Raw genomic sequence first — 56,729 nt, 5'->3', positions numbered from 1 at the left:
AACTGGTCGACGCTGGCCGCCGCCTTCAGGGTCAGCACCGGTTCGCGCAGCGGCAGCACCACGGCGGCCGTGCCCAGCAAGATATTCTCCGTAATACCTGCCAGGTAACCCAGGTAGGTAAATACCTCGAATACCTGCGCCGCGTCGCCGAACGACGGGTCATACAACGGCACGTCGCGCAGCCACAGCGCGCGAAAGCCCAGCCGGTCAGCCAGTCTGGCCAACTGCGCATGGTGCTGCAGATCAGGTTCGCCCGGCATGCGGCTGGACGTCGCATTGGCCTGGCGGCCCAGCGACGACCAGTCATTATCGAGCGGCAGTTCCAGGCCGATGCTGAAACCGCCCTGCCCCAATCTGCTCATGGCGCCCGGTTCGATTTCAGCGACAGGGGTGGTATGCGTAGTGACAGTCATGCGATGGTGCCCTCGACAGGTTGCGATGCTCACACTATGCACTCATCCTTTATTGAGAAAAATACCGCGCACCTCAATACATATTTGACTTGAATGCAATGAACGGAGCTGCCGCAGAAAAAACTGGACGAAATCGCTGCCGGCTCTTGCATTCATGTTTTGGTCTGCTATAATTCGCCACCTTGGCCTGGTAGCTCAGTCGGTAGAGCAGAGGATTGAAAATCCTTGTGTCGGTGGTTCGATTCCGCCCCGGGCCACCAAGAATTGGTTTTACTTTCAAAAACGCCACCTTCGGGTGGCGTTTTTGCGTTTACCGTTCCACTTGCTTCGCAGGTGGGCGCCGCAGCAGCAATGCTTTCTCCGGCTCCTGATTGAATGAGTCCAGCAGCTCGACCACGGCTTGCTCGATGGCCTGCCACTCGGGCAGATGGCTGCGGAAGTAGCCAATTTCGATATGCGAATCCCGCAAGCCATGCAAAAAAATGTCGTGTGAACATAGAGGATTGATAACAAATTTGCCACGCTTTTGCAGAGCGCTTGCCCGCTCCGTACCCGGGTCGGGGAAAAAATCCGCATCGCAGACGATCTGCGTTTCAATTCTTTCACGCGATGGATACAGATACAGATCCTGTTCGTAAAAAGCAGTGATCACATCTTCTTTTTCCCGCTGTGCCAAGTTGTTGTGCTCGTAACGCTTCAAGCCGTAGCGCTTCGCCATCTGCCTGCGATTTGGCATCCATATCGACGCGAAGTGTTGGGAAAGCTGATATTTTTGCTCCAGCGTGTTATTGCCAAAACGCTGGATCAGGATCGAGACCTTATTCTGGTATCGGATCCAGACAGCGGTATTGTCTTCAGGCGCTGCAAATGGATACAACTTTCCCGCCTTCCACTCCGCATCCAGATTCAAGCCGTCGTTGACAATCCCATCCTGCCTGTACCAGCCTCGTTCATACTTCGGAATATAGGCAACTGGAACGACAAGCTTGTTGCCGTGAAGTATCATGCGCAGTTCAGTTGGTGGCTTTTGTCGCGGCATTGCACACCAAGCCAGCGCCACCATGCAGAACATCGCCAGCACAATCTTTCCTGTGGATTTTTTTAACGTCTCGCGCATGTCAATCGCCCTGCCGCTGCCGTAGCGACAATGCCTTCTGCGGCTCCTGATTGAACGAATCGAGCAACTCGACTACGGCTTGCTCGATTGCCTGCCATTCGGGCAGGTGGCTGCGGAAGTAGCCGATCTTGATATGGGAATCTCTTAATCCGTGCAGATAAATCTCATGTGAACAGCGTGGGTTAATGACAAATTTTCCGCGCTTTTGCAGCACGTTTGCCTTCGCTGTCCCAGGATCGGGAAAGAAATCGGCATCGCACACGATTTGCGTTTCAATCCGTTCGCGCGATGGATACAAGTACAAATCCTTCTCATAAAACGCGCTGATCACATCTTCTTTCTCGCGTTGCGCAAGGTTCTTATGCTCATAACGCAGCAAGCCATAGCGCTGTGCCATCTGCCTGCGATTGGACATCCATATCGACGTGAAGTACTGGGCAAGAAGGTATTTTTGCTGCAGTGTGTTGTTGCCAAATCGCTCGACCAAGATAGTAATCTTGTCCTGATGACTGATCCAGATAGCGGTATTGTCTTGTGGTTCGATGAAGGGCTGCAGCTTGCCGCCTTTCCACTCTGCGCTAAGACCCATGCCATCGTTGACAACCCCGTCCTGGCGATACCAGCCTCGTGCATACTCCGGAATATAAGCAACTGGAACAAGAAGTTTGTTGCCGTGGAGCGTGATACTCAATTCAGTCAATGGCGCTTTGCGTGGCGTTGCACACCACGCCAGGACAGCGAAACAGACAGCGACCAGCAATATCCTTCGCGTGCAAGATTGCTTGTGCGGGGGTTGCTCCTCCATCTTATATCCCAGGTATCAGGTGCGTCAGATCGAGCGGATGCTTGGCGAGGGGACGCTGGCGTTCCAGGCGAAACAGGCGATCGAGGTCCAATTGCTTGCGCAGGTACTCCGGCGCAGTGGCCACTCCCATGCTGCCCTCCATGGCTGCCGGATACTCGAAATGCATGCGCGACCAGACACCATTTTCATAGCGCCAGTCGCCGATCTTGTCAGCATCTGCGTAAGACTGAAATGGGTCGGAAGCATAGACTGATGTCAACACACCTATTTTCCCTAGCCATGTGGCATGCGACGCAGAATCTATCCCACGCAGCAGCGCGACGACTTCCGTTTGCGATACGCCCAGTGCGCTGACATAAAATCGCTCGTCTAGCATGATCTGCCACACACGTTCCGCGCCTGCGTAATCACCTGCCCCCAGAAAAGAAGACAAAGGTAAATGAGCAGTCCATGCTGCCGCATCCAGACCGAACATTTCGAACACATCGGTATGATAATTGGCAATTTCTTTCACTGGTAACGGTACAATTTTTCCCAGTGCCACGGATTTCGACAAATTCGCTTCACGAGCATTCAAATCTGCCTGCATCAATTCAACGCCAAACCGGTCCCAGTCTCTTTCGGACATGACGACCTTTAACTCACCGGCCCGTATCTTTGCATACCCATTGGCAATCGCACCGCTGAGCGTGTCATTGCGCACCACGCCCAGCGCCAGCCGCGCGTAGGGGTCGCCATTTGCCGCCAGGTAGTTCCAGTAGGCTTCACGATTGCCCTGGGCCGCGTAGTAGCGCAGGATTTCCATATCGCGCGCGACCTTGCCGGTGGCGGCTGGAATGCCCTTGGTGCTGGCGGCACGCGGCTGAACCGCTGGCACTGCTGGCGCCGCGTCAAAGCCGGCCGTTCTCGCCTGCAAGGAAGGATGCCTGGCCAGCGCCAGCTCATTGCGCGCCAGCCAGGTTGCGAACGTGGGGCCGAGCCGTGGGTTGCGCATGGCCGCATTCAATAGGGCCTGCCTTCGCATATTGCCGTGGCGCATGCCCGCACTCAGCGTGCGCAGCATGGCGGTGACAGCCAGCAGATGGCCGTGGGCAAAATCGGCGGCCACCATGCCGGGATGCGGCGCCGGGGCGTGCAGATCGGACAGGGAAAAACGGGAGTCCGACGGATCAGCTCCCCATAGCCTGAGAAATGCCCGCCGATACACGGTGCCGGCATCGTACAGGCCGGCCACCATGGACTTGCCGGTAGTGCCCGCATCGAACACCTCGGCCAGCATAGTGTCCAGCATCGCCTTGCTGCCCAGCGTGGCCATGCCCAGGCACAGCGCGATATCATGGCAAAGCTCGCCCAGGTGGGGCCAGGCGGTGGCGATGTCGATCTGGAAAAACTGCTGGCGCAGCCGCCGCAGTGCAAGGCTGTCTGCCTGCTCCAGCGACTGCAGCAGGCGCCTGGCGCGCTCACCGGGACGTATCACGATCGCGCTACCGTAGCCATCGTCGCTGGCGTGCAGCAGGTGGCGCCGCAACTCGCGGTCGGCTTGCTGGTCTTGCGTCTCCAGCAGGGTACGAAGGCGCAGGCTGGCTGGAGAAACAGTCATCATGGCATGCCCGAGAGGAAGAATCCTCCAGCATGCCGTGCCGCGCCGAGCCTGGCGTTGACCTCGCTCAGCGCAGCGCGTTAATACGCTGTTACCACATCAAATCATCAGGAATCTGGAACGCCGCGTACGGATCGTCTTCCTCCACTTGCGTGCTGGCCTGCTTGACGCGCACCACGATGGCCGGGTCGCGCTCGGCGATCTTGTCGGCGATCACGCGCGGCACCAGTTCCACCGCGCCAGCCAGGCAGACGATCACCAGGCGGCCCGCCACCAGATGCGCCTGCACGGCGGGCGTCACATAGATGCGCTCGATCTTGTTGTTGAAGGTGAAGTTATACGGCACTTCGGCGTGGTTGCCCTTGCTCTGGCGGTTCTTCTGCACCATCTGCGCGATCTGCGCCACGATGGCTTTCTGGTTGGCGGCCGCGTCGCGCTGGGCGTTCAGCTCCCGCGCGCGCTCGGCGTTCTTGCGCTGGGTTTCCAGCGCGGCGAGGCGCACTTCATCGACGCTTTGCGTGCCGCTCTTGCGCTCGTCCTTTTTCTGCTTGCTCTTGTCCTGGTTGGCCAGCTTGACCTTTTTCTTGTCGACCAGGCCGGCCTTTAAAAATTGCTCTTGCAACGAGACCATGATGTCCTACTCCGTATTGACGATGCGCCGGCGACGGCCGGCGCAAAGACGCTAGCATAGCGCAGGACGAAGGAGCGGCTAGAAAAAAGACACATGCCGACACACGCGGTAACGATTTGCATGGCCTGACTATTGATAAATGTCATATAGTTAGTTGCGCATCGCATAACGCTGCGGACGCCCGCTGCGCTCCCCTAACCGCCTTCCTGCAAGGATCTGCCATGAAACAACTTATCGCTTTGTGTATCGCCGCCTCGTTTGCCAGCGCCGGGTTTGCCGCCGCACAGGACGCGGCGCCGGCCGCCAAGACGGCGCAACAGAACAAAATGACCACCTGCAATGCCGATGCCGCCGGCAAGAAAGGCGACGAGCGCAAGGCCTTCATGAAAGAGTGCCTGAGCGCCAAACCGGCGCCGGCCACAGGGACGGCCCAGCAAAACAAGATGAAAACCTGCAATGCGGATGCCAAGGACATGAAAGGCGATGCGCGCAAGGCGTTCATGAAGGAATGCCTGAGCGCTCCAAAGAAATAAGCGCCAGTGTTCCGGCCGCCATGAAGCCAGCCTTGTGCTGGCTTTTTTCATGATCGGGATGACATGGTGGGTATTAGCGCGTAGTATCTATCAGACAACAGCCCCCTCAAGCAAAGGACGGCAGCGTGGCGGCATCGAACGATCTCGCGCACTGGCGCGGCCAGATTTTTTTCCGCCTGCTGCAGGTGGTGCTGCTGCTTGGCACCGTGACCGCAATTCCCAGCGCACTGCTGGCGGCGCGAGAAGGTATCTGGCTGATAGTCGCGCTCGATATTATCTCGATCGCCTGGATCGCCATTCTCTGGAAGTATCACGGCGTGCCCTACGGCTGGCGCGTCTGGCAATTCCTTGCAGTTATTTACCTGGTTGGCATCGGCCTGCTGCTGAAGATCGGCCCTGTCAGCCAGATCTACATGCTGGCGATCCCGGTGCTGGCCGCACTGCTGCTGGGCTTGCAGCCAGCGCTGTGGATGCTGGCGCTGGCCACCGCCTCCTTGTTCCTGCTGGGCCTCCATCCCGATAGCAGCCTGCAACTGGCAGGCATGCCCGATTCTCCGCTGCTGCGCTCTTCGATCGTGGCGCTGAACTTCCTGTTTATTGCCGCCGTGCTGACCTTGTCGTCAGCCTTTTTGCTGCGCCACCTGGAGCACTCGCTCGACCGCCTGCATGCCAGCACGCTGTCGCTGGAACGCGAAATCGGCGAACGCAAGAAATCGGCACAGGACATCCACCAACTGGCGTTTTATGACGTGCTGACCGCGTTGCCGAACCGGCGCTTGCTGATGGACCGCATCGGCCAGCTGCTGGCAGCGGCGCAGCGCGAGCATGCCGTCAGCGCGCTGATGTTCATCGATCTCGATCACTTCAAGCATATCAACGACGCACGCGGCCATGCCACCGGTGACATGCTGCTGCGCATGGCCGGCGAACGCCTGGTGCGGCTGATGCGCCAGGCCGATACGGTGGCGCGCATCGGCGGCGACGAATTCGTGGTGCTGCTGGCGCATCTGGCGCAGGACATGGACAGCGCCGCCGACGCGGCCGGCACGGTGGCGGAAAAAATCCGCCACGCCATCGCACGCGATTTCGAGATCGGCGACCAGGCCTACCATTGCTCGGCCAGCATCGGCGTCACGCTGCTGCCCAAGCCCGGCAGGCAGGCGCACGACCTGCTGCGCGAAGCGGACATCGCCATGTACCGCGCCAAGGCGGAAGGACGCAACGGCATCGCCTTCTTTGAAGCGGCGATGCAGACTGGCGTCGAGCGCCGCCTGACCCTGGAACGCGCGCTGGCACGCGCGCTCGATGCCGGAGAACTGCGCATGCACCTGCAGCCGCAGCTGGACCGCCATGGCCAGGCGACCGGCGCCGAACTGCTGATGCGCTGGCCGCAGGCGGACGGCACCATGATCGCCCCTTCCCTGTTCATCCCGATTGCCGAAGAGACGGGGCTGATCCTCAAGCTGGGCAACTGGGCAATGAAACAGGCCTGCCAGACGGCCGTGCAGCTGGCCCGGGCGGGCCATCATTTTGCGCTGTCGGTCAATGTCAGTCCGGCCCAGTTCAACCAGCCCGATTTCGTGGCCGGCGTGCGCGCGGCGCTCAGCGAACACGGCGCGCCCGCCAGCGCGCTGGTGCTGGAACTGACGGAAGGGCTGTTGATCGACAAGCGCGACGCCGTGCTGGCGCGCATGCGCGAACTGGCGGCGCTGGGCGTGCGTTTTTCCATCGACGACTTCGGCACCGGCTATTCCAGCCTGGCCTACCTGACCTCGATGCCGCTGTATGAACTGAAGATCGACAAAAGCTTTATCGACGACACGCCGCATGACGCCAGCGGCACGGCCATCGTGCAAGCCATCCTCGGCATGGCCGGCCACCTGGGCCTGCGCGTGGTGGCCGAGGGAGTGGAAACACCGCAGCAGGCCGACTTCCTGATCGCGCACGGCTGCGACGGCCTGCAAGGCTATCTGTATGCGCGGCCCATGCCGCTCGATGATTTCATGCGCTGGCTGGGACGGCGCATCACTTAGCTTTCCGCCATTTCCCCGGCGAAACTACTCCGCTAGAATACCGGCCTTCCGGCCCCGGGCCCTGCCCGCTGCGCTCCTTTTACTTCCTGTCAAAGCGATCTCCGATGCGTCTGGTATTTCCCCTGCTCCTGTCCACCCTTGCCGCCTCCCTTGGCGCCGCCGCTACCGCTGCCGTTCCCACGCCGATTTCGCTGGACCAGGCCATGGCCGATCCCGACTGGATCGGCACGCCCGTCGAAACGGCATGGTGGGGCGCGAATGGCCAGGTCTATTACAAGCAAAAGCGCATCGGCTCGCCGCTGCGCGACATCTATCAGCTCTCCGGTGCCGGTGCCGCGCTCAACAGCGGCAAGCAGGTGGCGGACGCGCAGCTGGGCAATCTCGACGGCGAGCAGATGGTCTACAACCGCGCCGGCACGCGCGCCATCGTGCTGCGCAACGGCGACCTGTTCGAGCGCGACGTCAAAAGCGGCGCGCTGGTGCAGATCACGCGCGGCGTATCGGCCATCAGCGACCCGCAATATTCGAGCGACGGCGGGTCGGTGCAGTTCCGCAGCGGCGACGACTGGTACAGCTGGAGCCGGCTTGACCGCCTGAGCGCGCCGGTGGCCCTGCTGCGCGCCGCCAAGGACCCGGACGCCAAACCGGAGGCGGACAGCCAGCGCGAACTGCAGCTGCGCCTGATCGTCAACCTGGCGCGCCAGAAGGACAACCGCGAAGCGAGCCTGGCGCGCCGCAAGGAAGAACGCCGCCTCGATCCAACCCGTGCGCCCGAACCGATTTACCTGGGCGAGAAGGTCAGCATCTCCGGCAGCATGCTGTCGCCGGACGGCCGCTGGCTGCTGTTCGTCACGCAGGACAAGGGCGCGGAAAAAGGCAAGCTGGGCAAGCTGGCCCGCTATGTCACCGAAACGGGCTACCCGGAAGCGGACGATGAGCGCACGCGCGTGGGCCGCAACATGCCGGTCGCGCAAACCTTGAGGCTGGCCGACCTGCGTGCCGGCACCGTGCGCGAGATCGCCTTCGACACCCTGCCCGGCATCGCTGCCGATCCGCTGGCCGCCTTGCGCGCCGAACAGAAGCTGCCGCCATTGAAAGGCAACCGCCCGGTACGCGTGGACGCCCAGCGCGACGGCATCGCCTGGAGCGCTGACGGCAGCCGCGCCGCCGTGCGCGTGCGCGCCATCGACAACAAGGACCGCTGGATCGCCAGCGTCGATCTGGCCAATGCGGCGCTGGTGCCGGAGCACCGCATCAGCGACATGGCCTGGGTCAACCGCCGCGCCGACGAATTCGGCTGGCTGCCGGACAACGCCACCCTGTGGTACCTGTCCGAAGAAACCGGCTACGCCCATCTGTACACCAAGACCGGCGGCGCCCCCGCGCGCGCCCTCACCCAAGGCAACTGGGAAGTGAGCGGCGTGGAGTGGACCCGCGACGGCGCGCGCGCCTACTTCCTGTGCAACCCGCAGCGCCCGGGTACCTATGAAGTGTGCGCCTCCACCGCGAAAGACGGCGGCGCGCGCGAAGTGACGAATCTGAAAGGCGTGGAAAGCTTCGCCCTGTCGCCCGATGCGGGCAAGCTGCTGGTGCGCTATTCGGCCAGCTATTTGCCGGCGCAACTGGCGAGCGTGCCGGTGGCGGGCGGCAAGGCCAATGTGCTGACCGATACCCGCAGCGACGCCTTCAAGGCGCGCAACTGGGTCATGCCGCAACTGGTGCAAGTGCCGTCCACGCATGGCGCGGCGCCGATCTGGGCCAAGCTGTATCGCCCGGCGCAGCTGGAAGCGGGCAAGCAGTATCCGATCGTGATGTTCGCGCACGGTGCCGGCTACCTGCAGAATGTGACCGAACGCTATCCGGTGTACTTCCGCGAACAGATGTTCCACAACCTGCTGGTCGAGCAGGGCTATATCGTGCTCGACGTCGACTACCGCGCCTCGATGGGCTACGGCAGCGCCTGGCGCACCGCCATCTACCGCCAGATGGGCCACCCGGAACTGGAAGACTTCATCGACGGCGCCCACTGGCTGGCCGCGCAGCACCAGGGCAACCTGAAAAACGTCGGCATCTACGGCGGCAGCTATGGCGGCTTCATGAGCCTGATCGCGCTGATGCGCGCGCCGGACGTGTTCAAGTCCGGCGCCGCCCTGCGCCCCGTCACCGACTGGACCACCTACAACCACGAATACACGGCCAATATCCTGAACACGCCGGAACTCGATCCGCAGGCATATAAAATCTCGTCGCCGATCGAATACGCCGGGCAGCTGAAAGGCAACCTCCTGATCGCGCACGGCATGATCGACGACAACGTGTTCTACCAGGACTCGGTGCGCCTGTCGCAGCGCCTGATCGAGCTGAAAAAGGATAACTGGGAAATGGCCAGCTACCCGATGGAGCGCCACGGCTTCGTGCAGCCGGAGGCGTGGTATGACGAGTATCGCCGGATTTACCAGCTGTTCCAGCGGACGTTGAAATAAACATCGACGGCGGTATCACGTAGCTCGGATTAGCGCGGACGAAGGTCGCGCGTAATCCGACAACACCACCGGTACCAATCGAATCGCGCTTGCCATGCGATCGACTCTGGCACATCATGCAACGATGAAAACCCATCCTCTCTCCGCCCTGCTGCGCGCCGCCTGCGCCAGCCTTGTCCTGCTGGCCGCCTCTGCCTGCACCGCCACCCCGCCCGTCACGCCGGCACCGGCGCCGGGCGGCGCCAACCTGGCCGAACAGATCAAGGCGGAGGTGGGCGATGCCGCCTGCGACGCACCGCAGCAATGCCAGACCCTCGCCATCGGCGCCAAGGCCTGCGGCGGCCCGGAGCGCTACCTGGCGTGGTCGAACAAAAGCAGCGACGGCAAGACCCTGAAGGCGCTGGCCCAGGCGCAAGCCGACGCCAGCCGCAAGCTGCAGCAGTCGGACGGCATGATGTCGACCTGCGCCATCGTTACCGACCCCGGTGCGACCTGCCAGGCGGGCCGCTGCGTGCTCAACAAGGGCGATTCCACCGCCATGTAAAGCACGTCAGGATTGCAGCTGCAAGGTCTTGACGAGTTTGGTTTCCACCTTCTCGCCGGCGCCCGAGATCGCGTGTTTGCTTTCCTTGCGCAGCAACAGCAGATGGTCGCCGCTGACGCCGTACTGGCGCGTCTCGTCCGTCTTCTGCGCAAAGCTCACCACCACGAAAGCGCGTCCGCTGACATCGACGCGAAAGCTGCTCGCCAGCGGCGTGCCATCGGCAGCGATCCACACGTCGACGCCGCCGTCGAACTTCTTCACATACTTGCGGTCCTTTTCGGGCACCTTGTCGAGCGACAAGGTAAAGCTCAGCTTGCGTGCCGGCTTGCCCTTGTAGCTGTCCATTTTCTCTCCGCTGAACACCGCCTCGTCGAGTTCGCGCGACAAGGCGCCCGCCGCCGACACCATGGTGCGCAATTCCGTGCCCTTCAGTTCGCCCAGCGCAAAATCGGTCGAGGTCTTCGCCTTCGGATCTTTCACTTTGGCGCGCTGCTCGGCCTCCACCTTCGCCAGCAACTCCTTGCTGTACAGCACCTGCAAGCCTGCCGCGCCGCTGTCGACCACCACGCTGGCCTGGCCGCTGTCCTCCTCGGCGTCCTTGCCTTCGCCCTCCCTGCGCCAGGTTTTTGATTCCACCTGCGCCTTCACGGGCGTCTGCCCCTGCAATTTCGCCAGCGCCGCCTTCAGGTCATCGAACCCATCGGCCCGCGCCGTTCCGCAAACCAAGCTCATCAACCCGGCCGCAGCCAGGCATTGCACACCACAACGTACCCTCATCGTCGCATCCCTTCAGGTCATACAAGGATGCCAAAACACCATGTTTTGGCCATCTGTTGCATTTGAACACAGGATGCACTGGTCAGGTTGAAACTCTTTCTGCTATAATTCGCCGCCTTGGCCTGGTAGCTCAGTCGGTAGAGCAGAGGATTGAAAATCCTTGTGTCGGTGGTTCGATTCCGCCCCGGGCCACCAAGAATTGAGCAGCACAGCACAACGCCACCTTCGGGTGGCGTTGTTGTTTCTGCGATAGCTATTCCGGATTCAGCTGGCATGGGGCGGCGCGGTATCTGTCCCATGCGCGGTATCCATGCCCATCGCCATGCCGCCGCCTCCACCGCCGCCGTTGCCGCCCCCGCCGCTGCCTTTACTCCCCGACTTGTCCCCATCGGCCTTGCCCCGTCCCGCGCTGCCTTGCGTGCGCGTCGGCCCCTGCAGTGGAATCAGCACATCGTCCGGCATCGGCCCGAGATCGAGCGCGCTGCGGATAAAGCTGCGCAGGCTGATCACCAGCTCGGCCGTATGGATCGGGCGGCCCGCCGCCAGGTCGGACGCCGCCTGGCCGGCCAGCCGGCAGTGTTCCTCGGTACCGAGCAGCAATATGTCGGCCAGCGCGGCTTCGACGGCGTCGCGAATGCGGCGGGCGCGCTCGGAACTGGTGGTCGCGGGATCCGGCTGCCCTTCCCCGCTTTGAGCGCGCTCGCGCAGGTCGCGCATATGGGTCGGGTCGACCGTCAGTTGCCCGGTAAACGAGCCGCCCAGGGTGCGGTAGGCCGCCATCAGGGTTTTGACGCGCTCGTTAATCTGCCGGTTCATGCGTTCGCGGCGCTGCTGGATGGTCTGCATCATCAGCATGCGGATGCCCACGCCCAGCAAGGTAAATACCGCCAGTCCAAGCAGGGTCGTCAGGGCCGCTTCCCAGGAACTGAAATCCATATTGCGCATTGCGACCTCGACAGGTGTTTTCGATACCAGGCAGTGTAACGAATCGGCTGGGGCCGTATGTATGGGGGCGAACACAAGAGGCGTTTATGTCTGGTAACTAACAGTCACCCAAAGCAATTTGATTTATCCTGCACAAAATTGATGCTGAGAAATTGTCGACAAGACCCTCCAGATCGCGGGGCTTCGTCGTTAGTCATCCGGCGAAAGTGTTGGGCTCCGCGCTACCTGATTTCAGCCTGACCACTTCAAAAGGATATTGATTCATGCTTTCCACTTCACAACCGTCCCCTGCGGCGACGCCGCCCGACACCAAGGAAAGCCGCTTTGTGTTCAAGGTGGCCATCGCCGCCACCATGGGCGCGCTGGCCTTCGGTTACGACACCGGCGTCATCTCGGGCGCCCTGCCGTTCATGAGCACGCCGTTAGAAAACGGTGGCCTGGGCCTGACCCCGGTCACCGAAGGCATCGTCACCTCGGCGCTGGTGTTCGGCGCCGCCATCGGTTCGCTGATGGCCGGCACCTTGTCGGACAAATACGGCCGCCGCACCACGCTGCTGGGCCTGGCCCTTGTCTTCCTGATCGGCGTGCTGGGCACCACCCTGGCGCCATCGGTGGCGATCATGGTCGTCATGCGCTTCGTGCTCGGTATTGCCGTCGGCGGCGCCTCGTCCACCGTGCCGGTATTTATTGCCGAGATGGCGGGACCCAGCCGGCGCGCCAGGCTGGTCAGCCAAAATGAACTGATGATCGTCGGTGGCCAGTTGATCGCCTATATCCTCAACGCGGCACTCGCGCATTTTTCCGGCTCGCCCCATGTGTGGCGCTATATGCTGGCGATTGCCGCCGTGCCGGCGATTCTGCTGGGACTGGGCATGCTGCTGGTGCCGGCCTCGCCGCGCTGGCTGGCCAGCAAGAACCGCATGAAAGAAGCGCGCGCCGTGCTGGAGCAGATCCGTTCGAGCGACAAGCAGATCGAACTGGAGCTGGCCGAGATGGTCAAGCTCAACAAGATCGAGCATGAGCAGACCGGCTGGTCGGCCGTGCTCGGCACGCCGTGGATCAGGAAATTGCTGTGGATCGGCATCGGCCTCGGTTTCGTCGCTCAATTTACGGGCGTCAATGCCTTCATGTATTTCACGCCGATCATTCTCAAATCCACAGGTCTCGGCACCAATGCGGCGCTGACTGCCACCATCGGCAATGGCGTGGTGGCGCTGATCGCCACCTTTATCGGCATCTGGCTGATCGGCAAGCACGGTCGCCGCAGCATGCTGATCACCGGCCTCGGCTTCGTGATCGCCACCCAGGCCGCGCTGGGCGCCGTGCTGCTGTTCATGCCGGACGGGCTGATGAAAAGCTACGCCGCGCTGGCCTGCATTCTGTGCTTCCTGCTGTTCATGCAGATGCTCATTTCGCCCGTTTACTGGCTGTTGATGTCGGAACTGTTCCCGATGCATTTGCGCGGCGTGCTGACCGGCACCGCCGTCGCCTGCCAGTGGGTGTTCAATGGCCTGGTGGCACTGCTGTTTCCGATAGCCATGGCGCAATTCGGCAGCGCCACGTTCTTTGTGTTTGCCGGCATCAATGTGCTGTCGCTGATCTTTGTGGTGACGTGTCTGCCGGAAACCAAAGGCAAGTCGCTGGAAGCGCTGGAGAAATTTCTGGCCAAGGAACTGAGCAAACCTGCCTGAGTCCGGCAAGCAAGAAAGCCTCCCGGCTTCCGTTTTATCGACCGCAAATGCGGTACAATTTCCGGAAGCCATAACCAAGGAGTGCTTTCATGTCGCTTGCACGCATCGTCGACGTACCGCAGGACGTGGATGCCCACCTGGCCGAGCTGGGCCTGGACCAGGCGATCCTGGCCGAGGCGCTGCGCCAGGCCAACCTGCACTGGGCCAGGAAGACCGAGCACCATCCGCGCCTGTACCGCTACCAGATCATGTGGGGCGAAACGATTGCCGCCCTGCGCGACCTGCTGGCGCCCCGTGGCTGGCGCAAGTGCGACGAAGGCAATTACGAGCTGACCGTCAACGCGGCGCGCGACCTGGCCATCGTGGTCGCTTCCGGCGACGACGGCACGGCCAATCCGCACCGCACGCCATCGAACCGCAGCCCGAAGGGACGCCACACCATCGACGCCGTGGCGGCCAACCGCCAGGCCGACATGTTCGCCGAGCTGCTGCCGGTGTCGCCCGCTGCTGAAAAAAATCTTGCTACCTGGGTCCTGCTGCATCACCGCGGCGACAAGAAGATCCAGGCCGAGTTGTCGCGGCCGAACGAAATGGATGACGACGGCATGATCATTTCCTGGTCCGAACGGCTGCTGCTGCGCGATATTCCACTCGATGGCGAACGCATTTCCATTACTCCACCACACTTACCCGATATCGATTTCGAAATCAGCCGCAAAGCTTCATGACCTCCCTATTCAACGCAGCCTGCTTTTCCCTCGCCCGTCGCCGGCGCGGCATGAAGAAAAAAGAACTTGCCGAACACATCGGCGTCAGCGAACGCTCGGTGTCCTCGTATGAAAAAGGCGAGCAGCAGCCCGAGCCGTCCACGCTCAAGCGCATCGCGGAAGCGCTCAATTTTCCCGAGGCATTTTTTTATGCCGGCGACCCGGAAGAGCTGACGCCCGATATTGCCAGCTTTCGCGCCATGTCGAAGATGAGCGCGCGCCAGCGCGACATCGCGCTCGGCGCCGGCTCGATTGCGCTGATGCTCAATGAGTGGATCGAAACCAGATTCAACCTGCCGCCGCCGCAGTTGCCCGACCTGGGCCGCGAACCGAGTGCGCTGACCACGCTGGCTGCCCGCGCCGACTATGAAGACGACGTGCCGTTTCCCACTCAACAGTCGGCGCAGGGACCGGAGGCCGCCGCCGAAGCCTTGCGCTCGTACTGGGGCCTGGGCGAATTGCCGGTGAAAAACATGGTGACCTTGCTTGAATCGAAAGGCATCCGCATCTATTCGCTGGCCATCGACGCCAGGGAAGTCGATGCTTTTTCCATGTGGTATGGCGGCCAGCCCTTCATTTTCCTGAACACCTACAAGTCGGCCGAGCACTGCCGCTTTGACGCGGCCCATGAGCTGGGCCACCTGGTGTTGCACCGGCACGGCCAGTCGCACGGGCCGGAGCTGGAGCGCGAAGCGAACGCGTTTGCCTCGGCCTTTTTGATGCCGCGCAGAAGCGTGCTGTGCAATGGCCCCCGGTCGGCCACCCTGCCCGGCCTGGTGGAGCACAAGAAATACTGGTCGGTCTCCGTGGCGGCCCTGAATTACCGGCTGCATGCGCTGGGCATGACCTCCGACTGGACCTACCGCACGCTGTGCGTGCAACTGGCGGAAGCGGGATACCGGACGCACGAGCCGAATGGCTGCGTGCATGAAAAGTCGCTGGTGCTGGAAAAGGTGTTTTCGGCCTTGCGCGAGGACGGCATCACGAAAGCCGCCGTGGCCGATGCGCTGCTGATCCCGCGCGACGAGATCAATGCCCTGACCTTCGGCCTGATGCTCAATGTGCTGCCTGGCGGGATGCAGGTGGGCAACGCTGGCGGCAAAAAAAAACCAGTTCTTATGGAACTGGTTTCTTCCTCGCAGCAGTGAGGCCAGGCGGAGGCCAGGCTAACGCCAACCCCCGCGGGTTGGCGTTTCAGGATCAACCGCCCTTCGCCACTTTTTTCGGCAGCACTTTCACCACCGCCATGTCCTGCGCCAGCCTGAACTCGCTGGCAAACGCGCGCATGCTGTCCACGCTCAAGGCGCCGGCCAGCTGTTTGCTGTCGGCCAGGTAGCGCGCGTCGCCGAACTGCGTGTAGCTCAGCTGCAGGCGATTGAACCGGGTGGTGGCGTCGCTTATCCGCTTCGATTCATCGCTGCGCATCTTGGCGATTTCTTCTTCCAGCATGGCCGTATCGAGCTGCCCGGGCAGGCGTTCGAGCACGCGTTTGGCCGACGCCCACAGCGCATCGAGGCGTTCGGGTGCGGCCGTAAACGACAGTTCGCTGTTGGCGTGGCCGTGCGGGTCCAGGCTCAGCTTGTAATTGAGGCGATAGATGCCGGCCTCTTTTTCGCGCAGTTCCTGGCGCAGGCTGCGGTAGATCATGCGCGACAAAATTGCCGTGCGCATGGCGCGCTCCGGGGTCCAGCGCAATTCCTGGCTGCCCAGCGCGCGCACGCTGCCCTGCGGCTCCAGGCTGATCGCCAGCCGGGCTTCGTGGTAGCCCTTGCGCTGCGCCAGCGCTGCCGGCTGTTGCAGCGACGCCTGGCGGGGAATGCCGGCCAGGTAACGCTCGGCCAGCTCGCGCACCAGGGATTCATCGAGCGGACCACTGATGAAATACGTGACCGGCTGCCGGCGCAACTGCGTCCACTGCTGGCGCACCGTCTGCAGACCCTGCTCCGTCGTCAATTGTTTCAAGGCAGCGGCGTCCGGATAACCGTCGCGCGGCAGCTGGCCATAGCGCAGCACGCTCATTTCCCGCCCGGCCCGTTCGCCGGCGCTGTCGGGACGGCGCGCCGCCTGGCGGGCCAGTTGCTGGCCAACTTCCGTCAAGGCGCCCAGCTGGATATCGCTGTGCAGCTGGCGCGCCGCAACCAGGCGCAGCAGGTCGCCCAGTTGCTGCGCCGGCACCTGCGCCGTATAGCCAAGCTGGGTTTCGCTTTGCTGCTGCGACAGGTTCAGCTTGCGCTCGGCGGCCCAGCGGGCCAGCTCGCCACTGGCTTGGCCCGGCAGGTCGGCGTCGCGGCCCAGTTGCGCCGCCAGCTGCCATTGCCACGATGGCGCGCCGGGCAGGCGGTAGCCGGCCGGCGCCTGGGCGGCAAAGCGCATCACGCTGTCCTCGGGCGCGGCATGCCAGACCAGCGCGTCGCCGTTTTCCAGCGTCCAGCGCTGCACGCCATTGCCCAGTTCGTCCTGGCGCACGATCTGGCCATTCGACGACAGTTCCGGCATGCTGGCCATGGCAGTCACTTTTTCGATCTTGCGCAAGACCGGCAGCGGTTCCGCCGCCAGCTTGCGCTGCACTGCCATCACCTCGTTTGCCGTCGGCAAGGTCAACGGACTCAATCCTGGCGCCAGCATGAACAGCGCGCGGTCCGGTGCGTTGATCCATTGCAGCACGCGCGCATCGATGTCGGCGGGGTTCAGGCTGTCGAGGATGCGGCCGATCTGCGCCTGCTTCTGCAGCGGGTCCTGGATGGCGCGTTCGGCCTGCACGGCTTCGCCCAGCAGTTGCAGCCAGCCACTGAAGTCGCGCGCGGCCTGCTGCGCCGGCCCCTTGTCGTTCAGGCGGCGCACATCGGCGATTTCGCGTTCGATATCCTCAAGTTTCAAGCCATTGCGCCGCACGCGCTCCTGCAGCAGCAGGATCTGCTGCATGCCGGCCTGGTGCGCGTCGACCGCCACGCTGGAGGCAAAGCCCAGCGATGCGGTCGACTCGCCCAGCTCTCCCTTGCTGACGGTCAGGGACGTGACGCCGGCCGGCAGGCTGTCGGCCGACTCGCGCACCAGCGCACGCAGGCTGCGCTCGGCGATGCGGTCGATAATGCGCTCGCGCAGGCCGGCTTCATCCTGGCGCTTGTCGACCGTAAAGCGCGTCACCCAGCCGACCTGGCTGGTGCCGCTTTCCGCATCCTGCAAGCGCGTGATGCGCAGCTGGTCGCGCAGCACGGGATCGGGCGAATTACGTTGCGGCAAAGCGGCTGGCACCAGGCTGCCGAAATGGCGTTCGATAACGGGTTTCAGCGCGGCGGCATCGACCTTGCCGACGATCAGCAAAGCCATGTTGCCGGGGCGATACCAGTCACGGTAGAACTTGCGCAGGTTCTCCACCGGCTGCTGGCGGATGCTCGTTTCCGTGCCGATGGTCGACCGCTGCGGATACAGCGAACCCTCGCGCAGCATGGCGCGGCGCTGGCGGTCCATGCGTTCGCGCACGCCGAGCTTGGTGCGCCATTCTTCGAGGATGATCTGGCGCTCGCGCTCCAGGCCATCGGCGGGAATCTGCGCGCCGCCGGCGATCTCGGCCAGCACGCCCAGGCCCGCGTCGACGCGCCCAGGCGGCGCCGTCAGGAAATACAAGGTGCGCTCGAAATTGGTCTGCGCGTTGTAGTGCGAACCGATGCGCCAGCCCAGGCTTTCCATATAGGTTTTCAGGCCTTCCGGATGCGCTTTGGTCGAGTGAAACACCATGTGTTCGACCATGTGCGCCACGCCCGACTGGTCATCTTGTTCATCGAGCGAGCCGACGCGCACCAGCAGTTGCAGCGCTACCTGCTTGCCGGCCTGCTGGTCTGCCACGCCGTCGCCGTCGACGATGTAATACGCCAGCCCGTTGGCCAGCTGGCCGCGCTGCACCTTGCTGTCCCAGCGGAATGCTTCGGCGGTGGCGGCCATGGCTGGCGCCAGCACGGCGACGCACAGCGTGAAGAACGCGATACCTTTAAATTTCATCATCTTAGAAGCCATAGCCGATCTCCAGCGCAAAGGTGCGGCCCCGTTCGTAGGTGGCATAGGTGTCGCTGACGGTCATTTTGTTTTTCTCGTTGGTGATGTTTTCGATGATCAGTTTCACATCGAGGCGCTGGTTGCGGACCACGCGCGGAGTCCAGTTCACCACGGTATCGATGGCGTTTGCCTGGGGCAGTCTGGTCTTCTCGTAGTTTTCCAAAGTCGCGCCTTCATGCACGAAGGTGCCGTTGCGCAAAATCTGTTCGTAGCCGCCACGCATGCGCAAGATATTGCTGATGGTCAGGCTGTGCGCGGGCCAGGTGCTCATGGCGCCGATGCGCAAGGTCCACGGACGGTTGTAGTTTTGCGCCGGCTGTTCCGAATATCGGATCACCTTGCCGTCGTAGCGGATCAGGTCGTCGCGCAGCATGGCGCTGCTGTAGTTCTCGGCATAGGTCGCATAGTTCGATTCGACATCGCTCTTGTTGACGGCGAGCCACAGGCGGTTGGCCACGCCGCCGATCTTGAAGGCGCGCGCATTGGACCAGCTGAGCGTGATGTCCCTGGTGACGCTGCCGCCATCGTTGCTGAAGATATAGCAGCTGTTGCTGTTGCAATCGGTCTGGCCCGAGCGCACCAGGCGCACCACCTGGTCCTTGCCGTTGCGGTGCGTAAAGCGCAGGCTCAGGGGCCCGGCCAGCAGGTCCGAGTCGTAGGTGGCGCCGGCGGTCAGCTCGTCGTCATACGGCGACTTCATGTCTTCCAGGCGATTCAACGGCTTGCTGGTGGCGGCCGCGCCCCACACCAGATTGGTGCTGCGCGTTTGCGTGGTCAACAGGGTATTGGCTTTTTCCTGCAGCGCATAGGCAAACAGATTGCGGCCGTAATAGCGGTTGGCGCCGACGTCGAGGTACAAGGGATCGGTCGCCTGCCAGCCCAGTTTCAGGCGCGGCGCGAAGTTGGTGCCGCCGGCCAGGCTGTCCTTGTCGCCGCGTACGCCGACGCGCACGGTCAGGTTGCGCCAGGTGGCTTCGTCTTCCGCGTACGCAGCCCAGGAATTACTTTCGACATCGAATTTTCCTGCGTGATAGGTCATCAGCCGGCCGAAGTACTGGCCCGCGTTATAGCGCAGTGTTTTGGTAGCCGAGCACGCTTCCGTATCGACCGTACCGTCAGGCAAGGTGCAGCGCGATGCGACACCGGTGGTCGGCAGATTGGCCGGCGTCAGGTAGTAAAAATGGTCTTTCAGGCGCTCGTAATCGGCTTGCTGGTGGCGCAGTTCGGCACCCACCGTGGCGCGATGCCGGGTCTGGCCCAGATTGAACGGCTCGAACGCGGCGCGCAACTTGTACTGCATGGTCTGGATTTCCTGGTCGATATCGCCGCGCGCACCCTCGCCACTGGTGGGGTTGGTGCCGCTCGCAGGGTCGCCCCAGTTCTTGTCGGTCGACCAGCGCCAGGCACGGTAATAATCGGCATCGCTGCGGCGCGACTGCTCGTTCTTCGAATACGACAGCTGGTGCGTGACCCTGGCCAGGTCGTAGCGCGATTCCCATTTGCCGCTCAGGTTCAGGCCGCCGCTGTCGATGGTGTAATTGCTGTCGCGGTAGTTTTCCATGAAATAGGTATTCGACGACGGCGCATACACCATCGTCACTTCGCCTTTATGGCGGCTGTCGGCCGGCGAGTAGTCGGCCTTGAGCAGCAAGGTATCCTGCTGCCGCGTCTGCGTGACTTCGCGGCTGGCGGTGGTATTTGCATTGTCGGTATTGAAGCGCTTGAGCGGAATCTCGGACTTGCGGCGCACCACGTTCATCAGCACGCCCCAGCTGTCGCCCGGGCGCGCCTCCACCGTGGTTTTATAGGTCCATTTCCTGAAGTGCGGCTGCAAGTCGGCATTGGCCGAGTCTTCGAATTCTTCCTGGCGGGCCGGATCGATGAACAGCTTGCTCCAGCTCGACGAGCTGTAGCCGACCGACACATTGCCGCCGAATTTCTTGCGCGCCGAACAGACCGTGGCGCTGACCACGCCTCCCGTAAAACGGCCGTATTCGGCCGATACATTGGAATCCTTGACATCGATCTCGCACAGGATGCTGCTGTCGATGGCCAGCGCCTGCGAGCCGCCCGGGATCTGGTCGACGCTGGTGGTAGTGACCTTGTTACCGGGATCGATATCGTTGGAAATCGAGATGCCGTCGACCAGGATTTCATTCTGGTACGGCTTGGCGCCGTGGATACTGATTTCGGCCGGCGCGATTTCACCGCCGGTGGCCGACGCCAGCGACGCTTCGGCGTACTGGATGTTCGGGTTGAGTTTCAGCTGGCTGGTCATGTCGCCGTTAATGGCCGGCATGTTGCGGATCATTTCGCGGTCGAGGCGCTCGACCGTCGGCAAGGTTTTCGCTTCGACGGTAATTTCCGACAGCGTCTGCGCCGGCCGCTTTTCCACGGCAGGCAACTCGTCGCGCACCGGTGCCGGGCGCGCACGCAACATATAGCCGCCCGACGCGCCCATCACCACTTCAAATTTCGATTCGGCCAGCAGGGTGCGAAAGCCCGACGGCACATCGTAGTTGCCGCGCAAGCCCTTCGACTGCACCCCCTGCAGCAAGGAAGCGTCAAACACCAGGATCACGCCGGACTCGGCAGCAAAGCGGTTCAGCACATCGGCCAGCGGCGCCGATGGCAGTGCATAGGTCCTGGCCGGCGCCGGACGCGGCAACGCATCGGCGCCACAAGCTGGCAGGATGATGCCGGCGCTTAACAGGGCGGCCAGCAGGGGACGCAGTTTGCGCACAGGAAAAGAAACGGGGACAGCGCTAGCGGCAACAGGGGTCATTTTTCGTCTACAAATAATGGGCTTGTCTGTAGGCCGAAGCAGAATCGAAAAAGGACAGTCGAAATGAAAAAATCAACGAGGCCGCAGGCGCCACCCGGCCGCACTGCGTTCGGCACGGATCGCCAGCACCTCGGCCAGCGTCTGCAGCGAGCGTTCCGCCGCGTCGATCTGGTAGGTGCCGGACACGCGGCGGCTGGCCAGCACCGGCGCCACCTCGACCGCCTGCCCCGAATACAGCGCGAACTGGGCGGCAAATTCGGGCAAGGGCGTATCGAGCGCCATCAGCAGGCCACGGGTCCAGGCATCGTCGGCGACCGGCGAGCGCTGCACCCGGCCACAGCCGGTGCTGGCAAAGCGCACGCGCTGGCCGGCCTGCACCGTGACCACCGGTCCGCTGGACGCCTGCACCTGGGCCGCATGCTGCTGCACCGTCAGCACGGTGTGCGCGGCAAACTGGCTGACGGTCAGGCGCGTACCCAGGGGCCGCACCACGCCGTCGCGCGAGACGATGCGCAAGGGGCGTTGCCGCGCATCGCTGCCGGTGGCCAGCTGCAGCACGCCCTGCGCCAGGTAGATATCGCGGCGATGCGCATCGTAGGCCAGCCCCACGCGCGTGTTCGAGCCGAGCCAGGCGCGCCCGCCATCGGGCAGCGTCACCAGGCGGCGCTCGCCGCGCGCGCTGGCCAGCCAGCGGATCGGTGCGCGTTCGGGTGCGGCCGGCAGCAGCGCCCAGCCCATGCCGGTGGTAAACGCCACGCCGATACACGCCAGCAACTGGCGCCGCGATGTGCGTTCGGGTTTGCCTTTGCGCGAATCGCGCACGGGCGTGCGCAGAATATGGGCCGCCTGCAAGGGCGCGCCGGCCAGCAGGCTTTGCAGGCGCTCGACCTTTTCCCATGCCTGCCGGTGCGCCGGCGCCGCATCGTGCCACAGCTGCCAGCGGCGCAGCGCGTCGGCGCCGCCATCGTCTGCCAGGGACACAAACCAGTCCGCCGCCGCTTCCAGATGCAGCTCGTCCACCTCGGCCGGGCTGGCCCCCATTACAGGCATTTCAGGCATTGCAGCACGGCCTTGCGCATATATTGTTTGACGCTGCTGACGGACACATCGAGTTCCTGCGCGATGGTCGCATAGTCGAGTCCATCGATCTGCGCAAGCAGGAAGGCCTGCCGTACTTTCGGCCCCAGCCCGGCCAGCATCCGGTCTATCGTCAGCAGCGTTTCCAGCAGAATCGCGCGCTCTTCGGGCGACGGTTGCAGCGCTTGCGGCATCTGCGCCAGTTCGGCCAGGTAAGCCTGCTCCAGGTCGCTGCGGCGGAAATGATCGACCATCAGGCCGCGCGCGATGGTGGCCAGGTAGGATTTCGGTTGCGCGATGTCCGCCGCGTGGGTGCCGGACTGCAGGATGCGTACGAAAGTGTCCTGCACGAAGTCTGCAGCGCGGTGCGAGCAATGGCCCAGCCGCGCGCGCAGCCAGCCATTGAGCCAGCCGTTGTGCTCACGATACAGACTCTCATAGCTCACCTCCACCACACGCCCCCGAAAATTAAATGAGAACTATTATCATTTAAAAGCGAGATTGTAACAAGCATTCCTTTCTGATCTGTAACTCCTGGGCCACGAAAAGCAATCTTTCATTCCTTGACTCAAGGCAAGGAGCTTCAGCTGCAAGCGCGCTAGAATCGCCGGCTTTGCCTATCCTGCCATGCGCCACGCTCCCGAATTACTCCTTCCTGCCGGCTCGCTGGCCAAGATGCACGCCGCCTTCGACTATGGCGCCGACGCCGTGTATGCCGGGCAGCCGCGCTACAGCCTGCGTGTGCGCAACAACGATTTTTCCAGCTTGCAAGCGCTGCAGGAAGGCATCGATGGCGCCCATGCGCGCGGCAAGCAGTTCTTTGTCGCCAGCAATATCTTCGCGCATAACGCCAAGCTGAAAACCTATCTGCGCGACATGGAACCGGTGATCGCCATGCGCCCCGACGCGCTGATCATGGCCGACCCGGGCCTGATCATGATGGTGCGCGACAAGTGGCCCGAGATCCCGGTGCACCTGTCGGTGCAGGCCAACGCCGTCAACTGGGCCGACGTGAAGTTCTGGCACCGCATGGGCTTGACGCGCGTGATCCTGTCGCGCGAACTGTCGCTCGACGAGATCGAGGAAATCCGCCAGCGCTGTCCGGAAATGGAGCTGGAAGTGTTCGTCCACGGCGCGCTGTGCATCGCCTATTCGGGCCGCTGCCTGCTGTCCGGCTATTTCAATCACCGCGACCCGAACCAGGGCACCTGCACCAACTCCTGCCGCTGGGATTACAAGGTCAAGAACGCCAGCGAGGACGCCAGCGGCGACCTCGGCGCGATGCAAGTGATCCCGCTGCAGTTCGAGCAGGCGCTGGAACAGGCCAACTCGTTTTCGGCCCTGCACCAGCAGCCGCGCCACCCGCTGGCCGACCAGCCGTATCTGATCGAGGAAGCGCAGCGCCCTGGCCAGCTGCTGCCGATTCTCGAAGACGAGCACGGCACCTACATCATGAATTCGAAGGACTTGCGCGCCGTCGAGCATATCGAGCGCCTGGTCAAAATCGGCGTCGATTCGCTGAAGGTCGAGGGCCGCACCAAGTCGCTGTACTACGCGGCCCGCACGGCGCAGGTGTACCGCCAGGCGATCGACGATGCGGTCGCCGGACGCCCGTTCGATATCAGCCTGCTGGGCCAGTTGCAGGGCCTGGCCAACCGCGGCTATACCGACGGCTTCTACCAGCGCCACCATACGCAAACCCACCAGAACTACATGCGCGGCGCATCGGAAGCCGACCGCAGCCAGTACGTGGGCGATGTGCTGAGCGTGGAAAACGGCTGGGCCAGAGTCGACGTGAAAAACCGCTTTGCCGTCGGCGATCGCATCGAAGTGATGCACCCGTCCGGCAACCGCGATATCGCCATCACGCGCATATTGAATGACGCCGGCGAGGACATCGGCGTGGCGCCGGGCAGCGGACACTTTGTGCGCATCGCGCTTGATGGGGCGCTGGACCGGGCGTTGCTGGCGCGGTATCTTTAAGACAAATTCAAGCCGGGGCAGCAGATAACGTCAACTGTTCGCGCCCGGCTCTTCGGCTCCAATTGCTGTACTGCTCCTGCATGGAAGATGAAACATGCTGATGCCCTGTAGAAATATTCCAAGTCTTGTCACCCGCTTTACACGCTCAAAATCATAACTGACCATGGCAAAGCGCAAGCGGTCATGGAATCGACAACGCTACTTTTGATTTATCGTAACGTTCTTGACATTCAAACCGGCAAAATCTTAGAACATACTGAGCTCTTTTCTAGGAGGGATACATGCTGGAATTGCAGCCTAAAGATTCACGTGGTTATTTTAACCTCCCACAAAGACCTGAGGGTGCAGCCTATTACACCTATGGCACACCACCAAGTGGAGGTGGCCAGTATGCTCATCCACAGTTGCTTTCTCTGCTCTTCATGATTGAACGTCAATGGCAAAGTATCGATAGTCGGAAGATTGGCTTTGGAAATATCAGTTTGGCCGGCGGTGCAACATATAGCGGCCATAACAGCCACAGAAATGGGCGTGACATTGACGTACGCTTACTTCGCAAAGACGGAAAAGAACTCGGCGTAACGAGGTTTGACCCACAATATGATCGCGATGCCACGGCCCAATTGATCAGAATTTTTTTTGGGTTCAGCTATATCCAAGTTATTTATTTTAACGACCCTACCATCCCACGGATCAGGTCACTAATACGACATGATGATCATTTTCACGTCACGATTAAAGAGCCGAGATGGTGACATGAAACGCATCCTCGTTGCTATCCCTCTCCTCGTTCTAAGCGTCGTCACAGCTCAATCGGCGCAAAAATGGATATTTTCTTACCAAGCTGTCAAAGGACGTTATGCGATCTATGGCGGCGGGCTGGGCGACCCTCTGCCGCCAACAAAAAAGGACAAGCGAATTGCATTCTGGATCGACGGCAAAGCGGCCAGGCAGATGTTCGAAGCAATGGGTCCGGACTTGCGCAACACCTGTGGAGCGGACGGCGGTTATCGCTTGCGGCAACGGGCTGAGGTAAGCTGTACTTACTATCCCGATGACGGCCATCGTTGCGCTTTTGGTTTTGATCTGCTGACAGGGCACAGCATCGGCGGCTCCATATGCTGAAACGCGCCACATTGTTGCTTGTCCCTTTTGTGTCTCTGTTGCTGGTGCACCATGCGAAAGCCGTGCGGGACTATGTACACCAGGATTTTTTCGCTCACTACGCAATCTACGGTGGTTATCCGGAAGATACCGTCGCACCTGTTGCCGGCGATACCAAGGTCGCCTTTCGTTTGAAGGGCGCCGCCGCAAAAGACATGTTCGAGGCCATCGGTCCCGATCTGGACCATGGCTGTCCCGATCCACAAATACGCCTGCGCAACCGCGATATGCTGCTGTGCCGCCATCACCCCCAGGATGGCTATCGCTGTGAGTTCGGTTTCGATCTGTCGACGGGACTCAGCATCGGCGGCTCGGTAAGTGGCGCGATGTGCGCACATTAGCGTGCCGAACCTGTGATCGTCCAGCGGACCTATGCCTGTCAGCGACAACAAGGTTGCGCACCATGCGAAGCGAACCGCAACCAGGCATGCAAATCAGTTCGTCGCGCACTTGCCGTCCCGGCATGAGTAGAAAGCGCCTTCCAGTTTGCACTCTGTTTCAGCGAGAAATAGCGCTGAAAAACCTTGCTCATCTGTAAGGCCTTTATGGTCATATCCGCAGCCTTTGACGTAATAGTTTATGCCCGCGGAGCCCAAGCCGTCCGTCGCTCGCACCAGTCGCGGTGAACGGCCATATGGCCCGGTACCGAACATTCTTACAAACCGTACATCTTCAGGATGGATGGGAAACGGCGCCCGAATGAATCCGGATCGGCCATGCGCATCTGTCACGCCTTTCAGGGTAGCCAAAGGCAGCCTCTCCGCATCCTTGGTTTTCGCAGGGGCATAAATATCGAGCGAATATGGTGTATTGCCAAGAATGCCTTTCGTTTCTGCATCAAGCAACTGAAAATGGCATCCATAAGCACCGTCCCCTGTCGTAGGTAAACCATCGACCGGTGTTTGCCTGCATTCATATGAAGAGGATGACGCTACCACATCGCCCGCAATCTGAACCAGGGCCGTCTTTGTCGCACATCCAGAAATAAACTGCGCACACAGGGCGAGCAGGATGCCAGCCGCACTTCTCTTACCAAGATATTGCATCATGATGATCTCTCTTCAGGGCCAGGAAACGATGAGTCATTTTTGCCTGCCTTCTGAAAAAGATAATTGGGATCAATTAATCTTTCGAAAAAAAAACACAAAAAACCATGATATGAAAAGGCCGCCATCGACAGACGACGCGCGCTCCCTGATCGCCAATGGCGTGCAGTGCGTAGCCGAAGGCGCCAATATCGCCGGCTTTGCGAAGTGGCCGACGCGATGCTGACGCAGGGGGTTATTTAAGCCGGCGCCAACAATGTTGTCGGATTACGCGCAAGCGCCAATCCGACCTGCGGCTAGGCGAACAGGCAATTTTCGCAGGTCGGATTAGCGGCAACGCCGCGTAAGCCGACACCACCACCAACCTCCACAACCGCATTACCGCATCTCGGGCTTCATCAGGCTCTTGCGGCTGATCGTGCGGCCCGACACCATGAACTCGCCATCGCCACGGTAATGCAGGGTTTCGGGCAGCTTGGGCGAGGTTGCCACATGGGCCTTGACGCATTCGAAGATGAAGAAGCCCCCCTTCGGGTTGCCCGCTACCTGCGCCAGCTTGCACTCGAAGTTGGCATAGCATTCGGCGATCAGCGGCGCGCCCACTTGTTCGGCGGGCTGCGCCGTCAGGTTGAAGGCGGCAAACTTGTCGGTGTCTTCGCCGCTGCAGTTGCCGATGGCGACGACCTGGTCGACCATATCGGCCGTCGGCAGGTTGATCACGCATTCCATGCTGCGCTTGATCATTTCATAGCTGTGGTTGGCGTCGGAGATAAAGCAGCCCAGCAGGGACGGCGTAAATTCCATCAGCATATGCCAGCCCATGGTCATGATGTCGCTCTCGCCTTTCCAGGTCGAGCTGACCAGCACCACCGGTCCCGGTTCGAGAAACCGCCGGATATTGTCGACGGGGTAATCTTCCTTGTGATAGTTTTTCATGCTGCCTCCTGGACTCATCAAGCTCCAGCATAGCCCATCAGCACCCTGCGAGGCGCGCAGCTGGGGCCGCGTTTTTTGCAGTTCATCGCAAATTTTACTTTTTGCTGATATTGCAACTTAAAATACATGGGTCAACCACACAAGGAAATCGCCATGCGCCACCTGCTCCTGTTTGCCGCCCTCGCCCTCAGCCCGCTCGCGCATGCCGACGAGCAAAAGCGTACGGTAGGCGCCTTTAACGCCATCGATATCCGTGGTCCGATCAGCATCGAAGTGGAATCGGGCAAGGAGCACAGCCTGGTTGCCCGCGGTGACCAGAAATTCCTCAACGGCCTGGTGACGGAAGTGGTCAATGGCGAACTGAAAATCTCGATGAAGGACAAGAACATCAAGAAGACCGAGGGCGATCCGCGCGTGATCGTCACCATGCCGCAGCTGCGCAAGCTGATCGCCGATGGCGCCGGTGAGAAGATCCTGACCAAGCTCAATGGCCCGCGCGTCGATATCAGCTACCAGGGCGCCGGGCGCCTGCTGGCCGATGGCAAGATCGACTGGCTGCGCCTGAAAGCGCAGGGCGTGGGCGAAGTCGATACCAGCGCGCTGCTGGCGCACAACGTCGATGTCAACTTCGACGGCATCGGCTCCGTGAAGGTGTATTCCTCGGGCGAACTGAACGCCGTGGTGCGCGGCATGGGCGAACTGGTGTACTACGGCAAGCCGAAAGTCGTGCACAAATCGGTGGCCGGCATCGGCAGCGTCAGCGCCGCCAAATAAGCGTTCTGCGGTGCGCCGCCATCGCTGATTTTTCACCACACTCCATGGACGGGCCCGGCATTGCGCCGCGCCATCCACGGAGGACACCATGCCCGAAGGACCATCGCTCGTTATCCTGCGCGAACTGGCCGAGCCGTTTGCAGGCAAGACCATCGCGCACGCCAGCGGCAACAGCAAGACCATCCATCTCGACGAGCTCGATGGCCAGCCGCTGCTGGGCGTGGCCAGCTGGGGCAAGCACTTTCTGCTGCGGCTGGCGGACCGCTCGCTGCGCATCCATTTTTTGCTGTTCGGCAGCTACCGGATCAACGAACGCAAGGACGCCATCCCCCGTTTGCAGCTGACGTTTGACGATGGCGACGAACTGAACTTTTACGCCTGTTCCGTCAAGGAAATCGGCGAGGACCTGGACGCCGAATACGACTGGCGCGGCGACGTGATGAACGACGCCTGGGATGCGGCGCTGGCACGCAAGAAACTGCGCGCCCAACCCGGCATGCTGGTGTGCGATGCGCTGCTGGAGCAGGACATCTTTGCCGGCGTCGGCAATATCATCAAGAACGAAGTGCTGTTCCGCATCCGCGTCCATCCACTGTCGACCATCGGCGCCCTGCCCGCGCCCAAGCTGCGCGCGCTGGTCGAGGAAGCGCGGCAATACAGCTTCGATTTCTTGAAGTGGAAGAAAGAATTTACCTTGAAAGCGCACTGGCTGGCGCATGCCAAAAAGACCTGCCCGCGCTGCCATGTTCCGCTGCACAAGGCCTACCTGGGCAAGACGCAGCGGCGCAGTTTTTTCTGCCCACTCTGCCAGAAGCAATATGGTGGAAACGATGGGCTATCATCGCCGGACAATACCCATCACGAGGAGACCGCATGAACATCGATACCGCCGCGCCGCTGGTACTGCGCGATAACGCCGGGGGGCTGGTCACGCTGCGCCTGAACCGCCCGCTGCAATTCAATGCCCTGTCGGCAGCCATGCTGGCCGCGCTGCAGGCCGAACTCGACATCATCGCCGGCCAGCCCGACGTACGCTGCGTGGTGCTGGCGGCCGAAGGCAAGGCGTTTTGCGCCGGCCACGATCTGCGCGAAATGCAGGCCACGCGCAAGCTCGACTATTACAAGACGCTGTTTGCGCAATGTTCGCGCGTGATGCGGGCGATCCAGGAGTTGCCGGTGCCGGTGATGGCGCGCGTGCACGGCATCGCCACGGCGGCCGGCTGCCAGCTGGTGGCCAGCTGCGACCTGGCGGTGGCCGCCGAGTCGGCGCGCTTTGCCGTGTCCGGCATCAATGTGGGCCTGTTCTGCGCCACGCCGTCGGTGGCGCTGTCGAGGAATGTGTCGACCAAGCGCGCTTTCGAGATGCTGGTCACGGGCCGCTTTATCGACGCCGCCACGGCCGCCGACTGGGGCCTGGTCAACGCGGCCGTGGCCGACGAGGCGCTCGACGACAAGGTGGCGCAACTGGCGCAAAGCATCATGGACAAGAGTCCGGCGGCAGTGCGCCATGGCAAGGCGATGTTCTACCGCCAGCGCCAGATGGCGCTGGCCGAAGCGTATGTCTACGCGGGCGAAGTGATGGCAAACAATATGATGGAGGAAGACGCGGACGAAGGGATCGCCGCGTTTCTGGAAAAACGGTCGCCGAACTGGCGACCGTAAGTTCAGGACTGGCGATTGTCTTTCATCTGCTGCTGCGCCGAGACACTGAGCTTGTTCAGGTCGTCCTGCCCCAGCAGCGGCAGTTGCGACAGCAGGTGCGACAGGGTCGAGCTGCCCGCCGTATCGAGTTCCGACGACTGCACCAGCACCGTGCCGGCGCCCGTGAAGTCGATCTGCTTTTCCTCGCCCGACAGGGTAAAGCCCGTCAGCGCGCCGGCTGCCGAGGCCCAGCCCTGCACGTGCGCATAGTCGTAGTGGTATGACGGACTCGGGCAATCGGCCCAGCCCAGCACGGCCTGCTCGTCGACGCGGCATGGCAGCTCCAGGAAGTGCACCGGACCGTTCGACGAGGCGATCACCTTGCCGGTGCCGATCATGGTCAGGTAGCCGGGCAGGGTCGACTCCTGGCAGATCACATCCTTGGTAAAACCGAGCAGGTTGCTGGCGCGGATGGTCATGTTGGCGTTATCGAGGTCGTAGCAGGCCAGGTCGTTGCCGTTGTCGCCCAAAATCAGCTGGCCCTGGCCATTGGCGACCACGAAATGGTGCACATACTTGGGCGCATTGAAGGCGGTGCGCACGATCAGGTCGAGCACGCTGCTGCCCATCGCTTCGAAACGCAGTTCGCCATAAAAGGCGATCATCTTGCCCTTGCGAATGAATATCTGTTCCTTGACGTCGATCACGTAAGAAAAACGGTTCAGGTTGTCGTTTTTCGGCAAGGTGGCAGGATTGTAAATCGTCATGGCTTACCTTTCGCTCGCTTGGATATAGACCGTGCCCTGGCCCATGAATTTCACCTGGTACGATTCGCCCGAGGCCTGGCCGACAAAGGTCTTCCAGTTCAGGTCGGTAACGATGCTCGAACTCAGTTGCCCCGTATGGCCGATATACGCTTGCGGGTCGACAAACACCGGTACATCCGGCGTGACGGGCAGGCCGATAGTGTTACCGTCGGACAGAATCGCCACTTCCCCGGTGCCCTGGAGGGTGGTGGTAAACAGGCCCTGGCCCGACACCGCGCCGCGCACCACGCCCTGGATGCCGCCCTGGTTGCCGAGGAACATGGTACCGGCCGTCAGGCGCGCATCGAACGCCAGCAGGGTATCGCTTTCCACATACAGCGTTTCGCCGCGCACGGGAATGATGGTGACGAACAGGCCCGCGTGCGCGTAGTACACGCTGCCACTGCCCTTGGCCGCCATCATGGCATAGCCTTCGTTGGTGACGGCGCGCATGGCCAGGCTTTGCACGCCCTGGCCTGCCAGGAACGAGCGGCTGAACTGCACCTCGCCCTGGTAGGACACCATGGCGCCCTTGCGCGCGAACACTTCTTCATTGCTGAGTTTTACCTCGAGCATTTTTTCATTGATCTGCTGATAAACCGGCATCGCGTGGCTCCTGGCTGCTTAACGTTCGGCGGGCTGGATATACACCACGCCCTGGCCGGTGAATTTGTGCTGGTAGGACTCGCCCGAGCTTTGTCCTATCATCGTGCGCCAGTTGACGTCGAACACGAATTCCTGGCGGATATCGCCCTTGAAGCCGACAAACGCGTCCGGGTCCACGCGCAGCGGCGTCGATGGCGTCACTTCCAGCATGATCAGGTTGCCCTGCGAAATGACGGCGATATTGCCGCTGCCTTCCACCGTGGTGGAAAACAGGCCCTGGCCCGAACTGGCGCCGCGCAGGCCGGCAAAGCTGGTGCCGGTCTTCAGGCTGGTGTCGTAGGCCAGGAGGCTGCTGCTTTCAATGGTCAGCTTTTCGCCGGCCAGCGCCAGCACGGTAATCTCGAACGCATTGTGCGCAAAGTACACGGTGCCGTTGCCGGACGCCTGCATCAGCTGCATGCCTTCGTTGGTCACCTTGCGCTTGAGCGCGCCGAAGATGCCTTCGCCGCCGAGCAGGGATTTTTCAAACTTGATGCTGCCCGTATAGGCGACCATGGCGCCGGCAATCGCCAGCACTTTTTCATCCTGCAGGCGCACTTCGAGCAGGCGGTCGGTATTGTTGCGGAAACTGGTCACTCGCAATCCTCCTGAAATGCCAGGCAACACAGCCATGGCTGAACGACAAGATACCGGCGGTAGTGCTTGCGTGCAAGTGCTATTCCTATCGTACGGAGCTGACACCCATGAAAAAAGGCGTGCCCTGGGGCACGCCTTGCTATGGAGCGCTACAACAACGAGGGTTTACTTTGCCAGCAGGTTCTTGTCGCCGCGGGCATTCTGGAACTGCGGCACAGGATCGCTGGTATCGACCTCGACCACGGTCAGGCCCTGCGTGGCGCCACCGGTGACGTAGCCGACCGCGCCCAGGTGACGCTTGCCCGCCGCCAGGCCGGACCAGCTCAGGGTCACCGATGCGGTGCCGCCCATGTAGGCGACGCCCGGCATCAGCGCCTTGAAGTTGCCGTTGTTCAGCCCTGGCGCCAGCACCCATGACGACAGCGTGTAGTTGCTCTGGCCATTTTGCGGCGCATAGCCGATCACGCACACCTTGTAGCTGCCGGCGGCAGGCAACTTCAGTTCCACCCGTTCATTGGAACTGACATTGCCGCTGCTGGCCACCAGCACATTGGCGGCGTTGTAGACCTCGATATCGAGGTCATCCTCGCCATTGCCCGTGGTATCCGCATCATAGGTGGCAAAGCGCGCCACCAGGGTGCCGGCCGGCACCACCACATTGTGCACATTGGCGCCCGGCGCGCCGCCGCTGCGGCAGCTGGCCGAGGCGGTGCCGAGGTTGGCCTGGCTGATGGCGCGCGTCTCGCGCACCGCTTCGAGCAGCCCCGACTTGACGCTGGCCAGCTGGCCCGTGAAACCGGTGCCCAGCGTCAGCACCTTGCTGCCGGTGGCCGCTTCGCTGCTGACCACTGGCGAGACGGCCAGCAAGCTGCCGCGCGCCGTCAATGGACTGCGCACCACATGGCTGCCGTCGCTCCAGGTCAGGGCGCCATACACCCAGGTATCGGATGGCGCGGTGGTGCGCGTCAGCCGGACCTGGAAGGTGGCCTTCTCGCCCGGTGACAGGTTCAGGCTCGCTGGCGTGACCTGCACCGTGTAGCCAGGCAGGCTGGCGGCGGCCGTGTAGACGGCGCTGCTGGTGCCCACGTTGGTGACCGTGCGCGTCAGGTTCAGCGAGCCGAGCACATTGGCGGCCGTGATCGACGCCAGGTTCAGGTTGTACGCGGCGATCGTGCCCACCGCCTGGCACGTGGCAGCGGTATACACCTGCACGTTCAGGCCGCACAGGAAACGCGCATAGTCGATTTCCGACAGGTCGTACACCAGGCCCGGATTGGCCGCGCCGTTCGGCGCAATATGGCCGGCGCCCTGCCCCCATGGCAGCTGGCCGGAGGTACGCGCCGTGCTGTCCCACGCCACCGGACCATTGAGGCCGTCGGAATAGGTACTGAAGGCGGTGGTCATCAGCGCCGATTTGATGGCCGCTGGCGACCAGGTCGGATGCTGCTGCTTGAGCAGGGCGGCCACGCCTGCCACGTGCGGGCTGGCCATCGAGGTACCGGAATAGAAGTCCCAGTCGACCGATGGCGCCACGCCGCCGGCGGCCACTGCGTCGCGCTGTTCCGGCGTCAGGTCGGCCGTCACGCCGGCCAGCACGTTGGTGCCCGGCGCCGACAGGTCGGGCTTGAGGATATTCGCATTGGCCACGTTCGGCCCGCGCGACGAGCGGTCGCTGACGATCGGCGCCAGCACGCTGGTGTCGGCAATCGTGTGTACCTCGCCCAGCGCCGCCCTGGCGTCGGGATTGGCGGCCATGTAGGCCTTCAGCGCATCGCCCTTCGCCTGCACCAGGTGCACGGTCGACAGCAGGTGCGCCTGGTTGATGATGGTGTTGGCGCCGCCTTCCACGTTGGCGATCACCACGCCGGCGGCGCCGGCCACGCGCGCATTGCCGCTCTTGTTGACCAGCACATTGCCGCCGCGGTCGCAGACCAGCACCTTGCCGGCCACCTTGGCCGGATCGAGGTAGGCTGGCGCGCCATCGGTACTGCCATAGCAGCGCAGCAAATTGATATCGGTCGGCGCCACGCCGGCCAGGCCCGCATCGCGCGCGCGGATCAGCGGCAGCGACGGCGTGGCGGCATTGCTCGAGGCGCCTTCCAGCCGGGTGCCGTTGGCGAGGATGACATTGCCCGCGTACAGGCGGTTGTGGGTCGAGTTGGCCACCGTCGCCAGCCAGGGGCTGATGTGCGACACAGGCGCCGGCACGTCCGGCGCCGGCGTGGCCGGCCCGGAATTGCCGCCGGAGGTCGCCACGAAAACCCCGGCCGCGGCCGCGCCCAGGAACGCGACTTCGGTCGGCTCGTCAAACGCGCCGCCGCCCGCATTCGGGCCGATCGAGAAGTTGATGACGTTGACGCCGTCGATCACGGCCTGGTCGATGGCCGCCACGCTGTCCGAGGTGGCGCAGCCATTGCGGCCGGTCGAGGCTGCCGTCCAGCAGACCTTGTAGGCGGCGATGCGCGCGCGCGGCGCCATGCCGGACACCTTGCCCAGCGACACGCCGCCACTGTAGGCAATCGCGCCATTGTTGCCGCCGGCGGTCGATGCCGTATGGGTGCCGTGTCCGCCATGTCCGGTCAGGCCGGCAACGGAGTCGCGCGGCGAGAAAAATTCGGTCCAGTGCAAGGCCGAGGTGGCGACGCGGTAATAGCGTGCGCCGATCAGCTTGTTATTGCAGTTCTCGGCGCTGAAGCCTTCACCGGTCTGGCAGATCCCCTTCCAGCTGGTGGGCGGCGCGCCGTATACGACATTGCTGCCGCTGTGGCTGGGCACGCCGTTTTCATCGAGCCGGTCGGCAAACGCGGGGTTTTCGGGCCAGATGCCACTGTCGACAATGCCGATCACGATATCTTCGCCGGCATGCGCGGTGCCGCCCAGCTGCTCCCAGATGCCGCCCGGTTTGTCCAGGCCCAGGAAGCTCGGCGTATAGCTGGTGTCGAGTTGCAGGATGGAGTCGGCGCTGATGCTGGCCACGGCGCTGTTTTTCTTCAGCGCCCGCACTTCATCATCGGTCAGCAAGGCCGAAAAGCCGTTGAAGACCACGCTGTACTGATGCGTGATCTGGGCGGCGGTCACGCTGGCGGCCACGGCCGCCTTTTTGGTATCGAGGTAGCTCAGGTAAGCCTGTACCTCGGCCGCGCCGACATCGATGCGGCTGCCCGGCGCCGGCCGGGTCGCGGCCAGGCCGGCAACCTGGCCGTTGTAGGTGGCGGCCGGCTTGTCGACCAGCTGCACGATATACGAGCGGCGCTCCTGGGCTTGCGCACTGTGGGCCAGGCTGGCGGCAAGCAGGAGGATGGCCAGGGAAACGGGGCGCAGTGTCATGCTCATGCTGCGGCTCCTTGCACGGCAGGTTGGGCCGCGATGCGGCGGCGCGAGAACAGGGCGATACCGCCCAGTCCGGCCAGCAGCAACAGGTAGCTCGACGGCTCCGGCACCGCGCTGATATTGATGTTATCGAGCGCGAACTGGGCCTGGTTGAACGCTGGCGTATCGAGGGAATTGACGCACACGCTGCTCTCATTGTAGACGCATGCACTGAAGGTCAGGCCAAGCAACACCTGGTTGCTGAAACCGGCCAGGCTGGCGCTTTGAAACTGGTAATCGCCATTGGCGTTCTGTCCGGGAAAATCGAGAGACGTGGTGACAACCTTGCCGTTGAGCAAAGTGCCGCTCAGGCGCAACTGGCCCCACTGGTAGTCCGGCAGGCCGGCGACAGGCGCCATGAAGGCATAGTCAAAACCGGCCAGCTTGAAGCCCACCTGGTCAGGACGCGAAAAGTTCAGGCCGCCATCGTTGAGGATGGCCAGATAATTGCCGCTCGCGCCGCCGGGGCAGGCGATCACGTCGCAGGAAGAGGCGGCAGTGCCATCGAGGATGGCGCCCACGCCGCTGGACCAGCCATACGCTCCTGATGTAGGATCGGGCAGGAACAGCAGGTTGTAGGCCGGTGTTTGCAGGACGCTGCCGCTGCTGAAAATATCGGGTTGATAATTATCAAAGTTGATCACATCGGCCATGGCCGGCGCAGCGCCAAGCAGGGCCACGCCGGCGACGGCCATCGACAGCAGGGTATGGCGCATGGTCGGGCGGGAAAGGGCGGATGGCGTCGCGGCATGCAGTGCCCGCGGTACGGGTTGCGATAGAAGATTCATGCTGTATCCCTTGAAGAATGAGTGAATGATTCGGCAGGTCTGCGCTTGCTCTACTTTTTGATAAAAGTATCAATTAATATAGCAAGATATATAAAATAAATATCATATTTTTAATGATATATATTTATTTTTTATCGAATCAACCGAAACTTTCTTCTGTTTCCCCTATGGCAACAGATTTTTTCATCCCGTGTCTTCATTACAACACTTTGCCATGCGGTCAACGCTGCAGCGGCAAATGGCTGTGCTTGAGCTGGCGCAGCACGAAACTCGATTTGCTGTGGCGGATGCCGGGAATTTTATACAGCCGCTCGCGCAGCAGGCGCTCGTAGTCGCGCGTGTCGCTGACCGCGATGCGCAGGTAATAGTCATAGTCGCCCGACACCAGGAAGGCTTCCAGCACTTCCGGAATCAGCGCCAGCGCATGGCCGAATTCGAACAGCGCCTGGTCCGAATGATCGTCCAGCGTGACCTGCACGATCACGGTATCGGCCAGGCCGACCTTGGCCGCATTGACCTGCACCGTATAGCCTTCGATCACGCCGTCTTCCTCCATGCGCTTGATGCGGGCCCAGCAGGGAGATGACGTAAGGCCCACCTTGCTGCTCAGTTCCTGCAGGCTGATGCGCGCATCGTGCTGCAGGGCGGCCAGGATGGCGAGATCGAATTTATCGAGTTTCATGCTGTACTTTCAGTTTTTGGCAGCAAATTTTGCTGAAACACTGATTTTAGACGAGAAAAGCAGCAACCTTTTCTGCGGCAGGCGGCAGAAAATAAGACATGCAAACATCTCACCCTCCCCTCCCCACCAGCACTGGCGCCAGCCTGCTGATCGACACCCTGCTGGCGCTCGGCGTCGATACCGTGTTTGGCTACCCCGGCGGCGCCGTGCTGCCGCTGTACGACGCGCTGCACGCCCAGCCGCGCCTGCGCCATATCCTCGTGCGCCACGAACAGGCCGCCGTGCACGCGGCCGAAGGCTATGCGCGCAGCACCGGCCGGCCCGGCGTGGTGTTCGTTACCTCCGGCCCCGGCATGAGCAACACCACCACCGGCCTGCTCGACGCACTGTGCGATTCGATTCCCGTCATCTGCATCAGCGGCCAGGTGGCCACCACGGCGATCGGCACCCATGCCTTCCAGGAATGCGATGCGCTCGGCATTTCGCGCCCCGTCACCAAGTGGAACCGGCAGATTCGTGTCGCAGAAGAAATATCGGCGGTGCTGCGCGAAGCCCATGCGCAGGCCACCCAGGGACGGCCCGGGCCGGTGCTGATCGATTTCCCCAAGGACCTGCAACTGGCTGCGGTTTCCCACAGCCAGCCACCGGGGCCGCTTGCGTACCTTCCTGCGCGCTCGCCTGCGATGTGCGACCTGGAAGCGGCTGCCCAGCTGATCGCCGGCGCGCGCCAGCCCATGTTCTATGGCGGTGGCGGCTTGATCAATTCCGGCGAGGCCGCCTGCGCCAGTTTCCGTGCGCTGGTCGACCTGGCCGGTGCGCCCTGCACCCTCACCTTGCTGGGGCTGGGCGCCTATCCGGCATCGAGCCCGCAGTTTCTCGGCATGCCGGGCATGCATGGCACGCTGGAGGCGAACCTGGCGATGCACCATGCGGACCTGATCGTCTGCGTGGGCGCCCGTTTTGACGACCGCGTCACGGGCAGGCTGGCCGACTTCTGTCCGCACGCCAAGGTGATCCATCTCGATATCGACCCGGCCTCGATCCACAAGGTGGTGCGCGCCGACGTGGCCCTGCGCGGCGATTGCGCGCCGGTGCTGGCCGCCCTGCTGGACCGCTTGCGCGAGCGTCCCCTGCCAGACCTGGCGCCATGGTGGCAACGGATCGGCCATTGGCGCGCGGAACATTGCCTGGCGTTCGAGGACACGCCCGGCGTGATCGCGCCGCAGGCCTTGATGCAGCGCCTGCAGGCGGCGCTGGCGGGATGGGACGCCATCGTCTCGACCGATGTCGGCCAGCACCAGATGTGGGCCGCCCAGCATCTGCGCTTCGAGCGGCCCGGACGCTGGCTGACCTCGGGCGGCGCCGGCACCATGGGCTACGGCTTGCCGGCCGCCATCGGCGCGCAGGTGGCGCACCCCGCTAAACGCGTGGTGTGCGTCAGCGGCGATGCGTCGATCCTGATGAATATCCAGGAACTGGCCACCGCCGTGCAGCACCGCCTGCCCGTCAAGGTGGTGCTGTCGAACAACGGCTACATGGGCATGGTGCGCCAGTGGCAGGAACTGCATCATGGCGGGCGCTACAGCCACAGCTACACGGAAGCGCTGCCCGACTTCGTCGCGCTGGCGCGCGCATTCGGCTGGCAGGCGCGCACGGTGAAGCATCGCGGGGAACTCGACGCGGCGCTGGCCGCATGCCTGGCCTCAAACGGCCCGTATTTTCTCGATGTGCGCGTGCATGGCGAAGAGAACTGCTTTCCCATGATGGCGCCGGGGGCGGGGCATCAGCAGATTACCTTGGCCAAAGGGACGGTGTACGCGGACAACCTTGCTGGCGTCGCCGGTGGTGTCGGATGACGTGCTGGCGCGCTAATCCGACCTGCCCATCCTGCCCCTCCTGCAGCGTAGGTCGGATTAGCGGGGCGCAGCCCCGCGTAATCCGACACCATGGTTGGCCCGGCCAACGAGGGTTGGCGCAGCCCCGCGTCATCCGACACCATGGTTGGCCCGCCCGACAAGGGCTGGCGCATCACGCCCAGATCCGATAAATCCAGTAACTTTCATCATCGCGGCTGGCGCGCGCCAATTCCGTCGGACTCAAGCCCGTAATCTCCCTTGTCTCTCGGCAAAAATGTGCCTGGTCGGCATAGCCGCCCTGCGCCGCCAGGTCGGACCACGACACCTTGCCTTCCAGCATGGCATCGCGCTCGTCGAGGAACAATTGCTCGGCGCGGCGCATGCGGCGCAGGGTGCGCATGGGCTGGCCGGCCCAGGTCTTGATGCGGCGCTCGACATTGCGCGCGCCGCTGGCCAGTCCGTTCGACGCCGCCTGCACGCCCAGGCGCCGCACCCAGTCGTGGATGGCGCTGGCGGGATGGTCGTCCTGCTGGCGCGCCAGCTGCCAGCGCGGCGCGAGAAACGCTTCCACCAGCGCCACCCTCGCCTCGTCGTCGGGCGCGGCCAGCACGGCCTGCGACAACACGTTCCAGTCGGCATCGAACAGCTCGTCCAGCGAGCGGAACTGGTCAAGCAGCGGCCCCATCGCCACGCCCGTCAAGGCATGCAGCGCGGCCGGATAGAACATCACGATAAACGAGTGCACGGGACCGGGGTTGTAGCTGACCAGCGGATACGAACGCGGACCGCCAAACAGCGCCGGCGGCATGCGCACGTCCGCCAGCGTCAAGCCCGGCGCGGCCGCTTCCAGCTCGCCCGACACCGTCCAGCTGATGCTGCACATGGGCGCGGCCGGAAAGCGGTTCAGGCGCTGTGCCGGCGGCAGCGGCGCGCAAGCGGTGGTGTCGCGCACGAGAAAGGCGCGCACGCAGGAAGCGAGCGCCAGGCGCGGCGCGATCAGGCGCGTGACGGGGGTGGTGGCGGTAGACATGGCAACGATTGTAACGAGAATCGGACTGGTTGCGCGATGTCGTATACGTTCAAGACGTGCGATGGCAGGCGCGTTACAGTCTGGTCATTGTCTCTCGCCACGAGGAGTTCGCATGCCACCGCTCGACCAAACCGCCACGCCGGCCCCGGCTGGCATCAAGCAGCCGCTGCGCCAGATCCGCCACTTGCCGGGGCCATTTGCCCTGCCCTTCTTCGGCAACAGTTTCCAGTTGAAACTGCCGCGCATCCACCGCGACGTGGAAGGCTGGGTACGCCGCTACGGCCCGTTCATGCGCGCCTGGTTTGGCCGCACGCTGGTGCTGGTGGTGGCCGACAGCGAAGCGGTCTCCGCCATCCTGCGCGACCGCCCCGATGGCTTCCGGCGCCCGCTCAGCAGCTACATTGTGTCCGAGGAAATGGGCGGCATTCCCGGCCTGTTCCTGGCCGAAGGCAGCGAGTGGCGCAACCAGCGCCGCATGGTGATGGCCGGCATGGCGCCCGGCGCCATCAAGGCCTACTTTCCGTCGCTGGTGTCGGTGGCGCAGCGGCTGCAGCGGCGCTGGCACGGTGCGGCCAGCCGGGGCGAAGCCATCGATCTCGACGGCGACCTGAAGCGCTATACGGTCGACATCATCGCCGGCCTGGCGTTCGGCACCGAGGTCAATACGCTGGAAGCGGGCGAAGACGTGATCCAGCGCCATATGGATGCGATCCTGCCTGCCGTGGCGCGGCGCAGCCTGTCGATGGTGCCCTACTGGCGCTACTTCAAATTGCCGGCCGACAAGCGGCTGGACCGCGACGTGGCGGCGCTCGACGTGGCCGTGACTGGCCTGGTGGAACAGGCGCGCGCGCGCATGGCGCAGGACCCGGCGCGCCGCGTGCGCCCGCCCAACCTGCTCGAAGCCATGATCGCCGCTGCCGACGAGCAAGGCAGCGGCGTCAATGACCGTGCCGTGGCCGGCAATGTGCTGACCATGCTGCTGGCCGGCGAAGACACCACGGCCAACACGATTTCGTGGATGATCTATCTGCTGCAGCGCCACCCGCAGACACTGGCGCGGGTACGCGAGGAAGTGCGGCGCGTGGCGCCAGACGCGGCCGGTTTTACCATCGAACAGATGGACCAGCTGGACTACCTGGGCGCCTGCGCCAGCGAGGCGATGCGCCTGAAACCGGTGGCGCCCTTCCTGCCGGTCGAAGCCTTGCGCGACACGGTGGTGGGCGACGTGGCCGTGCCGGCCGGCAGCGTGGTGTGGTGCGTGCTGCGCCACGATACGGTGTCTGACGCGCACTTTCCCGACGCGCAGGCATTCAGGCCCGAACGCTGGCTCGATGCTGGCCAACAGGAAGCCAGCAACAGGCGCGCCGCGATGCCGTTCGGCTCGGGCCTGCGCACCTGCCCGGGCCGCTATCTGGCGCTGCTGGAAATCAAGATCGCCATGGCCATGCTGCTGGGCAGCTTCGATATCGCCGGCGTCGATACCCCGGACGGCGGCGAGGCGCAGGAGCTGATGGGTTTTGTCATGTCGCCGGTGGGCCTGTCGCTGCGGCTGGCGCCGCCACGGTGATACCATCGGCTTTTATTTCACCTTGCCACCATCATGAACGACAGCCTGTTGGACATCCGCGCGCGCCTGGCCGCGTTTGCGCAAGAGCGCGACTGGGACCAGTTCCATACGCCGAAAAACCTGGCCATGGCCTTGTCGGTGGAAGTGGCCGAACTGGTCGAGCACTACCAGTGGCTGCCCACCGGCGCGGACGCGGAACTCGATGAGGCCAAACGCACGGGCATCCGCCATGAACTGGCCGACGTGCTGATGTACCTGGTGCGCCTGGCCGACAAGAGCGGCGTCGACCTGCATGCGGCCGTGCTGGAAAAGATGGTCTTGAACGCCGAGAAATATCCGGTGGACCAGGTGCGCGGCGACGCGCGCAAATATTCGGACTACTGAGCTCGCCGCCCATCCGTGCGTGGTCAATGTGCAAATTGGCGTAGCATCGAACCATGCGTATTCCTATTCTGCTACTGATGACTTCCCTGTTGCCATGCGCGCCCGCGCTGGCGCAGACCGATGCCGTGCCCCAAGTCAAGGTCGGCGCCACGCGCGACCCGGTCGACAAGTCCTACCGCAAGATGATGCAGGGCGTGGACCGCTTCGAGCGCGACCATGCACTGGCGCCACAGGCCAGCCTGCGTTTCCGGCTGCTGCCGCGCCAGCCCGGCGTCGACATGCAGGGCGTCAAATTGCGCATTGCCGGCGACACCGTCAGCGTGCCGCTGCCCTTGTCTGAAGACAACAGCTTTGCTCCGGTGCGCAACGAGCAGGCGCTGCGCGAAGATGCCGTGCTGATCGCCAACCGCAAGGCCACTACCATGAGCTGGCGCGCGCAAGTGCTGACTCCCGGCCTGCCGCCCGGCACGCGGCGCCTGGGCGACCTGCGCCTGGAGTGCCGTACCGGCATGGATTCGGGCCTGATCTCGAACGATCCGGCGATTATTTCCTGGCTGTCGAGCATGCTGTACAGCACTGACAAGGTCTGCTCCGAGCCTGACGGCAACTACCTGTTCTTTACCGACCGCCCGCTGTTGGGCGTGACGCTGGTGCATGGCGAACGCCGCGTCGCCCTGCCGTTCAAGATGCTGTATGCGGGCGGCGAGCAGACCCCTGCTTCGCTGCCCTACTGCGATTGCCAGGTCCTGCTCGACCGCAGCTACTACGCGCCGCTGTGGGACCAGAGCTGGCCCGACGATACCTTGCTGGAATTCGACTACATGGATGAGGTGGCGCCATGAAGTGGCTGATGATACCCGCGCTGCTGTCGCTGGCCGCCTGCTCCGGCACGCGCGCCCTGCAGGCCAGCAAATCCGTGCCGCAGGCCACGCTGGAACAGACCGTGCAAGTGGGCAGCAGCACGCGCGACCAGGTACGCGCCGCGCTCGGCGACAGCACCTCGATCCGTTTTGACAGCGGCAATGAGGTGTGGATGTATACCTACCCCGATGGCTCGCAGGCAGGCGGAGAATATGTGATTCTGTTTGGCGCCGACGGGGTGGTGAAGAAGGTGCGCAGGGGTGGGGTTTATAAGCTGTCCAAATAAGCTTGACCCAACGGCAGAGACTGAGGTCGGACCCTGAGCGTACGACCCCGGCACTGTCAGCTGTTGCGGGTTAAAATTACCGCACAGCCAGCGCCCGCGAAGCCGCCGCCCTGCGCTTTGGCGCATGTTTCAGCTTGAACACGAACAGCGACTTGGCCACGCTGTCGGTGCGCTGCGCCAGGTTGGTGGCCGCCGCTGCCGCCTGCTCGACCAGCGCCGCATTCTGCTGCGTGATGCCGTCCATATGGATCACTGCCTGGTTGACCTGGCCGATGCCCTGGTTCTGTTCGCGCGTGGTCGATGAAATCTCGTCCATGACTTCCGTCACGCGCGCCACCGAAGCGATCACTTCCTTCATGGTGGCGCCGGCATTGCCGGTCAGGATGGTGCCGGCATTGACGGTGGCAATCGAATGGTCGATCAGGTTTTTCACTTCCTTGGCCGCCGTGGCCGAACGCTGGGCCAGGCTGCGCACTTCGCCCGCCACCACCGCAAAGCCGCGTCCGTGTTCGCCGGCGCGCGCCGCTTCCACCGCCGCGTTCAGGGCCAGGATATTGGTCTGGAAAGCGATGCCGTCGATCAGGCCGATAATGTCGAGAATCTTGCGCGACGAACTGCTGATCTCGTCCATTGTGGTCACCACTTCGGTGACGATGCTGCCGCCTTTGGCCGCCACGCCGGACGCCTGCAGCGCCAGGTCGTTGGCGGTGGCAACGTGATCGGCGCTGTTCTGCACAGTTGACGTGAGTTCCTCCATGCTGGCCGCCGTCTGCTCCAGGCTCGACGCCTGCGATTCGGTGCGGCTCGACAGGTCCATATTGCCGGTGGCGATCTCGGCCGTGGTCACGCGGATGTCCTCGAAATTGGCGCGCACGTCGCCGATAATGCTGTGCAGGTTGATATTGGTCTGGCGCAGCGCCGCCATCAGCTGGCCCATGTCGTCGTCGCGCACCTTGTCGATCACGCCGGTCAGGTCGCCGCCGGCCATCTTGCGCGCCATGATGACCGCGTCATTCAGCGGCAGCACGATGGAATTGTGCAGGTATGCCCAGAACACCAGCATGATTACCGAAGCGGTCGCCGCCAGCGCGATCAGCCAGCCGCGCGTGGCAGCCTGAGTGTTGCTGTCGATATTCCAGACGGCGCCTGCCAGCACGGCCATCGCCACGCAGAAAAAGATGGCGTTGACGGCCATGCCCTGCGTCAGATTCGGCTGGCTCAGCGCTTTCAGCCTGGCGCCCAGGCCCTGGCCAACGATGCGGCCATTGCGGAAGGCCAGCCGCGCTGGATTGCCGTCTTTAAAACCCTGGTACAGCGCCGACGCCTCGGCCACCTGCTCGCGCGTAGGCTTGGTGCGCACCGACATGTAGCCGACCGGGCGGCCGTTTTCGATTACCGGCGTGATGTTGGCCAGCACCCAGTAAAAGTCGCCATTCTTGCAGCGGTTCTTGACCAGGCCGGTCCACGGCATGCCGTTCTGGATGGTGTTCCACAGGTCGGCAAACGCTTCGGCCGGCATATCGGGGTGGCGCAGGATATTCTGCGGCGCACCGAGCAATTCGTTTTCCGAAAAGCCGCTCACTTCAATGAAATACTGATTGGCATAGTTAATGTTTCCCTGTAAATCCGTGGTGGAAACAATGGTCATGCCATCATTTAATATATATTCCTTTTGCGTGACAGGTGTATTCAACCGCATCGTCGCTCCCTTGTTTTTTTAAATAGCATAGCAAAATTATAAAAACAATATACCACATCAAGCCTGCCCGCCATACCGTGGAGCAGGACTTGACGCCAGAAAAGGAATAACATAAACATCATGCAGTTGATGAACTATCATGTTCATTTATTTAATTTAATTGATTTTATTTACATTCAAAATAATAATCGATCAGCTGGCAATCATTATTGATTCGATAGCAAAATTCAAATACGGCGATAAATGCGCGGCGATGCCTGCCAATTACAGGCAGGCATTACCAAAGGGACATGTCAGGTCTCTAACCGCAAGTAAGACTACTTATTCGGCGAAGGCCTGCTGAAGATGATTGCAACTTAGAAATTAATGTTGCCTATTGGAGACAAAAAAGGCGCCCGAAGGCGCCTTCTATTCATCCGCCAGCGCGGATTACTTGTACGTCTTGCGCGGCGACTTCGGACGCGGTGGCGCAGGCTTGCGCTCCGAGGTGCCGTCGTCGAGGCTGATGCGCAGTTGCTGGCCGGATACCCACACCGTTTTCAGGTGATCGAGAATCTCCGGCGGCATGCCTTCCGGCAGGTCCAGCACGCTGTGCGTATCAAAGATATCGATGCGGCCGATATGCTTGGCTTCCAGGTTCGCTTCGTTGGCAATCGCGCCGACAATATTGCTTGGCGTCACAGCGTGTTCGCGGCCCACTTCGATGCGGTAGGCCGTCACGCCCGGACGCGGACGCTCTTTCTTCGGTGCCCGCACCGGAGCGTCGCCCGCAGCCGGGCTTTCCGGCGCGGCATCCCTGAACGCTGGCGCGGCCTTGGCGGCAAACGGCTTGCGCGGTGCGGCCGCCGGCGCCAGGTCAGGCGCGTCGCCGTCACGGCTGATACGCAGTTGCTGACCTGCCACCCACACGGTTTTCAGCTGGTCCAGCAATTCTTTCGGCATGCTGTCCGGCAAATCGAGGACGCTGTAGTCGTCGTAGATTTCGATGCGGCCGATGTTCTTCGAATCGATGCCCGCTTCGTTGGCGATGGCGCCGACGATATTGCCAGGTTTCACGCCATGCTGATGGCCCACTTCGATACGGAAGGTCTGCATGCCGGCATCGGCCGGACGCGAGATGCGTTCCTTTTTCGGGAAGGCCGGGCGCTCGCCACGGTCGCTGCGCTCGTTGCGATCGAAGCGGTCGCCGCGTTCCGGACGGTCGTTGCGTTCGAAACGGTCCTGGCGTACCGGACGGTCATCCTGCCAGGTCGCCTGTTCGCGCGCCTTGTTCTTGTCCAGCAGCAGCGGCGTATTGCCGCGCGCCATCTTGGCCAGCGCGGCGGCGATTTCAATGGCCGGGATATTCTGTTCGCGCTCGAAGTCTTCGATCAGCGACTGGAACTGTTCCAGTTCGCCCAGCGCCAGCGTTTCGCTGATCTGTTCCTTGAACTTGGCGATGCGCACGTCGTTGACGGCTTGAATCGTTGGCAGTTCCAGCATGCCGATCGGCTGGCGCGTCGAGCGTTCGATGGCCTTGAGCAGGTTCTTTTCACGCGGGGTGATGAACAGGATCGCTTCGCCGCTGCGGCCGGCACGGCCGGTGCGGCCGATACGGTGGGTATAGCTTTCCGGATCGTGCGGCACGTCGTAGTTGACCACGTGGCTGATGCGCTCGACGTCCAGGCCGCGCGCGGCCACGTCGGTGGCGACCAGGATGTCGATCTTGCCGTCTTTCAGTTGCTGAATGGTGCGCTCGCGCTGTGCCTGCTGGATGTCGCCGTTGATGGCGGCCGCCGAGAAACCGCGCGCCTGCAGCTTGCCTGCCAGCTCTTCCGTACCCAGCTTGGTGCGGGCAAAGATGATCATGCCGTCAAACGCTTCCGCTTCCAGGATGCGGGTCAGTGCGTCGAGCTTGTGCATGCCCGACACCAGCCAGTAGCGCTGGCGGATATTGTCGGCCGTGCCGGTCTTGGCGGCGACCGTCACTTCGGCCGGGTTGACCAGGTAGGTGGTGGCGATGCGCTTGATAACGGAAGGCATGGTAGCCGAGAACAGCGCCGTCTGGTGGCCTTCCGGGGTTTCCTGCAAGATGCGTTCGACGTCGTCGATAAAGCCCATGCGCAGCATTTCATCGGCTTCGTCGAGCACCAGGGTCTTCAGCTTGGACAGGTCGAGCGAGCCCTTGTCCAGGTGATCGATGACGCGGCCGGGCGTACCGACCACGACGTGCACGCCGCGGCGCAGTGCCGACAGTTGCGGGCCATAGCTTTGGCCGCCGTAGATCGGCAGCACGTGGAAGCCGGGAATGTGGGCGGCGTAGACCTGGAACGCTTCGGCAACCTGGATTGCCAGTTCGCGTGTCGGGGCCAGCACCAGGGCCTGGGGTGAGCTTTGTTTCAGATCGATGCGCGACAGGATGGGCAAGGCAAAGGCAGCGGTTTTACCGGTACCCGTTTGCGCCTGGCCCAGCACGTCGCGGTTGCTGAGCAACAATGGAATCGTCGCCGCCTGGATAGGCGACGGTGTTTCGTAACCGACGTCCTTGAGCGCGCGAATCAGCGGCTCGCTCAGGTTGAGGTCGGAAAATAAGGAAATTGGTGTATCAGACATGAAATCACTCACAAGTTCGCTCGAATCGCCCAATGCGAAAGAGTGTATCTGCTAGTTTACTCTTTACTGGCCCTGACCGGGTGGAAGCGCGCGGCAGAACGCCGTTTTTTGCGCTCCAAAACGCAGAAAAATCGGCGATCCGCACGCAATTGGTGCATAAACCAAACAACCTTACCTGTTTTGCAATAGAACTGCCTGGAACTACAGGTGCTCGGGCGCCAGCGTGGGCGCGTCGGCGGAATGGCGCAGGAACTCGAGCAGGTCCGCATTCAGGCGGTCTTTATGCGTGCTGGCCAGGCCATGCGGCGCGCCCGGATACACCAGCAGCCGGCTGCCAATGATGAGCTCGGCCGTGCGGCGCGCCGAGGCGGCAATCGGCACGATCTGGTCATCGTCGCCATGGATCACCAGGGTCGGGATATCGAATTTCGCCAGGTCATCCGTGAAATCGGTTTCCGAAAACTGCTTGATGCACAGGTAGGCGGCGGGCATGCCGGCCTGCATGCCCTGCAGCCAGAAACTGTCGCGCAGTCCTTGCGACGGCTTGGCATCGGGACGGTTGAAACCGTAGAAGGCCTCGCTCAGGTCCTGGAAGAACTGGCTGCGGTCGGCCTGCACGCCCTTGCGGATATCGTCGAACACCGCAATTGGCAGGCCCAGCGGATTGTCGTCCGTCTGCAGCATCAGCGGCGGCACGGCGCCCACCAGCACCGCGCCGGACAGGCGAGCCGTGCCGTGGCGGCCGATATAGCGCGCCACTTCGCCGCCGCCCGTGGAGTGGCCGACCAGGGTGGCGCCCTGCAGGTCCAGCGCGTTGATCAGCTCGGCCAGGTCGTCCGCGTAGGTATCCATGTCGTTGCCATCGAACGGCTGGCTGGAGCGGCCATGGCCGCGCCGGTCGTGCGCGATCACGCGGTAACCGTGCGAGGCCAGATAAAACATCTGGTCTTCCCAGGCGTCGGCCGACAGCGGCCAGCCGTGGCTGAATACCACCGGCGCGCCGCTGCCCCAGTCCTTGTAGTAGATCGTCGTGCCGTCGCTGGTGCGCAAGGTGCTGCCGGTAACGCCCTCGATTGTGCTTGCTGTGTCGGTCATGCTGGCCTCCTTCGAGATGGCCTGCCGGGTGGCGGCCTTCGAATCCATTGTGCCCCGATTCGGCTGAGCCACGCCGCGCAGTACAGTCCGGCAATATGATCCATAGAGTAAGATTGCTGCCGATGCATCGATTTTGCAGCACCGTTTTCTTATTTTTGGAGTTGTTTTATGCGTACCCTCATGCGTACCTCTTTCGCCCTTGCCGCCAGCCTGGCACTGTCCGGCAACGCCGCCAGCGCCCCATCCCTGCCCGTCGTCGCCGAAGCGCCGCTGCGCGCCCATCTGTCTTTCCTGGCCGACGACCTGCTCGAAGGGCGCGGCACCGGCCAGCGCGGCGGCGACCTGGCCGTGCGCTACCTGGAAACCCAGGCCGCGCTGATCGGCCTGCAACCATTGAAGGATGGCACGTATCGCCAGGGCCTGACCATCGTCGGCAGCAAGGCCCTGCCGGACAGTACAGTGACGTTTTCCGCCGGCGGCAAGACACTGGCGCCGAAGTTTGGCGAGGGCATCGTGTTTGGCGCCTCGAACGGCCAGGCCAGGGTGGCGTTCGACGCGCCGGTGGTGTTTGCCGGCTATGGCATCGACGCCCCGGCAGAAAAATGGGACGACTTCAAGGGCATCGACCTGAAGGGCAAGCTGGTGATCATGATGGTCAACGATCCGCAGCCGACCGCCAGCGAACCGGACCGCTTTGCCGGCAAGTCGCTGACCTGGTACGGCCGCTGGGTCTACAAGTACGAAGAAGCGCTGCGCCAGGGCGCGGCCGGCGTGCTGCTGATCCACACGACGGAGTCGGCCTCGTACCCATGGTCGGTGCCGGCCAACGGTTTCGGCCATGAACGCTTCAGCCTGGCCGGCACCGGCAATGCGATGGAAGGCTGGCTGCAGGAAGACACGGCGCGCGCGCTGTTCCAGGCCGCAGGCCAGGACCTGGACGCCCTGCGCGCCCGGGCCGAAACGCGCGACTTCAAGCCGGTGCAGCTGGACGCCACCGTCAAGGTCAGCCTCAACAGCACCATCCGCACCGTCGAGCAATTCAATGTGGCCGGGATCGTGCCCGGCACCGATCCCAAGCTCAAGGACGAGGCCGTGATTTACTCCGCGCACTGGGATCACCTGGGCAAGGACGACGACGGCAGCGGCAAGGCCGGCAGCGACCATATCTACAACGGCGCGATCGACAACGCCTCGGGCGCCGCGGCCCTGCTGGCGATGGCGCAAGTGGCCGTCAAGCAGCCGGCGCGCCGCACGCAGATCTTCCTGTGGCCGGCCGGCGAGGAAACCGGCATGCTGGGCGCCAACGCCTGGGTGCGCGCACCGCTGTGGCCGCTGGCAAAAACCGCCGCCGACCTGAACCTCGACAGCATGAACTTTGTCGGCAAGACGCACGACATCGGCGTGGCCGGCGCCGAGCGCAGCAGCCTGTATGCGAGCGCCGGCAAGGTGGCCAAACGCATGGGCCTGCGCCTGGCGCCCGCCATCCCCGACCTGTCCGGCGCGTTCTACCGGGCCGACCATTTCGCGTTTGCCAAGGCCGGCATTCCCGCCTTCAATGTGGGCTCGGCCGTGTTCTCGGGCGACGGCTCGTTCGACTTCGTCAACGACGCCAAGGCGTCAAGCGCGCGCCTCGTTGCGTTCAAGAAAGACTACCATCAGGTGACGGACGAGTACAACCCATCCTGGGATCTGTCGGGCATGGTGCAGCAGGCGCAGTTCACGCTGAACCTCGGCTATGAAGTGGCGAACGACAAGACCATGCCGGTGTGGAACAAGGACGAAGCGTTCGGCAAGGTCAAGCGCTGACGGCAGTAATACCTCATTGATTATCGGACAAGGACAAGCATGTCATTACAAAAAGGCCAGAAACTCAAGCTCGACAGCGGCACGGTGGCCGCCGAAATCGCCGTCAGGTGTACGCTCAAGGCGCCGTTTCATATCGACGTCAGCTGTTTCGGGCTCGATGCGAACGGCAAGCTGTCCGACGAAGCGTATATGGTGTTCTACAACCAGCCGGCCTCGCCGAAGGAAGAAATCCGCCTGGTGGCCGATGTGCCCGACAGCCAGTTCCTGGTGCAGCTGTCGCGGCTGCCTGTGCAGATCGACAGGCTGGTGTTTGCGGCGGCCGTCGATCCCGCCCACAGCCAGTCCATGAACGAACTGGGCAGCCTTGAGTTTCGCCTGGACGAGCATGTATTTGCCCTGAGCGGCGCTGACTTCAGCGGCGAAAAGGCGATCATGATTGCCGAGCTTTACCGCAAAGACGGCGACTGGCGCCTCGGCGTCAACGGCCAGGGATTCAATGGCGGACTCGATGCGCTGCTGGTGCACTTTGGCGGCGCCGTCGCTGCCGACAATGCCGCCCCGGCGCAGGCAAGTTCGGCACCGATGCCGGCAGCGGCGCCAGCCAGGGTGTCGCTGGAAAAACGCTTTGAACAGAAAGCGCCGCAACTGGTGTCGCTGGCAAAAATCGCCGGCATCTCGCTGGCCAAGAACAATCTCGACCGCGTGCGCGCCAAAGTCGCTTTCGTGATCGATGCATCGGGTTCGATGTACGCGCAATATACCAGCGGCCAGGTGCAGGAGGTGGTCAACCGGGTGTTTCCGCTCGGCGTGCATTTCGATGACGACGAGGAACTGGAAACCTGGGCCTTTGCGCTCAAAAGCAAGCAGCTGTCGAATGTCACGTTCGCCAACTTCAAGAACTATGTAAAAAAGGATGCGGGCGGCTGGGAAAAATGGATGAGCGACCTGCGTTCCCAGCACAATAACGAGCCGGCCGTGATCCGCGACGTGATCGCGCATTTTTCCGGCCTGACGCCGCCCGACGCCGTGGCCGAAAAGAAGGGCTTGTTCTCGACGAAGAAAGTGTTTCCCGACGGATTTGCCCCCGCCATCGACGCCAAAACGCCTGTCATCGTGCTGTTCATTTCCGATGGCGGCGTGTCGCACAACCAGGAAATCGAATTCCTGATCCGCTGGTCGAGCACCCTGCCGATCTTCTGGCAGTTCATCGGCATCGGCGGCTCGAGCTACGGCGCGCTGGAAAAGCTCGACGAACTGAAAGGCCGCCACATCGATAACGCCAACTTTTTCGCCATCGACGACCTGCGCCAGATTTCGGAAGCCCAGCTGTACGACCGCATGATGCAGGAGTTTCCCCTGTGGCTGAAGGCAGCGCGCAGCAAGGACATGATAGGCAACTACGAGCTGTAAAGACCGCAGTGTGCGTCAGATCGCCATGATCCGTTTCAGGTCGACAAACGCCGTTTCATACAGGTGCTGGAAGGCGCCGACCATCACCTCTTCCACGCCTTCGGCCGCATCGAACTGGCTCGACCATTCGGCCACGCACGACGATGCGCCCGGCTCGCCGGTGACGCGCAGGGTGGAACGGTAGTTCTTGACGGGGATCGGACCGGAGACGATGGTGTAGCTGTAGCTTTTGTCCGCTTCGCTGAAGCTTTGCAGGCGCTCGGCGATGATGGCGCCGTCCGTGGTTTTCAGGCGGCGCACGCGGCCGCCCTGCTCCGGCAGGCTGGTCTTGATCGAGCTCGACCATTCAGCCAGCGACTGGAAGCCGCCGATAAAATCCCACACGCGTTCGGCGCTTGCCGCCAATGTTACAGAAACAATTACTTGGGCCATCTTTGATTCGGTTCCTCATCCAGGTTTGCCGGGCGCGGGGCCCGGCCGGCCGGAGATGCCCGGCACAGGCGCTATTTTAGCGCCCATGCCGCTTTGCTGCCGAAGTGCTTACAGATTTTCGGACAGGAAAACCAGGGTATTGCCATGCGCCTGCACCGACGAACGCATGTCGTAGCTGTCGCGGTAGTTGCAGTTGAAACCATGCTCGGCGCCCGGGTAGATATGGATTTCCACTTCTTCGCGCTGCTCGAAGCGTTCGGCAATCGCTTGCACGGCTTCGCTCGGTATATGGCTGTCGTTGCTACCGAAATGCATCAGCAGCGGCACCTTGACCTGGTCGGCCAGGTCCAGCTTGTTCTGGATGCCGCCACCGTAGTAGGCAACAGCGGCGTCGACCAGGCCGGCAGCTGCTGCCTGATAGGCCAGGCGGCCACCCATGCAATAGCCGAGCGACGCGATCTTGCCTTCGACTTCCGGGCGCGCGCGCAGGGCCGCGACAGTGGCGTTGATGTCGGTCAGCGCGTGTTCATTGTCAGATGCCTGCATCAGTTCGACGGCACGCTTCCAGCCCGCCTCGTCATAGCCCAGCTCGATATGCTTGCCTTCGCGCCAGAACAGGTCGGGCACCAGCACCACGTAGCCATCGGCTGCGTACTGCTCGGCCACAGTACGGATATGCTCGTTGACGCCAAAAATTTCCTGCAACAGGATAATGCCAGGGCCTTTGCCCAGATGCGGCACGGCCAGGTAGGCGGGGAATGTACCCTCGGGGCCGGCGATATCGATCCACTGCGTGGTAATGCTCATGAAGACTCCAGTTCGGTTGGGTGAAAACAGACAGCCATCTTACTGGTTTTTCAGGCGCTCTGCGCCCGGCCCGCCCATGTCTTGTGACAGGGGACAAGCACGGGTCAGTACATTTCGCGCAAGTAAAGTACCGGACCCGATTTCGCAATGCCGAACACCACGCGGCCGACAGTCGACGGCAGATGGGGCAAGCCGCCGATGGACACATTGACGCTGCCGCCCACGCGCGGCGGCTGCAAGGTCAGCCGCCCATTGCCCAGCAATTCGCCGTTACTGAATAGATACAGCTGGTCATTGACGACCAGGCTGGAGCACACCAGCTGCTTGATGCAGTCGGCCAGCACCACCTGGGCCCGGCCGAATGTGCTGGCGCTGTCGGCCGGGTTGATGCGCCAGCGCGCGCCATCCCAGTACTGCGCCTGCACGGCCAGCCGGATCGGCATCAGTTCGGAGCCGAAATTGTGCGGCACCAGCAGGCGGCCGGTCAGCACGGCCAGCCTGGCTTCGCTGCCCTGCGCGGACGGCGCCGACGTGACGGTGCCGCCAGCCGGATAAGCGAAGCTGGCGCGCAGCAGCACACCGGTCGGCGGCGCCAGCACGGCGGTGCCGGGCGTATTCGTATAGGCATTGGGAAACTGGAAGGCCAGCATCTGGCGCGCCACGCCGTCGGTGAAGGCCGTCATCGGCACGCCGGCCAGGCTTGCCTGGGCCGCGCTGCCATCGGTCAGGCGGCTGCCCGCTGGCGGCGCATCGGCGGTGTCTTTCGCGTCGCGCGCCAGCAGCGCCACCTGCCGCGTGTTCAGCGCCGTATCGCGCTTGTCGAAGTTTTTCGTCGTGCCGTTTTGCAGGTTCTGTGCCGTCACCGTCAATGTAAAAGGCTGGCGCGAGTAGACAAAGCGGGGATCGGCGCCCATGTCGGGGCAGGCCAGCTGGACGCCGCACGGCGCAGGGAAAGCGCTGCCGAGGTCAAGCGTAGTCTGGAAATGGTGCGGAATGAATTGCACCTGGTTGCTGCTGCCCGTGGCCAGCGGCGTGGCTGCGCCGATTCTTGTCACGCCCAGATATGTGTTCAGGGTCGCCGTCAGGTTGATCGTGCCTGTCTCCGCCCACGCCAGGCCGCTGGCCTTGCCCACGCCGTTGGCAAACACCAGCGTGCCCGCCACTTTCGGTTCGGTCTGGTCCTTGACGAACGTTGGCGCCTGGAAAACATGAGCGAGCACTACCACCGGCGTCCCCGTTTCACGGCCGAAATTGGGCGTGGTGCCGCCCGACGTGTTTTGCGCCGTAACCGTCACCGGCGTGACCTCCTGGCCGGCGCGCTGGGGAGTAGCGATCGTGCTGAAGGCAAACCTGGCCGGCGCGACAATCACACTGCCGCTGCCGGTCATCACCAGGCCGCTGTCGGTGCCGCTGGTCGAGGCATAGGTGGCCGTCAGGCCCAGCTGTCCCACGTCCGCATACAGCATGGCCGGCTGGGCCAGTCCATTGGCGTCGAATCGCAATCCGACGTCGGCGCCTGCGGCACTGCAGCTGCTGGTGCTGTTGCCAGCCAGCGCCACCCAGGCGCCATCCTTGTTCTGGATGCGCGCGGGCATGGTGCCGCTGGCGGGATTGGCATAGCCGCATTTGAGCCTGATGGTTTTATCGAGGCCGGCAAACAGCGGCACGCAGGCGCGCGGATTCGATGCCGATGCCTGCAGCGCGCTGATCGATATCACCCCGCTCTGCTCCGCATAGCGCGGTTCGGCGCTGACCTGCAAGCCGCTGCTATTAAATGTCATCTGGCAATTGGTGGTGTTGCCGGTGCTGCTGCTTTTGCATACCAGCGCGCCCGTGGTGGCGGGAATGCTGCTCAGGCTTAGGGTGGCGGTACCGCCTGCGTACTGCGCCACCGTGCTGTCGACGCTGCCTGTGTTGCCCGTCGATGCCGTGGCGCCGCCGGGCAGCACGGTGACTGCGGCGCCATTGACATAGGCCGTGCCGCAGCTGGCGTCGGCACAGGCCTTGACGGTAACTTTTTCCGGCGCGCAACTGAGTCCTTCGGCCGGATGGGTGATCTGGAAATGATGCGGGCCGGCGACCAGCGGCGCGGCGCACGACGGGCCATTCACGGTGCCCGCTTCGTAGCCGCTGTTGTTGGTAACGCAGGTGCAGGGGTTGGCCGGCGTATAGGCGTTGCAGGTGATTTTCTGCTGTACCCGGCCATGCCAGCCGAGAATGATGGAATCGACCCGGGCCGTGCCGGTGATATACGCTTCCGACGACTGCAACTCGACCTTGCCGGCCACGACATTGCCCGAAATAAAATTGCCGGACCCAAGGATCAGCGAATTGGAGGCGTTCACGTCGCCATACACGCGGGTATCGGATGGCTCGATATTCACGCTGGGCGCGGTCAGCTTGCCGGTCAGGCGCCCGCCCGAACCGAGGTTGAACGCGACACTGGCCGTGACGTCGCCATTGAGCACCACGGGCGAACTGGTGCGGATGGTCGCGCCGGTGACGGGCCCGTTGACGGTGGCGTGCGAGGCGATATCGACCAGGCCGCTGGCCGTGATGGTGCCGGTGATCGTCAGGTTCGAGCCGCTGCCCAGGCGTATATTGGCTGCGCTGACGTTGGCCGTCAGCGTCTGCACCTGTTGCCCGACGCTGAAGGTGCCGCCCTGCGCGGTCAGCGTGCCGCCGGAAATGCGCAGGTTGGCGCCGTTGATATTGCCGATATCGAGGTCGCCGTTGACGAACAGGGCCGCCGTGCCGCTCATCGTCAGGCTGTGGTTGTAACCGAAGGAAATGGCGCCAGGCACCACCACCGTGTACCCGCTGGCAATTACCATGGTGTTGTTATAGTCCGGCATGTCGAGCGCCGCACACGTATAGCGATTTCCTGCGAGCGAACACTGCGATACCGCGCCGCCATTGAAATTGAGATTGTCTGCCCGCGCCATGGCCGCCACGGCCAGCAACAGCCAGAATACTGCGATGTACTTGAACAGAGGGTTTTTCATGGCGCCGATTATAAGGCGCTTTCATTTCCGGGCAGCATTATCGGTTGATGCGGGGCACAGTCCTTCCATGCTAAGCTGGCGCCCTGCCCCCAGTATCCATGCGCCTGATGACCGATTCGCCCCTGCTTCCCCACCCGCCCCGGCTGCGCACCGTCGACATCATCGTCTACCCAGGCTTCAAGGCCCTGGAAGCCATCGGCGCGATGAAGGTATTCGACTATGCCAACACGCATCTGCGCCTGCGTCACCTGCCCGGCGGCTATGACCTGCGCATCGCGTCCACGGCCGTAGGACCGGTCGAGTCCGATACCTTGATGAGTTTGCACGCCAGCAAAGCCTTATCCGGCACCAACCTGCCCGACCTGGCCGTGATCGTCGGTTGCCACCATGTGGAAACCGTGTTTGACGAGATACCGGCGATTGCCGCCTGGGTGGCGCAGGCGGCACCGCGCATCGACACGCTGGCGGCACTGTGCACGGGATGCTTTTTCCTGGCAGAAGCGGGCGTGCTCGATGGCAAGAGCGCCGCCACGCACTGGAGCGCGGTGGACAGCCTGCGCCGGCGCTATCCGCGGATCGCGGTCAACGCCGATGCGATTTTCGTGCGGGAGGGAAATATATGGACCTCGGCCGGCGTGACGGCCGGCATCGACCTGGCACTGGCGCTGGTGGAAGAGGATTTCGGCCGCGATATCGCGCTGGAAGTGGCGCGCGACCTGGTGGTGTACCTGAAACGGCCCGGTGGCCAGTCGCAGTTTTCCGTGCACCTGTCGAGCCAGATGACGACGCATCCGACCATCCGCCAGTTGCAGGCATGGATCATGGAGCACCTGGCCGATGACCTGAGCGTGCCGCGGCTGGCGGCCAGGCTGGCCATGAGCGAGCGCAACTTTGCGCGCGTATTCCAGCGCGAAACGCGCGTCAGCCCGACCGAATTCATCGAAACGGCGCGCTTCGAAGTGGCGCGCCGTTTGCTGGAAGAGAACGTCTCGTCATTGAAACAGGTGGCCGCGCAAACGGGATTGCACAGCGAGGAACGGCTGCGCCGCCTGTTTCACAAGAAGCTCGGCGTCACGCCGCGCGACTACCGCGAGCGGTTCTCCAGCACCTCGCGTTAGGGCGAGATCAGTACAGCACCACCGAACGGATCGACTCGCCGCTCTTCATCAGGTCGAAGCCTTCGTTGATGCGTTCGAGCGGCAGGCGGTGCGTGATCA

Annotated in this window: 49 protein-coding genes, 2 tRNA genes and 1 pseudogene (1 of these 52 running past the window's edge); 25 read left to right on the top strand and 27 right to left on the bottom strand. The window is 62.7% G+C overall.

Annotation, left to right across the window (positions count from 1 at the left end; translation table 11 throughout):
* Positions 1–413: the 5' portion of an LLM class oxidoreductase gene (locus RTQ46_RS15430; RefSeq protein WP_312437882.1), read on the bottom strand. 559 nt of this gene lie to the left of the window's left edge; the window shows 413 of its 972 coding nt (coding positions 1–413); its start codon is at positions 411–413; its stop codon lies off the left edge, out of view.
* A 184-nt stretch (positions 414–597) separates the two neighbouring features.
* Here RTQ46_RS15430 and RTQ46_RS15425 point away from each other — a divergent pair.
* Positions 598–673, top strand: a tRNA-Phe gene (locus RTQ46_RS15425).
* 50 nt (positions 674–723) lie between these two features.
* On the opposite strand, the gene RTQ46_RS15420 is transcribed toward RTQ46_RS15425, so the two are convergent.
* The 4 genes from RTQ46_RS15420 to RTQ46_RS15405 form a co-directional block, all read right to left on the bottom strand.
* The gene (locus tag RTQ46_RS15420; RefSeq protein ID WP_312437881.1) at positions 724–1,530 is read right to left on the bottom strand and encodes a hypothetical protein; all 807 of its coding nucleotides are present in this window, start codon (positions 1,528–1,530) and stop codon (positions 724–726) included.
* Between the two features lies 1 nt (position 1,531).
* Positions 1,532–2,335 (bottom strand): hypothetical protein, encoded by an 804-nt coding sequence (locus RTQ46_RS15415; protein ID WP_312437879.1) that lies wholly within the window; start codon positions 2,333–2,335, stop codon positions 1,532–1,534.
* Position 2,336: 1 nt separating this feature from the next.
* Positions 2,337–3,938, bottom strand: coding sequence for a DUF6861 domain-containing protein (locus RTQ46_RS15410; protein ID WP_312437877.1), 1,602 nt, complete (start codon positions 3,936–3,938; stop codon positions 2,337–2,339).
* Positions 3,939–4,026: 88 nt separating this feature from the next.
* Complete coding sequence (locus tag RTQ46_RS15405) at positions 4,027–4,566, bottom strand: DUF2058 domain-containing protein (protein WP_312437875.1); 540 nt, start codon at positions 4,564–4,566, stop codon at positions 4,027–4,029.
* A gap of 221 nt (positions 4,567–4,787) precedes the next feature.
* On the opposite strand from RTQ46_RS15405, the gene RTQ46_RS15400 reads away from it, so the two are divergent.
* From RTQ46_RS15400 to RTQ46_RS15385, 4 genes are all read left to right on the top strand, one after another.
* On the top strand, positions 4,788–5,099 hold the full coding sequence (locus RTQ46_RS15400; protein WP_312437874.1) for a PsiF family protein: 312 nt from the start codon (positions 4,788–4,790) through the stop codon (positions 5,097–5,099).
* Between the two features lie 125 nt (positions 5,100–5,224).
* On the top strand, positions 5,225–7,132 hold the full coding sequence (locus RTQ46_RS15395) for a putative bifunctional diguanylate cyclase/phosphodiesterase (RefSeq protein WP_312437872.1): 1,908 nt from the start codon (positions 5,225–5,227) through the stop codon (positions 7,130–7,132).
* A gap of 104 nt (positions 7,133–7,236) precedes the next feature.
* Positions 7,237–9,615, top strand: coding sequence for a S9 family peptidase (locus RTQ46_RS15390; protein ID WP_312437870.1), 2,379 nt, complete (start codon positions 7,237–7,239; stop codon positions 9,613–9,615).
* 124 nt (positions 9,616–9,739) lie between these two features.
* The gene (locus RTQ46_RS15385) at positions 9,740–10,159 is read left to right on the top strand and encodes a hypothetical protein (protein ID WP_312437869.1); all 420 of its coding nucleotides are present in this window, start codon (positions 9,740–9,742) and stop codon (positions 10,157–10,159) included.
* 6 nt (positions 10,160–10,165) lie between these two features.
* On the opposite strand, the gene RTQ46_RS15380 is transcribed toward RTQ46_RS15385, so the two are convergent.
* Positions 10,166–10,891, bottom strand: coding sequence for a hypothetical protein (locus RTQ46_RS15380; protein WP_312437867.1), 726 nt, complete (start codon positions 10,889–10,891; stop codon positions 10,166–10,168).
* A gap of 164 nt (positions 10,892–11,055) precedes the next feature.
* On the opposite strand from RTQ46_RS15380, the gene RTQ46_RS15375 reads away from it, so the two are divergent.
* Positions 11,056–11,131 (top strand) — tRNA-Phe (locus RTQ46_RS15375).
* 69 nt (positions 11,132–11,200) lie between these two features.
* On the opposite strand, the gene RTQ46_RS15370 is transcribed toward RTQ46_RS15375, so the two are convergent.
* Positions 11,201–11,881, bottom strand: a complete 681-nt coding sequence (locus RTQ46_RS15370) for a hypothetical protein (protein ID WP_312437865.1) — start codon at positions 11,879–11,881, stop codon at positions 11,201–11,203.
* A 263-nt stretch (positions 11,882–12,144) separates the two neighbouring features.
* On the opposite strand from RTQ46_RS15370, the gene RTQ46_RS15365 reads away from it, so the two are divergent.
* The 3 genes from RTQ46_RS15365 to RTQ46_RS15355 all read left to right on the top strand — a co-directional run bounded on the left by RTQ46_RS15365 (position 12,145) and on the right by RTQ46_RS15355 (position 15,487).
* A complete protein-coding gene (locus tag RTQ46_RS15365) occupies positions 12,145–13,572 on the top strand; it encodes a sugar porter family MFS transporter (RefSeq protein WP_312437863.1) in 1,428 nt (475 codons plus the stop codon).
* 89 nt (positions 13,573–13,661) lie between these two features.
* A complete protein-coding gene (locus RTQ46_RS15360; RefSeq protein WP_312437862.1) occupies positions 13,662–14,300 on the top strand; it encodes a hypothetical protein in 639 nt (212 codons plus the stop codon).
* Positions 14,297–15,487: an XRE family transcriptional regulator gene (locus tag RTQ46_RS15355; protein ID WP_312437860.1), complete on the top strand. Its 1,191-nt coding sequence runs from the start codon at positions 14,297–14,299 to the stop codon at positions 15,485–15,487. Before RTQ46_RS15360 ends, RTQ46_RS15355 begins: the two co-directional genes overlap by 4 nt.
* Positions 15,488–15,539: 52 nt before the next feature.
* Here the strand turns inward: RTQ46_RS15355 and RTQ46_RS15350 are convergent, their stop codons facing one another.
* The 4 genes from RTQ46_RS15350 to RTQ46_RS15335 form a co-directional block, all read right to left on the bottom strand.
* Positions 15,540–18,338: an insulinase family protein gene (locus RTQ46_RS15350; protein WP_312437859.1), complete on the bottom strand. Its 2,799-nt coding sequence runs from the start codon at positions 18,336–18,338 to the stop codon at positions 15,540–15,542.
* Between the two features lies 1 nt (position 18,339).
* Entirely contained in the window at positions 18,340–21,174 is a 2,835-nt protein-coding gene (locus RTQ46_RS15345; RefSeq protein WP_312437857.1) for a TonB-dependent receptor plug domain-containing protein, read from the bottom strand.
* A gap of 72 nt (positions 21,175–21,246) precedes the next feature.
* Positions 21,247–22,233 carry a FecR domain-containing protein gene (locus RTQ46_RS15340; protein WP_312437855.1) on the bottom strand — a complete coding sequence of 329 codons (987 nt, stop codon included), beginning with the start codon at positions 22,231–22,233 and terminating at the stop codon, positions 21,247–21,249.
* Positions 22,215–22,697 (bottom strand): sigma-70 family RNA polymerase sigma factor, encoded by a 483-nt coding sequence (locus RTQ46_RS15335; protein ID WP_312437853.1) that lies wholly within the window; start codon positions 22,695–22,697, stop codon positions 22,215–22,217. Before RTQ46_RS15335 ends, RTQ46_RS15340 begins: the two co-directional genes overlap by 19 nt.
* A gap of 181 nt (positions 22,698–22,878) precedes the next feature.
* Here RTQ46_RS15335 and yegQ point away from each other — a divergent pair, with 181 nt between their 5' ends.
* From yegQ to RTQ46_RS15315, 4 genes are all read left to right on the top strand, one after another.
* Positions 22,879–24,234, top strand: coding sequence for a tRNA 5-hydroxyuridine modification protein YegQ (gene yegQ / locus RTQ46_RS15330; protein ID WP_312437852.1), 1,356 nt, complete (start codon positions 22,879–22,881; stop codon positions 24,232–24,234).
* A gap of 281 nt (positions 24,235–24,515) precedes the next feature.
* Positions 24,516–24,989, top strand: coding sequence for a penicillin-insensitive murein endopeptidase (locus RTQ46_RS15325; protein WP_312437851.1), 474 nt, complete (start codon positions 24,516–24,518; stop codon positions 24,987–24,989).
* 1 nt (position 24,990) lies between these two features.
* Positions 24,991–25,359, top strand: coding sequence for a hypothetical protein (locus RTQ46_RS15320; protein ID WP_312437850.1), 369 nt, complete (start codon positions 24,991–24,993; stop codon positions 25,357–25,359).
* Entirely contained in the window at positions 25,353–25,739 is a 387-nt protein-coding gene (locus RTQ46_RS15315) for a hypothetical protein (RefSeq protein ID WP_312437848.1), read from the top strand. The genes RTQ46_RS15320 and RTQ46_RS15315 overlap by 7 nt, the downstream gene beginning before the upstream one ends.
* A gap of 93 nt (positions 25,740–25,832) precedes the next feature.
* Here RTQ46_RS15315 and RTQ46_RS15310 read toward each other — a convergent pair whose 3' ends face one another.
* Entirely contained in the window at positions 25,833–26,447 is a 615-nt protein-coding gene (locus RTQ46_RS15310; RefSeq protein ID WP_312437846.1) for a hypothetical protein, read from the bottom strand.
* On the opposite strand from RTQ46_RS15310, the gene RTQ46_RS15305 reads away from it, so the two are divergent.
* Complete coding sequence (locus RTQ46_RS15305) at positions 26,446–26,670, top strand: hypothetical protein (protein WP_312437845.1); 225 nt, start codon at positions 26,446–26,448, stop codon at positions 26,668–26,670. The two genes, RTQ46_RS15310 and RTQ46_RS15305, sit on opposite strands and share 2 nt — an antisense overlap.
* 152 nt (positions 26,671–26,822) lie before the next feature.
* Here the strand turns inward: RTQ46_RS15305 and RTQ46_RS15300 are convergent, their stop codons facing one another.
* A complete protein-coding gene (locus RTQ46_RS15300) occupies positions 26,823–27,380 on the bottom strand; it encodes a flavin reductase family protein (protein ID WP_312437843.1) in 558 nt (185 codons plus the stop codon).
* Positions 27,381–27,533: 153 nt separating this feature from the next.
* On the opposite strand from RTQ46_RS15300, the gene RTQ46_RS15295 reads away from it, so the two are divergent.
* The 3 genes from RTQ46_RS15295 to RTQ46_RS15285 all read left to right on the top strand — a co-directional run bounded on the left by RTQ46_RS15295 (position 27,534) and on the right by RTQ46_RS15285 (position 29,816).
* Positions 27,534–28,154 (top strand): GIN domain-containing protein, encoded by a 621-nt coding sequence (locus tag RTQ46_RS15295; protein WP_312437841.1) that lies wholly within the window; start codon positions 27,534–27,536, stop codon positions 28,152–28,154.
* Between the two features lie 88 nt (positions 28,155–28,242).
* Positions 28,243–29,031: a DNA-formamidopyrimidine glycosylase family protein gene (locus RTQ46_RS15290; protein ID WP_312437840.1), complete on the top strand. Its 789-nt coding sequence runs from the start codon at positions 28,243–28,245 to the stop codon at positions 29,029–29,031.
* Positions 29,028–29,816 (top strand): enoyl-CoA hydratase, encoded by a 789-nt coding sequence (locus RTQ46_RS15285; RefSeq protein WP_312437839.1) that lies wholly within the window; start codon positions 29,028–29,030, stop codon positions 29,814–29,816. The genes RTQ46_RS15290 and RTQ46_RS15285 overlap by 4 nt, the downstream gene beginning before the upstream one ends.
* A 2-nt stretch (positions 29,817–29,818) precedes the next feature.
* On the opposite strand, the gene RTQ46_RS15280 is transcribed toward RTQ46_RS15285, so the two are convergent.
* The 6 genes from RTQ46_RS15280 to RTQ46_RS15255 all read right to left on the bottom strand — a co-directional run bounded on the left by RTQ46_RS15280 (position 29,819) and on the right by RTQ46_RS15255 (position 36,682).
* Positions 29,819–30,562, bottom strand: a complete 744-nt coding sequence (locus RTQ46_RS15280) for an AIM24 family protein (RefSeq protein WP_312437837.1) — start codon at positions 30,560–30,562, stop codon at positions 29,819–29,821.
* Between the two features lie 3 nt (positions 30,563–30,565).
* Entirely contained in the window at positions 30,566–31,207 is a 642-nt protein-coding gene (locus tag RTQ46_RS15275; RefSeq protein ID WP_312437836.1) for an AIM24 family protein, read from the bottom strand.
* 18 nt (positions 31,208–31,225) lie between these two features.
* Entirely contained in the window at positions 31,226–31,843 is a 618-nt protein-coding gene (locus RTQ46_RS15270) for an AIM24 family protein (protein ID WP_312437834.1), read from the bottom strand.
* Between the two features lie 165 nt (positions 31,844–32,008).
* On the bottom strand, positions 32,009–35,176 hold the full coding sequence (locus RTQ46_RS15265) for a S8 family serine peptidase (protein WP_312437832.1): 3,168 nt from the start codon (positions 35,174–35,176) through the stop codon (positions 32,009–32,011).
* Positions 35,173–36,000, bottom strand: coding sequence for an NF038120 family PEP-CTERM protein (locus RTQ46_RS15260; RefSeq protein WP_312437830.1), 828 nt, complete (start codon positions 35,998–36,000; stop codon positions 35,173–35,175). Before RTQ46_RS15260 ends, RTQ46_RS15265 begins: the two co-directional genes overlap by 4 nt.
* A 220-nt stretch (positions 36,001–36,220) precedes the next feature.
* On the bottom strand, positions 36,221–36,682 hold the full coding sequence (locus tag RTQ46_RS15255) for an Lrp/AsnC family transcriptional regulator (RefSeq protein ID WP_312437829.1): 462 nt from the start codon (positions 36,680–36,682) through the stop codon (positions 36,221–36,223).
* A gap of 98 nt (positions 36,683–36,780) precedes the next feature.
* On the opposite strand from RTQ46_RS15255, the gene ilvB reads away from it, so the two are divergent.
* Positions 36,781–38,538 (top strand): biosynthetic-type acetolactate synthase large subunit, encoded by a 1,758-nt coding sequence (gene ilvB, locus RTQ46_RS15250; RefSeq protein WP_312437828.1) that lies wholly within the window; start codon positions 36,781–36,783, stop codon positions 38,536–38,538.
* Between the two features lie 172 nt (positions 38,539–38,710).
* Here the strand turns inward: ilvB and RTQ46_RS15245 are convergent, their stop codons facing one another.
* Entirely contained in the window at positions 38,711–39,568 is an 858-nt protein-coding gene (locus RTQ46_RS15245; protein WP_312437827.1) for a helix-turn-helix domain-containing protein, read from the bottom strand.
* A 112-nt stretch (positions 39,569–39,680) separates the two neighbouring features.
* Here RTQ46_RS15245 and RTQ46_RS15240 point away from each other — a divergent pair, with 112 nt between their 5' ends.
* The 4 genes from RTQ46_RS15240 to RTQ46_RS15225 are packed head-to-tail and all read left to right on the top strand — an operon-like array spanning position 39,681 to position 42,666.
* The gene (locus tag RTQ46_RS15240; protein WP_312437826.1) at positions 39,681–41,135 is read left to right on the top strand and encodes a cytochrome P450; all 1,455 of its coding nucleotides are present in this window, start codon (positions 39,681–39,683) and stop codon (positions 41,133–41,135) included.
* 33 nt (positions 41,136–41,168) lie between these two features.
* Positions 41,169–41,519, top strand: coding sequence for a nucleotide pyrophosphohydrolase (locus RTQ46_RS15235; protein ID WP_312437824.1), 351 nt, complete (start codon positions 41,169–41,171; stop codon positions 41,517–41,519).
* 53 nt (positions 41,520–41,572) lie between these two features.
* Positions 41,573–42,361: a hypothetical protein gene (locus RTQ46_RS15230; RefSeq protein WP_312437823.1), complete on the top strand. Its 789-nt coding sequence runs from the start codon at positions 41,573–41,575 to the stop codon at positions 42,359–42,361.
* The gene (locus tag RTQ46_RS15225; protein WP_312437821.1) at positions 42,358–42,666 is read left to right on the top strand and encodes an outer membrane protein assembly factor BamE; all 309 of its coding nucleotides are present in this window, start codon (positions 42,358–42,360) and stop codon (positions 42,664–42,666) included. Before RTQ46_RS15230 ends, RTQ46_RS15225 begins: the two co-directional genes overlap by 4 nt.
* Before the next feature lie 76 nt (positions 42,667–42,742).
* On the opposite strand, the gene RTQ46_RS15220 is transcribed toward RTQ46_RS15225, so the two are convergent.
* The 3 genes from RTQ46_RS15220 to RTQ46_RS15210 form a co-directional block, all read right to left on the bottom strand.
* Complete coding sequence (locus RTQ46_RS15220) at positions 42,743–44,365, bottom strand: methyl-accepting chemotaxis protein (RefSeq protein ID WP_312437819.1); 1,623 nt, start codon at positions 44,363–44,365, stop codon at positions 42,743–42,745.
* 429 nt (positions 44,366–44,794) lie between these two features.
* Positions 44,795–46,957, bottom strand: coding sequence for a DEAD/DEAH box helicase (locus RTQ46_RS15215; protein ID WP_312437817.1), 2,163 nt, complete (start codon positions 46,955–46,957; stop codon positions 44,795–44,797).
* A 201-nt stretch (positions 46,958–47,158) separates the two neighbouring features.
* Positions 47,159–48,052, bottom strand: a complete 894-nt coding sequence (locus tag RTQ46_RS15210) for an alpha/beta hydrolase (protein ID WP_312437815.1) — start codon at positions 48,050–48,052, stop codon at positions 47,159–47,161.
* Positions 48,053–48,232: 180 nt separating this feature from the next.
* Between RTQ46_RS15210 and RTQ46_RS15205 the strand changes: the two genes are divergently transcribed.
* Positions 48,233–49,858, top strand: coding sequence for a M28 family peptidase (locus tag RTQ46_RS15205; protein WP_312437813.1), 1,626 nt, complete (start codon positions 48,233–48,235; stop codon positions 49,856–49,858).
* Positions 49,859–49,897: 39 nt separating this feature from the next.
* Positions 49,898–51,268 carry a VWA domain-containing protein gene (locus tag RTQ46_RS15200; RefSeq protein WP_312437812.1) on the top strand — a complete coding sequence of 457 codons (1,371 nt, stop codon included), beginning with the start codon at positions 49,898–49,900 and terminating at the stop codon, positions 51,266–51,268.
* 15 nt (positions 51,269–51,283) lie between these two features.
* On the opposite strand, the gene RTQ46_RS15195 is transcribed toward RTQ46_RS15200, so the two are convergent.
* The 3 genes from RTQ46_RS15195 to RTQ46_RS15185 form a co-directional block, all read right to left on the bottom strand.
* A complete protein-coding gene (locus RTQ46_RS15195; protein ID WP_312437810.1) occupies positions 51,284–51,700 on the bottom strand; it encodes an SRPBCC family protein in 417 nt (138 codons plus the stop codon).
* 108 nt (positions 51,701–51,808) lie between these two features.
* Positions 51,809–52,507, bottom strand: a complete 699-nt coding sequence (locus RTQ46_RS15190) for a dienelactone hydrolase family protein (protein ID WP_312437808.1) — start codon at positions 52,505–52,507, stop codon at positions 51,809–51,811.
* Positions 52,508–52,611: 104 nt separating this feature from the next.
* A complete protein-coding gene (locus RTQ46_RS15185; protein WP_312437807.1) occupies positions 52,612–55,512 on the bottom strand; it encodes a polymer-forming cytoskeletal protein in 2,901 nt (966 codons plus the stop codon).
* 107 nt (positions 55,513–55,619) lie between these two features.
* Between RTQ46_RS15185 and RTQ46_RS15180 the strand changes: the two genes are divergently transcribed.
* Positions 55,620–56,630: a GlxA family transcriptional regulator gene (locus RTQ46_RS15180; protein ID WP_312437805.1), complete on the top strand. Its 1,011-nt coding sequence runs from the start codon at positions 55,620–55,622 to the stop codon at positions 56,628–56,630.
* 7 nt (positions 56,631–56,637) lie between these two features.
* On the opposite strand, the pseudogene RTQ46_RS15175 reads toward RTQ46_RS15180, so the two are convergent.
* Positions 56,638–56,729 (bottom strand): annotated as a pseudogene (locus RTQ46_RS15175) (zinc-binding alcohol dehydrogenase); the annotation flags it as partial.

The sequence above is a fragment of the Janthinobacterium sp. genome (genome assembly GCF_031995485.1).
GTDB lineage: Bacteria > Pseudomonadota > Gammaproteobacteria > Burkholderiales > Burkholderiaceae_D > Janthinobacterium.
Note: the sequence above shows the minus strand (reverse complement) of the source record. Positions and strands in the feature narration are given on the sequence as shown.

What these genes read in the sequence shown, in the direction of transcription:
- RTQ46_RS15420 (WP_312437881.1), bottom strand. Translation starts at nt 1,530, where the DNA reads ATGCGCGAGACGTTAAAAAAATCCACAGGAAAGATTGTGCTGGCGATG.
- RTQ46_RS15415 (WP_312437879.1), bottom strand. Translation starts at nt 2,335, where the DNA reads ATGGAGGAGCAACCCCCGCACAAGCAATCTTGCACGCGAAGGATATTG.
- RTQ46_RS15410 (WP_312437877.1), bottom strand. Translation starts at nt 3,938, where the DNA reads ATGATGACTGTTTCTCCAGCCAGCCTGCGCCTTCGTACCCTGCTGGAG.
- RTQ46_RS15405 (WP_312437875.1), bottom strand. Translation starts at nt 4,566, where the DNA reads ATGGTCTCGTTGCAAGAGCAATTTTTAAAGGCCGGCCTGGTCGACAAG.
- RTQ46_RS15400 (WP_312437874.1), top strand. Translation starts at nt 4,788, where the DNA reads ATGAAACAACTTATCGCTTTGTGTATCGCCGCCTCGTTTGCCAGCGCC.
- RTQ46_RS15390 (WP_312437870.1), top strand. Translation starts at nt 7,237, where the DNA reads ATGCGTCTGGTATTTCCCCTGCTCCTGTCCACCCTTGCCGCCTCCCTT.
- RTQ46_RS15385 (WP_312437869.1), top strand. Translation starts at nt 9,740, where the DNA reads ATGAAAACCCATCCTCTCTCCGCCCTGCTGCGCGCCGCCTGCGCCAGC.
- RTQ46_RS15380 (WP_312437867.1), bottom strand. Translation starts at nt 10,891, where the DNA reads ATGAGCTTGGTTTGCGGAACGGCGCGGGCCGATGGGTTCGATGACCTG.
- RTQ46_RS15370 (WP_312437865.1), bottom strand. Translation starts at nt 11,881, where the DNA reads ATGCGCAATATGGATTTCAGTTCCTGGGAAGCGGCCCTGACGACCCTG.
- RTQ46_RS15365 (WP_312437863.1), top strand. Translation starts at nt 12,145, where the DNA reads ATGCTTTCCACTTCACAACCGTCCCCTGCGGCGACGCCGCCCGACACC.
- RTQ46_RS15360 (WP_312437862.1), top strand. Translation starts at nt 13,662, where the DNA reads ATGTCGCTTGCACGCATCGTCGACGTACCGCAGGACGTGGATGCCCAC.
- RTQ46_RS15355 (WP_312437860.1), top strand. Translation starts at nt 14,297, where the DNA reads ATGACCTCCCTATTCAACGCAGCCTGCTTTTCCCTCGCCCGTCGCCGG.
- RTQ46_RS15350 (WP_312437859.1), bottom strand. Translation starts at nt 18,338, where the DNA reads ATGATGAAATTTAAAGGTATCGCGTTCTTCACGCTGTGCGTCGCCGTG.
- RTQ46_RS15345 (WP_312437857.1), bottom strand. Translation starts at nt 21,174, where the DNA reads ATGACCCCTGTTGCCGCTAGCGCTGTCCCCGTTTCTTTTCCTGTGCGC.
- RTQ46_RS15340 (WP_312437855.1), bottom strand. Translation starts at nt 22,233, where the DNA reads ATGCCTGAAATGCCTGTAATGGGGGCCAGCCCGGCCGAGGTGGACGAG.
- yegQ (WP_312437852.1), top strand. Translation starts at nt 22,879, where the DNA reads ATGCGCCACGCTCCCGAATTACTCCTTCCTGCCGGCTCGCTGGCCAAG.
- RTQ46_RS15325 (WP_312437851.1), top strand. Translation starts at nt 24,516, where the DNA reads ATGCTGGAATTGCAGCCTAAAGATTCACGTGGTTATTTTAACCTCCCA.
- RTQ46_RS15320 (WP_312437850.1), top strand. Translation starts at nt 24,991, where the DNA reads ATGAAACGCATCCTCGTTGCTATCCCTCTCCTCGTTCTAAGCGTCGTC.
- RTQ46_RS15315 (WP_312437848.1), top strand. Translation starts at nt 25,353, where the DNA reads ATGCTGAAACGCGCCACATTGTTGCTTGTCCCTTTTGTGTCTCTGTTG.
- RTQ46_RS15305 (WP_312437845.1), top strand. Translation starts at nt 26,446, where the DNA reads ATGATGATCTCTCTTCAGGGCCAGGAAACGATGAGTCATTTTTGCCTG.
- RTQ46_RS15310 (WP_312437846.1), bottom strand. Translation starts at nt 26,447, where the DNA reads ATGATGCAATATCTTGGTAAGAGAAGTGCGGCTGGCATCCTGCTCGCC.
- RTQ46_RS15300 (WP_312437843.1), bottom strand. Translation starts at nt 27,380, where the DNA reads ATGAAAAACTATCACAAGGAAGATTACCCCGTCGACAATATCCGGCGG.
- RTQ46_RS15295 (WP_312437841.1), top strand. Translation starts at nt 27,534, where the DNA reads ATGCGCCACCTGCTCCTGTTTGCCGCCCTCGCCCTCAGCCCGCTCGCG.
- RTQ46_RS15290 (WP_312437840.1), top strand. Translation starts at nt 28,243, where the DNA reads ATGCCCGAAGGACCATCGCTCGTTATCCTGCGCGAACTGGCCGAGCCG.
- RTQ46_RS15285 (WP_312437839.1), top strand. Translation starts at nt 29,028, where the DNA reads ATGAACATCGATACCGCCGCGCCGCTGGTACTGCGCGATAACGCCGGG.
- RTQ46_RS15280 (WP_312437837.1), bottom strand. Translation starts at nt 30,562, where the DNA reads ATGACGATTTACAATCCTGCCACCTTGCCGAAAAACGACAACCTGAAC.
- RTQ46_RS15275 (WP_312437836.1), bottom strand. Translation starts at nt 31,207, where the DNA reads ATGCCGGTTTATCAGCAGATCAATGAAAAAATGCTCGAGGTAAAACTC.
- RTQ46_RS15265 (WP_312437832.1), bottom strand. Translation starts at nt 35,176, where the DNA reads ATGAGCATGACACTGCGCCCCGTTTCCCTGGCCATCCTCCTGCTTGCC.
- RTQ46_RS15260 (WP_312437830.1), bottom strand. Translation starts at nt 36,000, where the DNA reads ATGAATCTTCTATCGCAACCCGTACCGCGGGCACTGCATGCCGCGACG.
- RTQ46_RS15255 (WP_312437829.1), bottom strand. Translation starts at nt 36,682, where the DNA reads ATGAAACTCGATAAATTCGATCTCGCCATCCTGGCCGCCCTGCAGCAC.
- ilvB (WP_312437828.1), top strand. Translation starts at nt 36,781, where the DNA reads ATGCAAACATCTCACCCTCCCCTCCCCACCAGCACTGGCGCCAGCCTG.
- RTQ46_RS15245 (WP_312437827.1), bottom strand. Translation starts at nt 39,568, where the DNA reads ATGTCTACCGCCACCACCCCCGTCACGCGCCTGATCGCGCCGCGCCTG.
- RTQ46_RS15240 (WP_312437826.1), top strand. Translation starts at nt 39,681, where the DNA reads ATGCCACCGCTCGACCAAACCGCCACGCCGGCCCCGGCTGGCATCAAG.
- RTQ46_RS15235 (WP_312437824.1), top strand. Translation starts at nt 41,169, where the DNA reads ATGAACGACAGCCTGTTGGACATCCGCGCGCGCCTGGCCGCGTTTGCG.
- RTQ46_RS15230 (WP_312437823.1), top strand. Translation starts at nt 41,573, where the DNA reads ATGCGTATTCCTATTCTGCTACTGATGACTTCCCTGTTGCCATGCGCG.
- RTQ46_RS15225 (WP_312437821.1), top strand. Translation starts at nt 42,358, where the DNA reads ATGAAGTGGCTGATGATACCCGCGCTGCTGTCGCTGGCCGCCTGCTCC.
- RTQ46_RS15220 (WP_312437819.1), bottom strand. Translation starts at nt 44,365, where the DNA reads ATGCGGTTGAATACACCTGTCACGCAAAAGGAATATATATTAAATGAT.
- RTQ46_RS15215 (WP_312437817.1), bottom strand. Translation starts at nt 46,957, where the DNA reads ATGTCTGATACACCAATTTCCTTATTTTCCGACCTCAACCTGAGCGAG.
- RTQ46_RS15210 (WP_312437815.1), bottom strand. Translation starts at nt 48,052, where the DNA reads ATGACCGACACAGCAAGCACAATCGAGGGCGTTACCGGCAGCACCTTG.
- RTQ46_RS15205 (WP_312437813.1), top strand. Translation starts at nt 48,233, where the DNA reads ATGCGTACCTCTTTCGCCCTTGCCGCCAGCCTGGCACTGTCCGGCAAC.
- RTQ46_RS15200 (WP_312437812.1), top strand. Translation starts at nt 49,898, where the DNA reads ATGTCATTACAAAAAGGCCAGAAACTCAAGCTCGACAGCGGCACGGTG.
- RTQ46_RS15195 (WP_312437810.1), bottom strand. Translation starts at nt 51,700, where the DNA reads ATGGCCCAAGTAATTGTTTCTGTAACATTGGCGGCAAGCGCCGAACGC.
- RTQ46_RS15190 (WP_312437808.1), bottom strand. Translation starts at nt 52,507, where the DNA reads ATGAGCATTACCACGCAGTGGATCGATATCGCCGGCCCCGAGGGTACA.
- RTQ46_RS15185 (WP_312437807.1), bottom strand. Translation starts at nt 55,512, where the DNA reads ATGAAAAACCCTCTGTTCAAGTACATCGCAGTATTCTGGCTGTTGCTG.
- RTQ46_RS15180 (WP_312437805.1), top strand. Translation starts at nt 55,620, where the DNA reads ATGACCGATTCGCCCCTGCTTCCCCACCCGCCCCGGCTGCGCACCGTC.